Raw genomic sequence first — 57,552 nt, 5'->3', positions numbered from 1 at the left:
CGGCGTGTAGTCGGCTTTCAGGATATGCGGCACGCGGTTCTCGAACATCCACGAATTGCCTGCGCTGTTGGTGATCACTTCGTACAGGGAATCGGCGTCGACGCCTTCGCGCAGTCCCAGCGCCATCGCTTCCGCCGCGGCAGCGATATGCACGCCGGCCAGCAGCTGGTTGATGATCTTTACCTTGGAGCCCATGCCGTGCGCTTCGCCCAGCCGGTACACCTTGCCGGCGATTGCCGACAGCACGGCTTCGCCTTTGGCATACGCCGCGGCCGGACCGGAAGTCATCATGGTCATCTCGCCGGAAGCGGCGCGTGCGGCGCCGCCCGATAACGGCGCGTCGAGGAACAGCAAGCGTTGCGCAGCCAGCCGTTCGCCAAGCCCGGCGGCGTATTCCGGCGCGACCGTGGCGCTGGCGATCACCAGGCTGCCGGGCTGCATGGCGGCAGCAGCGCCTTGCTCGCCGAACAGCACCTGTTCGGTTTGCGCGGCGTTGACCACCACCGTAATCACGACTTCGCATAACGCGCCCAGTTCAGCCGGGGTCTTGCAGGCGATGCCGCCTTCGCTGGCGAACTGCTGCAATGCTTCCGGCCTGACATCGCAAGCATGCGCACGCAAGCCGGCGCGCAGCAAAGAACGGGCAACGCCCAAGCCCATGGCACCAAGGCCGATTACACCTACATTGATTGTCATTGTCGATCCTGATTAACGGGTTTTTGCAGCATTCTTGGTTTTCTGCGCAGCCTTGGTGTCGGCGGCGCCCTGCGCCATGCGGCGCGCCGCGTTGAACATGTGGTTTTGCGCCGCGTTGCGCGCGGCCAGCGCGTCGCCGGCGGCAATCGCGGCGGCGATGGCGGCGTGTTCTTCATAGACCTGGCGCATGAAATCGTCGCGCCTTGCTTCGTTGCTGCGGGTGACCGCGGTGGCGGCTTCCAGGTATTGGCTGAGGAAGGCCAGCGTTTGCAGCAGGAAGGGATTGCCGGTGGCTTCGGCGATGCTGCGGTGGAACATGACGTCGGCCAGCACGCCGTCGCCGCCGGCATTCACATCGGCGGCGATGCCTTTCAGCGCGGTTTCTATCGCTTTCATCTGGCGCGGCGTGCGGCGGGTAGCGGCCAGCGCCGCGACTTCGGCGTCGATGGCGCGCCGCAGTTCGACGATCTGCAGCACGGCGTCGGCCGACGAAGCCTGGTCGAACTGGATGCGCAAGGGCCGCAGATGGCCCTGTTCGCTGACATAGACGCCGCTGCCTTGGCGCGGCTCGACCGCGCCTTCATTCTTCAGGCGGGAAATCGCTTCGCGCACCACGGTGCGGCTGACGCCGAACTGCTCGGACAGCGCCGGTTCGGTGGGCAGCTTCGCGCCCGGGCCGAATTCGCCGGTTTGTATCTTTTTCAGCAGTTCCTGGGCGACGGTATCGCTCAGGGACGTCCGGTTGGCATTCAATTTATTGAACATTTTGTCTCTTCCAACGGCATATTTTTATCGTAATGTGACCATATCATCATATGAATTATTGGAAAAATCAAGGCTTGTTTCAAAGCCGGTCCTTTTCTTTTCTGATTGTCATTGCCAATGATGACGGGAATAGGGTTCTTGCCTTGGGTCAATGAATGGCCAGGCCATGGCGGCTAAGATCGCAGTGATGCAAACGTGCCGGCTGTCACATTCCAGTAGAATCCTGTCCTTGTGGAAAACTCCCCCATGTCACGCCATCAGGATGGATATTCGATGAACAGAATCGCAAGCGCTTATCTGACGTTCTCCGCCATTGCCTTGTCCATGTGGAGCGTCCCGGCTGCGGCGCAAATCCGCATAGGCGTGGATATCGCCGTCACCGGCCCTGCAGCCGCTATCGGCGCGCCGACCAAAAACGCCATCCTGCTGTGGCCGAAAGAGATTGCCGGACAAAAGGTCGAGTACATCATCCTGGACGACGCCTCCGATCCGACCAACGCGGTGCGCAATGCGCGCAAGCTGGTCAGCGAAGAAAAGGTCGACCTGATCGTCGGCCCCAACACCACGCCTGCGGCGCTGGCCATGCTGGAGGTGGCGGCCGCGGCGGAAACGCCGATGGTGGCGCTGGCGGCTTCGGCGTCCATCGTCGAGCCGCAGGACGCCAAGCGCGCCTGGGTATTCAAGCTGCCGCAAAACGATTCGCACATGGCGACCATCCTGACCCAGCACATGGCCGACAACGGCATCAAGACAGTGGCCTTCATTGGTTTTGCCGACGCCTATGGCGACAGCTGGTGGCGCGAATTCTCGCACCTGGCCGAGCTGCGGAAAATCAAGGTGGTCGCCGGCGAGCGCTACAACCGCAACGACACCAGCGTCACCGGACAGATCCTCAAGATCATGTCGGCGCAGCCGGACGCGGTGCTGATCGCGGCGTCGGCGACGCCGGCGGTGCTGCCGCAAAAGACCCTGGTCGAGCGCGGCTACAAGGGACGCATCTACCAGACCCATGGCATCGCCACCGCGGACTTCCTGAAAGTCGGCGGCAAGGATGTCGAAGGCACTTTCTTCCCGACCGGGCCGGCGGTGGTGGCCAAGCAGCTGCCCGCCTCGAACCCGGTCAGGAAGACCGCGCTGGACTTTACCCGCCGTTATGAAGCGGTTTACGGCGCCGATACCATGACGCAGTTCGCCGCCGATGCCTGGGGCGCATACATGCTGGTTGCGAATGCCGTGCCGCAGGCGCTGAAATCGGGCCAGCCCGGCACCAGGCAATTCCGCGCGGCGCTGCGCAACGCCTTGGAAAACACCCATGACCTGACCATCCCGCAAGGCGTGGTCAACATGAATCCGAAGGACCATGTCGGGCTGGACCAGCGTTCGCGCGTGATGGGCCGGATCGTCAACAACAAGTTTACCTACGCATACGGCGGCTAGTCCGCCACAAGAAAAACGAAAGTAAAAAAGATGGATCAATTCTGGTTGTGGCTGCGCGGTTTTGTCCCGGGGCAGGTGATGGTCAACGGCACCGAACGCATGCGCGCCTGCTGCGGCGCCTTGCTGGGGATCTTGCTGACCGGGCTGGCAAGCCACTGGGTGCTGGGGCCGACGGCGGCGCTGCCGTTGCTGATCGCCCCGATGGGCGCTTCCGCCGTGCTGCTGTTCGGCGTGCCGGCCAGTCCCCTGGCGCAGCCGTGGTCCATCATCGGCGGCAACCTGGTCGCAGCGGTGATCGGCGTCGCTTGCGCGCGCTGGATTCCCGATCCTTTGTTTGCCACCTCGATTGCGGTGTCGGCGGCGATCGGCGCCATGTTTGCGTTGCGCTGCCTGCATCCGCCCAGCGGCGCGGTGGCGTTGACCGCGGTGCTGGGCGGTCCGGCGGTGACCGGCCTGGGTTTTCATTTCGTGCTGGCGCCGGTGCTGCTGAATTCCTTGCTGCTGCTGCTGGTGGCGCTGTTGTTCAATAACGCTACCCGCCGCCGCTATCCGCATGTGGCTCACGTCGATCCCGGCAAGCTGCACCAGACCAAGGACCAGCCCAGCGGCCGGCGCATCGGCTTCACGCAGGAAGACCTGGATCATGTCTTGCAGCAGTACAACCAGGTGCTCGATGTCAGCCGCGACGACCTGGAAAACCTGATCCTGCAAACCGAGCTGCATGCCTACCGGCGCCGTTTCGGCGCGATCACCTGCGCCGACATCATGTCGCGCGATGTCGTCAGCGTCGAGTACGGCACCTCGCTGGAAGATGCCTGGGCTCTGCTGCTGAAGCACCGGATCAAGGCGCTGCCAGTGATCAATTCGGCGCGGCGCCTGGTCGGCATCATCACCCAGACCGATTTCATGCGGCAGGCGAACCTGCAGGTGTACACCGGCTTCGACCAGAAACTGAAGCAGTTCATCCAGCGCACCACCACTACCCATTCCGACAAGCCGGAAGTGGTCGGCCAGATCATGACCAGCGCCGTGCAGAGCGCGGTGACCGACGCTCACATCGTCGAGCTGGTACAGCCCTTGTCCGATTCCGGCATACACCACATCCCGATTGTCGACGACCAGCGGCGCCTGGTCGGCATGGTGACGCAGTCCGACATGGTCGCGGCCCTGTACCGCGGGAATGCGAATTTAACCACACCGTGATCTCTTTCCGGCATGCGGCAATTGCTGCAAACCGGCGCGGGCCGTACAATGGCGGGGTTTTGGTGCACGCGGACATGTCCATGTCCGCAGTTAAACGGGAAACACGGCGCCAGGCGACTCGACAAGATCGCCGGCACAACGTGTGCTGCCCCCGCAACGGTAAAACAAGCGTCGCTGGTGGTTTCCATTCCTGGATTCCTCCGGTCGGCAGGGCGTATCTACTACCACTGAGCCTGGCTTGGGAAGGTTATGCGCTCCGACTTGTCAGCCCGGATACCGGCCAAAGCAGGTGGAGTAAAGAATAGGCCTTCGTAAAAGGCTTATTTGCTACTACCGTTAAACCGGGCTTGCGGGGAGGCAGGCCGGGGACTCTTATCGTAATCGACCATGACATCATCTTTATCACGCCGCTGCGGCGCGACCTTGAAGCCGCTCGCGCTGGCTTCAGCCATTCTTTCGACTGCCGCCGCATCGGCGCAAACCGCCCAGGAGCAAACGCTGGTGCCAGTGGTGGTGACCGCGGCCCGGATCGAGCAGCCGCAAATCGACGCCTTGCCGCACACTACGGTCATCAGCGCCGAAGACATCCGCAATTCGCAGGCGCCGGACTTGCCGGCGTTGCTGCAACGCGAAGCCGGCTTGCAGATCACCCGCGCCGGCGGCCCAGGCCAGCAGGCTTCGCTGTTCATGCGCGGCGCCAATTCGTCGGAAACGCTGATCATGATCGATGGCGTGCCGATCCGGCGCCAGGCTTCGTTCGGCCTGCCTGCGCTTGAAAATATCCTGCCGGACCAGATCGACCACATCGAGATCGTGCGCGGCAACGTGTCAGCGATCTACGGCTCCGGCGCAATCGGCGGCGTGGTGCAGATCTTCACCAAGCGCGGCAACGGCGCACCGGCGTTCAACGCATCGGTCGAAGCCGGTTCGCGCGGCACGTACGAGGGCAATGCCGGCGTCAGCGGCAAGAGCGGCGACACCCGCTACGCACTGTCGCTGACACGCTTCAAGACCAACGGCTTTTCGGCGCAGAATCCCTTGCAGAGCCCGAACGTCAATCCCGACCGCAACGGCGACGGCAATACCAGCGTCTCGGGTTCGGTATCGCAGGAATGGCGCGCCGGCAATGAAATCGGCGTCCGCATTTATGCCAACGATGCCAAATACACCTACGACGACGCCTTTGGCACGCCGACCGACCAGAACAACGGCCACTCCAAGAGTCAGTCGCTGGCCCTGTTCAGCAAGAACCGCTTTACCCAGGACTGGACTTCGACGCTGACCCTGTCGCAAAACATCAATCGCGACAATCTCGACGGCCAGAGTATATTCGGCGACAGCAGCAACGCCTACAAGAGCACCCAGAACCTGCTGCAGTGGGCCAACGAACTGCGCCTGTCGCCGATGTGGACGGCGACTGCCGGCGTCGACGCCGGCCGCGAAAAGGCCGATGTCAGCTCGAACAGCAGCTACGGCAATTCCAGCGACAGCTTTTCGCGCTCGACCTCCAGCGTCTATGCCGGCGTGCTCGGCAAGATCGGCCCGCACCAGCTGCAGCTGAACCTGCGCCATGACGATGTCGGCGGTTCCGGTTCGGACAACACCGGCTACCTGGGCTACGGTTTTGCCCTGACCGATAGCGTCAAGCTGATCGCCAACGCATCGACTGCATTCAATGCGCCGACCCCGGCGCAGCTGTACCAGCCGATTTACGGCAATCGGAACCTCAAGGCGGAACGTTCGAAATCCTACGAGCTGGGTGCGCAATATGCCGCCGGCGCTACCTTGCTGCGAGCAACCTTGTTCGATACCCGTACCCGCGACCAGTTCGGCTACGATCCGCTGACTTCGCAAACGATCAATATCGCCCGCGCCAAGAACCAGGGGCTGGAATTGAGCGCCAGCACCGTGCTGGCTGCCATCGACTGGCGCGCCAGCCTGACCTTGCAGAATCCGAAAGACGAGACCAGCAACAAGATCCTGGTGCGCCGCGCCAAGACCCTGGGTTCGCTGGGAGCAGCCAAGAGCTTCGGCGCCTGGCGCCTCGGCGCCGATGTGCAATACACCGACAGCCGCAGCGACATCCCTGGCAATCCGCGGCTGGGTACGTACTGGCTGACCAACGCCAATGCGCGTTACCAGCTGAACAAGGAAGTATCCTTGTTCGGCCGCATCGACAATCTGTTCAACCGCGACTACCAGACCGCTTATGGCTATAACCAGCCGTCACGCGGCGTCTTTGTTGGTGTAAATTGGCAGCAATGATAGAAACCGATCTGTCTGCCAGCGGATGACCCACACCATTGACTAGCATCACCACACTGCGCCGCGCCATCCTGATCCTGTGCTGCCTGACGGCAGTCGCGGGATTGGTGCTGTCGCTCGCGGTGCTGTGCGGCAGCAGCGGTTGCGGGCGGCCTTGGGCGGCGGATCAGATCTATCTTTCCTTGCGCCTGCCGCGGGCGCTGACGGCTTTCATCGTCGGCGGCCTGCTGGCGCTGGCCGGGGCGCTGATGCAGGTGCTGTTGCGCAATCCCCTGGCCGATCCCTATGTGCTGGGTTTGTCCGGAGGTTCCGCGGCCGGGGCTTTGTCGGCCTTGCTGGTGGCCGGCCGTTTCGGCTACATGGGCGACGCCGCCGCCGCATCCGGCGCGGCGCTCGGCGCCGGGCTGGCGGTGCTGCTGTTGTTCGGCCTGGCGCGGCAGGCTTTGCGCCGCCTGCCGGATGCCGGCCAGCACAGCGGCCATCGCCTGATCCTGACCGGGGTGATGATCGCCGCCGGTTTCGGCGCCATCGTGACGCTGGTGCTGACGCTGGCGCCTGACGGGCAATTGCGCGGCATGCTGTTCTGGCTGATGGGCGACCTGGAAGACGGGCGCCTGCTGCTGCCGGCGGCCGTGCTGCTTTTGCTGATATTGATCTGGAGTACCCTGAACGCGCGCCAGCTGAACCTGCTGGCGCGCGGTGAAGGATTTGCACAACTGCTGGGAGTGCCGGTGTTGCGCCTGCGTTTGCTGACCCTGTGCGCGGCCTCGCTGGCGACGGCGGCTGCGGTCACGGTGGCCGGCACAATCGGTTTTATCGGCCTGGTGGTGCCGCATGCGATTCGCCTGCTGGTCGGCAACGACCAGCGCATATTGTTGCCGGCCAGCGTGCTGGCAGGCGGCGCCGCGCTGGCGCTGGCGGACCTGGCGGCGCGCACCGTGGTGGCGCCGACCCAGCTGCCGGTGGGAGTGGTCACGGCGCTGGTCGGGGTGCCGGTATTCCTGTGGCTATTGGCGCGGAGCCGCGCATGAACGACGCCACGCCGCCATTGCTGAGCGCCGAACAGCTGACCGTGGGTGTGGGCAGCGGCGGCAGCCATAAAACCTTGTGCAGCAGGCTGGACTGGCAAGTCGCGCCGGGCCAGTTCTGGTGCGTGCTAGGCCGCAACGGCATCGGCAAAACCACTTTACTGCATACGCTGGCCGGCTTGAAACGGCCGGCCGGCGGCCGCGTACTGATTGCAGGCCGTGACATACAGGCTACGTCGGCGCAGCAGCTGGCGCGCCTGCGCGGCTTGCTGGCGCAGCAGCAGGCCGATGCGTTTTCCAGCAGCGTGCTGGCGGCGGTGGTCGCCGGCCGCCATCCCTACCAGTTCGGTTTCGGCTGGGATATGGAGGATGACCGCGCGCTGGCGATGCAGGCGCTGGACCAGGTCAGGATGGCCGCTTTCAGCACGCACGATGTGATGCGCCTGTCGGGCGGCGAGCGGCAGCGGGTGGCGCTGGCGACCTTGCTGGTGCAGGATCCGCTGCTGTTCATGCTGGATGAGCCGACCGCGCACCAGGATGCCGCGGCGCAGATCGTGGTGATGGAGTTGCTGCATAAGGTAGCCAATGCGCTGCAGCCGCAAAAAGCAGTGATCGCGGCTTGCCACGACATCAACCTGGTGGCGCGTTACGCCAGCCATGTGCTGTTGCTGGGCGATGGCCAGGCTTGGCAAGGGCCCACCGGCAGCATACTGCAGCCGGAGATCTTGCAGGCTGCGTTCGGCTGTTCGTTCGAGGTAGTGGAAAACGGCGCACGGCGTTTGTTCATGCCGGTGGCCAGCGTGCTTTAGGTTTAGGGCGGCGGCAGGATCACCGGCGCCGGCTGCGCGCCAGCTCCAGTTTCTGGCATAGCTCGGCAGCGCCATCCAGTATGCGCGGGCCGGGACGGCTCATCCAGTTCGGCGTCAGGGTAAACAGGTTATCGGCGGCGACCGCCGCCATGCCGGGGAAGCGCCGCCAGCCGGCGCTGGGCGAGCTGCCGCCGTCGGCGGCAAAGATCACTTCCGGATTGGCTTGCAGCACGGCTTCGGTGCTGACGGTAGGCGCCAGCTGCGGCAGCTTGCCGAACACGTTTTCACCGCCGCACAAAGCGATCACGCTCGACACCATGTGGCTGTCGTTCAGCGTCATCAGTGGTTTTTTCCAGATCTGGTAAAACACCCGCACCGGCGGCCGCTGGCGGTAGGTCGCATCAAGCTGCGCCAGGCGCGCCTTGAACGCGGCGGCCGCGGCGGCACCGCTGGCCTCGGTGCCGGCCAGCTGCGACAGCCTCAGCAGCGACGTGGCGATGGTTTCCAGCTGGTGCGGTTCGCTTTCGAATACCGGGATGCCGATGGCGCGCAGCCTGGCGACCTGGCTGGCGGAATTGCCGCTGCTCCAGGCCACCACCAGGTCCGGCTTGAGGGCAACGATCCGTTCGATGTCGAGTGCGCTGCTGCTGCCCATCGAGGGTATCTGCTTGGCCGCTGGCGGATAGTCGCTGTAGTCGCTGACGCCGACCACGTAGGCGCCGGCGCCGGCTGCAAACAGCAGTTCGGTAGCGTGCGGCGCCAGGCTGACGATGCGATGCGCCGGGTGCGGCAGCACCACCGCATGCTGCGCATCGTCCCGCACGCTGATGCCTTGCGCGGACGCCGCTGCAGCAGCGCACGACAGCACGGTTGCCGCCGCCGTGGCAGTCCAGCTGCGCGATGTCTTGATGCGGGCGGGCTGCTGCACTGTCGGGTCCGGATTCAGATTTCGAGATTGTCGATCAGGCGCGTGCCGCCCAGCTTGGCGGCGGCCAGCACCACCAGCTTTTCGCCTTGCGCCAGGTCGCCTGCGGCCGGCGCCTGCAAATCGCAGCGCTTGCGGATCGAGATGTAGTCCGGCAGCCAGCCGCGGCCGCGCAGCTGCGCCATCGCCTGCCGCTCCAGTTCAAAGATGTCGAGGTGGCCGGCGCGTACTTCCTCGGCGACCTGGTTGAGCGTCTTGAACAGCGCCGGCGCTTCTGCCCGTTCGTCGGCCGACAGGTACATATTGCGCGACGACAGCGCCAGGCCGTCGTCGGCGCGCCAGGTTTCGGCGGCGATGATTTCAGTCGGCAGGGCGAATTGCTTGGCCATGTTGCGCACGATCATCAGCTGCTGGTAATCCTTCTTGCCGAACACCGCGACGCGCGGCTGGACGCAGGAAAACAGTTTTAGCACGACGGTTGTCACGCCGGTAAAGAAGCCGGGGCGGAATTCGCCTTCCAAGGTATTGCCTAGGTCGTCGGGCGGCCGCACGCGGAATTCCTGCGGTTCCGGATACAAGTCTTTTTCGGTCGGCGCGAACAGCACGTAGACGCCTTCCTTTTCCAGCTTTTCGACGTCGGCGGCGAAGGTGCGCGGATATTTGTCGAAATCCTCGTTGGGGCCGAACTGCAGGCGATTGACGAAGATCGAGGCGACGATAGGATCGCCGTGTTTCTTCGCCAGCCGCATCAGCGACAGGTGGCCTTCATGCAGGTTGCCCATGGTCGGCACGAAAGCGGTGCGCAGCTGGCCGCGCAGCTGGTCGCGTAGCTCTTCAATCGAGGAGATGATTTTCATGTCTAAATCGGAGGTAAGTTGTTTTTATTGGGAGGATGCGGTGCATCGCCGTGTGGCAGCGAAGTCGTCGGTTATGCCGGCGCGTAAGTCGGCGAATAGGCCAGCCGTACGTAAATGGGCGCGAACGGTTCCGCCTGGGTGATTTCGATCAGCGTTTCCTTGGCCAGCTCCAGCATGGCGATGAAATTCACCACCAGCACCGGCACGCCGCGCGAAGGATCGAACAGCTCTGCGAACTCGACAAAACGCGCCGATTGCAGCCGCCGCAGGATCCCGGTCATGTGCTCGCGCACCGACAGTTCTTCGCGGCTGATGGTGTGGTGGGCGGTCAGCTTGGCGCGCTTGATGACGTCGGCCCAGGCTGCCTGCAGGTCGTCCAAGTTGACTTCCGGCCAGCGCGTGACGATGCTTTGCTCGATGTAGATCTGGGTGCGCACATAATCGCGCCCGAGCTGCGGCAGGGCGTCGATTTCGCGCGCGGCCAGCTTCATCTGTTCGTATTCCAGCAGGCGCCGCACCAGTTCGGCGCGCGGATCTTCGGCTTCTTCGCTGTCGGTCTTGCGGACCGGCAGCAGCATGCGCGATTTGATCTCGATCAGCATGGCGGCCATCAGCAGGTACTCGGCCGCCAGCTCCAGGTTGGTGATGCGGATCTGGTCGACGTATTCCAGATATTGCAAGGTGACTTGCGCCATCGGGATGTCGAGGATATTGAAATTCTGTTTGCGGATCAGGTACAGCAGCAGGTCGAGCGGGCCTTCGAATGCTTCCAGGAAGACTTCCAGCGCATCCGGCGGAATGTAGAGATCGGTCGGCATGCGGAACAGCGGCTCGCCGTAAAGGCGCGCAAAAGCCACGCCGTCGATCACGTTTGGCGTCGAATCGGGTTGGCCCTCCAGCGTCAGTTCAGCGGCATCCGACAAATTCTGGCTCATCTGATATCCGGCAGGAACTTAGTGATTGTTCTGGTACACGTAGGGTTGTTGATCGACGCGCGATTCCTTGGTGCGCAGCTGGCTGTCGAGGTCGATCGGGGTCTTGTCCCACAGCAGGGCGCGGCCGGCCAATTGCTGTTCTTCCAGCTTCGGATTGTTTTGCTTGAGTTCTTCGACGAACTTGGTGATGTCGGACTGATAACCGTTGATTTGTTTGGAGAATTTCATGGTTGCTTTGATAATCCGGTGGGAGTAGCCGCTATTTTATGCTATTTCCCGGCCGCCGCAGCGGTTTGTCGTCGGCGCCAATATGCATATGGCAATTGATGAGCGATATACTTGGGCAATACCGGATGAAGGAGTCAGCATGAAATTATGGGTACGCAGCGTTTTGGCAGTCATTCTGCCGTTCATGGTCGCGGCTTGTGATCAAAATGGCAATTTCATACAGGAGGCCGGATTGGAAAAATTGAGCCGCGGCGTATCGACCGAAGCGGACGTCCGCAACGCCATGGGCCAGCCGGATACCGTATGGGAAGCGGAAAGCGGCGAGCGCTCCCTGGAATATCCGAAAGGACCGGCCGGCGCCCGCACCTGGATCTTCTACATCGGCAAGGACGGCAAGCTGAGCGATTACAAGCAAGTCTTGACCGAAGAGAATTTCGCCAGGATCAAGGTCGGCATGAACAAGGAAGAAGTGCGCAGGATGCTCGGCAGGCCGCGCACCGTGGTGCAGTTTACAAGGAAGAACGAGGAAGTGTGGGACTGGCGCTATACCCAGAGCGACGCCAGCCAGGCTTTCTTCAATGTGCACATGGATATCACCAGCGGACTGGTGACCGGCACTTCAGTGTCGCAGGTCTACGGACACTGATCTACGGAGACTGATGCCGCGCGCTAGCGTTTCAGCCAGCGCCGCATCACGATAGGCGGTTCTTCCAGCGGGTTGGCGCGGGTGTATTCGAGTTCCGGCGCCAGCTCGAATTCGAATACCGCATACAGGTCGACTACCCTGGTCTGGTCGGCGCGCACCGCCAGCCGCAGTTCATTGACGTCGGCGCCGCGGGCGCGGTGGATCAGCGCTTCCATCAGGTGCTGCGACAGGCCTTGGCCGCGATAGGTGTGCAGCACGCCCATGCGCAGGATTTCCCAGACGTCGGTTTCGGTGTCGGTCGGCAGCCAGCGCGCCGATCCGATCGGTTTTCCGTCCAGCTGCAAGATGAAGCCGCCGCCGCGCTGCAAGTCGTGCAGCACCCGTTCCGTGCTTTCGCGATGGCCGCTGGAGCTGGCCGCGACCCGTTCGGCCCAGCAGGCGCGAGTCAGGCCGGCGATCAGCGCGGCATCGTCGGCATTGGCTTCGCGGACTTGCAGGTTCATCCGGCGCGGCGCTTAGCTGACGCGCATGCCCGGCTCGGCGCCTGGCCACGGATTGAGCACATAGATGCCCGGATTGGCCTTGCCGTCGGCGGCCGAGGCTGCCAGCACCATGCCTTCCGAAATGCCGAACTTCATCTTGCGCGGCGCCAGGTTGGCCACCATCACCGTCAGCTTGCCGACCAGTTCTTCCGGCTGGTAGGAAGACTTGATGCCCGAGAATACATTGCGCAAACGGCCTTCGCCGACATCCAGGGTCAGGCGCAGCAGCTTGTCGGAACCGTCCACATGTTCGCAATTGACGATCTTGGCGATGCGCAGGTCAACCTTGACGAAATCGTCGATCTTGATTTCGGCGGCCAGCGGCTCGATGGCGCTGCCGGCGTTATCCGCGGCGGCGGCTTCTGCCGGGACCGCAGCAGCCGGTGCGTCAAACAAGGCGTCCAGCATCTTCGGCTCGACCCGGGTCATCAGGTGCGAGTAGGCGTTGATGCGATGGCCGTCAGCCAGCGGCCGGCTGACATCGGCCCACGCCAGCGGTTCGATTTGCAGGAAATTTTCGACCTGCGCCGCCAGCGCCGGCAACACCGGTTTCAGGTAGATGGTCAGGATCCGGAACGCTTCCAGCAAGCGGCTGCAGACTTCGTGCAGGGCCGCTTCCTTGCTGGGGTCCTTGGCCAGCTCCCATGGCTTGTTGGCGTCGACGTAGGCGTTGATGAGGTCGGCCTGCTCCATCACCGCGCGCAGCGCCTTGCCGTATTCGCGGCCATCGTACAGCGCCTGGATATCGCCGGCGACGCCGCGCAACCTGGCCAGGAACGGATCGCTGCCGGTGGCCCAGGCAGTGCTCAGCTTGCCGTCGAATTTCTTGGCGATGAAACCGGCGGCGCGGCTGGCGATGTTGATGTACTTGCCGATCAGGTCGGAATTCACGCGCGCGACAAAATCTTCCGGGTTGAAATCGATGTCTTCCACTTTCGCGCTCAGCTTGGCGGCGATGTAGTAGCGCATCCATTCCGGGTTCATGCCCAGTTCCAGGTAGCGCAGCGGCGAGATGCCGGTGCCGCGCGATTTCGACATCTTTTCGCCGGAGACGGTCAGGAAGCCGTGCACGAAGACGTTGTTCGGCACTTTCAAGCCCGAGAAGTGCAGCATCGCCGGCCAGAACAGCGTATGGAAGTAGGTGATGTCCTTGCCGATGAAGTGATACTGCTCGGTCTTCGGATCGGCCATGAAGGCGTCGTAGTCGCGCCCGGTCTTGCCGAAATAGTTTTTCAGCGAAGCCAGGTAGCCGACCGGCGCATCCAGCCAGACGTAGAAATACTTGCCCGGCTCATCCGGGATCTCGATGCCGAAATAAGGCGCATCGCGGCTGATGTCCCAATCGCCCATGCCGCCGTCGCTTTCCAGCCATTCCTTGGCCTTGTTGGCGACTTCGGATTGCAGGCGCGGTTTGCCGTCGGCGTTGCCCAGGGCCCAGCCGCGCAGGAATTCGACGCATTGCGGATCGGACAGCCTGAAGAAAAAGTGTTCCGACGATTTCATCACCGGCGTCGCGCCGGTCAGCGTCGAGTAGGGATTCTTCAGGTCGGTAGGCGCATACACCGAGCTGCACACTTCGCAGGAATCGCCGTACTGGTCCTTGGCGCCGCATTTCGGGCATTCGCCCTTGATGTAGCGGTCCGGCAGGAACATGTTCTTGACCGGGTCGAAGAACTGCTCGATGGTCTTGGTCGAGATGAAACCCGCTGCCTTCAGCTTGCGATAGATGTCGCGCGACAGCGCGTGGTTTTCCGGGCCGTCGGTCGAATGCCAGTTGTCGAAGGCGATATGGAAGCCGTCCAGGTATTGCTTGCGGCCGGCGGCGATCTGCGCCACGAATTCCTGCGGCGTGATGCCGGCCTTTTCGGCGGCGATCATGATCGGGGCGCCATGGGCATCGTCGGCGCCGACGAAATTGACTTCATGCCCCTGCATTCGCTGGAACCGCACCCAGATGTCGGCCTGGATATATTCCATGATGTGGCCGATATGAAACGCTGCATTGGCGTAAGGCAGGGCGGTGGTGACGAATAGCTGGCGAGGAGTTGAAGTCAAAGTAATGCTCATTTGGCAATGATTTTGCAACGGCAAGCGCTGCTGGTTGGAATAAAAGAGTGATTTTAGCAGTGACAGGCCGGTCTCTGCTCTAATCCTTGCGCCTGTCCTCGTTTGCGCCGTAGCAGCGGCAGCGGAAAAGCGGCGATTTGGTTTAGACTTGGCGCATCTTATCAAGAACGTGCAGAGGAAAAGCAATGAGCGTCACGATTGAAGCGGTCAAGGCAGCGTTGTCCAGTGTGATCGACCCGAATACCGGCAAGGACCTGGTGAGCAGCAAATCGGCCAGGAATATCCGGCTGGAGGGCGCGGATGTGCTGTTCGACATTGAGCTGGACTATCCGGCCAAGAGCCAGTTTGCGCTGATCGGCGATGCCGCCGCGGCCGCGGTCGGCGCGCTGGACGGGGTCGGCAAGGCCACCCCGCATGTCTATTCGAAAATCCAGTCGCATGCGGTGCAGCGCGGCGTCAAGCTGATGTCCAACATCAAGAACATCATCGCGGTGGCGTCCGGCAAGGGCGGCGTCGGCAAATCGACAACCGCGGTCAACCTGGCGCTGGCGCTGGCGGCGGAAGGCGCGCAGGTCGGCATCCTCGACGCCGATATCTACGGCCCCTCGCAGCCGATGATGATGGGCATCAGCGGCCGCCCTGAAACCAAGGACGGCAAGACCATGGAGCCGCTGGAAAACCATGGCTTGCAAGTGTCGAGCATCGGCTTCATGGTCGATCCGGACGAGCCCATGGTGTGGCGCGGCCCGATCGTCACCCAGGCCTTGCAGCAGCTGCTGGACCAGACCAACTGGCGCGACCTCGATTACCTGATCGTCGACATGCCGCCCGGCACCGGCGACATCCAGCTGACCTTGTCGCAAAAAGTGCCGGTGACCGGCGCCGTGATCGTCACCACGCCGCAAGACATCGCCTTGCTGGATGCGCGCAAGGGCTTGAAGATGTTCGAGAAGGTCGGCATCCCGATCCTCGGCATCGTGGAAAACATGAGCACCCATATCTGCTCCAATTGCGGCCACGCCGAAGCCATCTTCGGCGAAGGCGGCGGCGCCAGGATGTGCGGCGAGTACGGTGTCGAATTCCTCGGCGCCTTGCCGCTGACCATGTCGATCCGGCAGCAGACCGATTCCGGCAAGCCGACCGTGGTGGCCGAACCCGACGGCCCGGTGGCGCACATCTATAAAGAGATTGCGCGCAAGGTGGCGATCAAGGTGGCGGAAAAGGCCAAGGACATGAGCAGCAAGTTTCCTACCATCGTGATCAAGAACGACTAAGGCGAAGCTGCGGCGGCCGCCTTTGTCAAGGCGCGCCGGGAACATCATGGTGGATCGCCAGCCAGATGGTGGGCTGGGCCGCATCGGTCCATTCGATGCGGTGGCGGCAATGTGCGGGGATGTGCAGCCAGGCGCCGGGCCGCATGACGTGTTCAGCGGCACCGCCCTCCAGCGTCAGTCCGGCGCTGCCGCTGAGCAGCAGCACCCATTCTTCCTGCTGGCTGTCGTACCAGAAGCCGGGCGGACTGGCCTGGCCGCTGGAAACGACGCGCTCGATTTTCAGGCCGCCGTGCTGATGCAGAAGTTCGAACACTTCTGCTGAACTGTCCGGCGGCAGCCCGGTCAACAGATTGCCATGGGCAATTTGCATGGTGGTCTCCTTATCTATGGCAGCGATGTATTATTGCACCCGGTGCATTGCACGGATTTTATGTAGGTTTTCGACCGCATTTTTCACCGCATTTTCCACCTAAAGGACAAGGCAATGAAATCACGAATTTTTTCGCTACTGTTTTCCGCGACCCTGCTGAGCGCCAGCCTGTTGCCGCAAATGGCCCAGGCCGCATCGGTCTCCTTCCTTGAACCGGCCGACGGCGCGGTAGTCAGCAGCCCGTTCACCGTCAAGTTCGGCGTCAGCGGCATGGAAGTCAAGCCGGCCGGCGACATGACGGCAAATACCGGCCACCATCACCTGCTGATCAATGAAGACAGCATCCCGGCCGGACAATCGATCCCGATCGACGACAAGCATTTGCATTTTGGCAAGGGGCAGACCGAAACCAGCGTCACGCTGCCGCCAGGGAAATACAAGCTGACCATGCAATTCGCCAACGGCGCCCACCAGTCTTACGGTCCTGAGCTGAGCAAAACCATCAACGTCACCGTCAAATAGCCGATAACCCCGGCCATCGCCGTTTCCATCCGCTGCTGCAACGCGGTAAAATGAGGTTTTCCTTGATAACGGCTTTGGCAATCCAAGGCCGTTTTTATTTATCATGACTGCCAGCACTCCAGCATCTACTGCTTCATCGAAACCGGTACGCACCCGTTTTGCTCCTAGCCCAACCGGTTACCTGCACTTGGGCGGCGCCCGCACCGCGCTGTTTTCCTGGGCTTATGCACGCCATTTCGGCGGCACTTTCGTGCTGCGCATCGAAGATACCGACCTCGAGCGTTCGACGCCCGAGGCGGTGCAGGCGATTGTCGACGGCATGCAATGGCTGGGTTTGCAGCACGACGAAGGCCCGTTCTACCAGATGCGGCGCATGGACCGCTATCGCGAAGTGATCGGGCAGATGCTGCAAGCGGGCACGGCTTATCACTGCTACTCGTCGCCGGAAGAAGTCGAAGCGATGCGCGAACGCATGCGCGCCGCCGGCGAAAAACCGCGCTACGACGGCACCTGGCGTCCGGAGCCGGGCAAGACCTTGCCGCCGGTTCCTGCCGACCGCAAGCCGGTGGTGCGGTTCAAAAATCCGCTTGACGGCGACGTCAGCTGGGATGATGTGGTCAAGGGCAATATCACCATCTCGAACCGCGAAATGGACGACCTGGTGATCGCTCGCCCGGACGGTACGCCGACCTATAATTTCTGTGTGGTGGTGGACGACTGGGATATGGGGATTACCCACGTGATCCGCGGCGACGATCATGTCAACAATACGCCGCGCCAGATCAATATCCTGAAAGCCCTGGGCGCGGCCTTGCCGCTGTACGGCCATGTGCCGATGATCCTGGGCGCGGACGGTGAAAAACTGTCGAAGCGCCACGGCGCTGTCAGCGTGATGGATTATCCGGCGCAAGGCTACCTGCCGGAAGCGATGCTGAACTACCTGGCGCGCCTCGGCTGGAGCCATGGCGACGAAGAGATTTTCAGCATGGAACAGTTTTGCAGCTGGTTCGACCTCGATCACCTGTCGAAATCGCCGGCGCAATTTAATCCTGAAAAATTGGCGTGGATCAACAATCACTACATCAAGCTGGCCGACAATGCGCGCCTGGCGGCGATGGTCAAGCCGCTGATGGAACAGGACGGGGCCGATTTCAGCAGCGCCCCGGATCTGCCGAAAGTGATCGGCCTGCTGAAAGAGCGCGCCAATACCGTCAATGAAATCGCAACCGCGGCCATGCTGTTCTATCGCCGGCCGGCGCCGGATGCGGCATTGCTGACGCAGCACTTTACCGACGCGGTCAAACCGGCGCTGGCCGATTTCGCCGCGCGCTGCGCGACGGTCGAGTGGACCAAGGAAAGCCTGTCGCCGATGATCAAGGAAGTGCTGGCGGCGCACCAGCTGAAGATGCCGCAGATCGCGATGCCGCTGCGCCTGATGCTGACCGGACAGTTGCAGACACCGGCGATTGATGCGGTGCTTGAGTTGTTGGGCCGTGAGGCCGTGATCGCACGTTTGCAACCGTATCTGGCGTAAAACTGCAATAAATCTGCAAATCGGGATTTACAAGCTCTAAATAAGCTTGCTATAATCTCGCTTCTGCAAACGGGGGTATAGCTCAGCTGGGAGAGCGCTTGCATGGCATGCAAGAGGTCAGCGGTTCGATCCCGCTTACCTCCACCAGCACATAGTAGTAAGGCAGCAACGTAGTACGGACAGAAAATGTCCCCATCGTCTAGAGGCCTAGGACATCACCCTTTCACGGTGAGTACGGGGGTTCGAATCCCCCTGGGGACGCCAGAATTCTTTTGGCATCGACAGGTAAACGGGCAGAAATTGACCGCAGATTTTCGGTGTTGAGTGTATTCGATACAATCGATAAGGCCGCCCGATGCGGCCTTTATTGTTTTTTGTCAGCAGTAATAAGTAAGAGCAAGGCCAGTACGGACAGATTACTGTCCCCATCGTCTAGAGGCCTAGGACATCACCCTTTCACGGTGAGTACGGGGGTTCGAATCCCCCTGGGGACGCCAGAATGAAAAAGCCCGCGCAAGCGGGCTTTTTTGTTTTGGCGGCCACAAGTAAGCCGCCAGCTTCGCTAAATCCCATCCATTCGTAGCTGTCCCAAACTTGCCGCCAGCCGCAGTCTTGCGGTTTGCCAGTTGGTCAGTGCCTGGATGCGTTGCTGTTGTGCCGACGCCAGGTCGCTTTGCGCTTTCAGCAGCTCAAGGATATTTCCCACTCCCGCCTTATAGCGCCCCTGCGCCACATCGAAAGACTGTTTCGCGCTGCGTAAAAGAATGTCGGTGGTGTTCAGGTTTTCGGCTTCGGTACGCAAGGCCTGGTCGCTTTTCCATACTTCCAGCATCACCTGCTGCTCGATATTATCGAGGTCGGCCTGCTTGCTCTCGGCCTGGGCTTGCGCGCCGCGCACCTTGTATTTGCGGCTGAAGCCGTCGAGCAAGGGAATGTTGATCTGCAGGCCGATGCTGCGGCTGGCGATGGTCTGCCTGGACGATACCTGGTTGATCGGCGTGTCGTTGCGGTCGCCGGTGGCAAACAGCGACAGCGTCGGCCGGCCGTCGGCGCGGGCGGCGTCGACCTGGGCCTGTGCCGATTTCAGTTGCGCTCGCGCCGCCAGGATTTTCGGGTGGGTCCGCGCCGCTTCGGCGATCAGGTCGCCGACGGCTTGCTGCAACAGCGGCGCGTCGGCGGCTTGCCGGCCCAGGTCGGCAAGCGTCAGCGCCGTGTCCGGCCGCCAGCCCATGGTAATGGCCAGGGTGCCGATGGCGCTCTGCAGGTCGCCTGCCGCTTGCGCCCGTTTCAGGCTGGCCTGGGCGTAGGAAGTCTGGGCCTGCAATTTGTCTGCCAGCGTGCCGGCGCCGGCGGCATGCTTGGCTTCGCTGGCCTGGAAACTGCGCTGGGCGGCCTGTTCCGCATCCATGGTTGCCGCCAGCATGGCTTGCGCCGCCTGCGCCTGGTAAAAATTTTGCACGGTATTCAGGAACACCGTCTGCAGCGTGTCGTCCTGGGCCGCGTTGGCGGCATTCAGCAGCTGCCGCGCATTTTCCAGGTTGGCGGCGCGCAGGCCGAAGTCGTACAGCACCCAGCTCAGATTCAGGTTGATGTCGCTGCTGTGCGTCTTGAGCGAGGAATCGGCTTGCGGAAAGTCGGGATAAGTAGTGCGATTGTCGGTCTTGCTCCAGCTGCCGCCCATGGTCAGGGTCGGCAAATAGGCGGCACGGCTCACGCCTAGCGCTGCCGCCTGCGTTTTGACATTGGCCCAGGCCTGGCGGGTTTGCGGATTGCGGCATAACGCGCGCTCGACGGCGTCCAGCAGGGTCAGCGGGTTGGGCAGCTGCGGGCTGAAGCCGCAGCTGTTGCTGCCGGCCAGGAGCGCCGTGGCAGGCGTGTTCGTCACTGCATTCGCCGTGCGCAAAGGATCGGCCCAGATGGAGTCCGCGCGGCTCGGCGCAGAGACCAGCAAAGCCAGCGCCAGCAGCGGCCATAACCTCGGACGCGACGCGCGTTTTACCGAAGCTGTCATGCCGGTGTTTCTTCCATCTGCGCAGGCAAGCGCAGGTCGTCGATCACTTTGCCGCCCGCCAGGTTGATCACGCGGTCGGCGCTGTTGATGGTTTCCGGCCGGTGCGCGACGATCACGCGCGTGATGTTGATGGATTTGATGGCGGCATTGACCAGGTGCTCGCGCTCGATATCGAGATGGCTGGTGGCCTCGTCCAGAAACAGGATCTGCGGCCGCTTGTAAAGCGCGCGCGCCAGCAGCACCCGCTGTTTCTGGCCGCCCGAGAGGATGGTTCCCATGTCGCCGACCAGCGTGTTGTAGCCCATCGGCATGGCGGTGATATCGTGGTGGATCGCCGCCAGCCGGGCGCATTCCGCGATCCAGGCATGGTCGGCCTGGGGATCGAAGAAGCTGATGTTGTCCGCCAGCGAACCGGCGAACAGCACGTCGTCCTGCAGCACGGTGCCGATCATCCGGCGCAGTGCGTCCAGGCCGACATGGCTGACGCTCTGGCCGCCGATCAGCACCTCGCCTTGGGTCGGCGCCAGGATCCCCAGCAGGATATTGATCAATGTCGTCTTGCCGCCGCCGGAAGGCCCGACGATAGCGACCGATTCGCCGGCGGCAATCCGGAACGAGACGCCGTCCAGTACATACGGCTCCTGCTCGGCGTAGCGGAAGCGCAAGCCGCGCACCTCCAGCGACGGCGTCAGCGGCGCCTCCTGCTCGCCGACGAGACGGCCATGCGCGGTTTCCGGCTGCTGCAGCACGATGTCGGCCAGCCGTTCGCCTTGCAGCTGCAGCATCTTGACCTCGACGAATTTGTCGATCAGCGAGCTGACCCGGCTGTCGAACTGGCCTTTGTAGGCATTGAAGGCCATCAGTACGCCTACCGTGAAATTGCCGTCCATGACCATCCTGGCGCCGAGCCAGATGATCAGGATGTTTTCAATGCCGAACAGCACGCCGTTGAGCGACTTGTAGAGCAGGTTCAGTTTCTGGGTGCGCAGGTCGGCGTTGACCTGGTCGACCAGCAAGCTCAGCCAGCTGGCGCGGCGCTCGTCCTGGCGCTGGAACAGCTTGATGGTCTTGACGCCGCGTATGGTTTCCAGGAAATGGCTTTGCTGTTTCGCCGCATGGATGATCTGTTCTTCCGTGGCGTGGCGCAGCGGCGCAAACCAGGCCCAGCGCCCCAGGCCGTACAACGCCATTGCGCCGATCGCAACCCAGGCCAGCAGCGGGCTGTAGATGAACATCAGCACCAGCGTGACGACGGTCATCACGCCATCCAGGATCGCTTCCAGGAACGAAGTCGTCAGCGTGTGCTGGATGGCGCCGACCGCGCCGAAGCGGGAGACCACGTCGCCCAGGTGGCGTTTTTCAAAATAAGCCACCGGCAGCCGCAGCAGATGGGTAAGCACATTGGCTTGCCATTGCACATTGAGGGTCGTGCTCATGTACATCAGGACCCAGCTGCGAGCGATGTTGACGGCCTGCTGCATCAGCATCAGCAGGCCGAAGCCGAGCGCCAGGGTGGTCAATAAATCACGGTCGGCGGAGACCAGCACATTGTCGATCACCCATTGCAGGAAGAACGGGCTGACCACCGCAAACACTTCCAGCGCCAGCGACAGCAGCAGGATCTGGCTGAACGAGCGATACAGGCCGGTGACGCGGCCCAGCAAGGCGCGCAAGTGCACCGTCTGTTTCTCTTCCGCCTGCTTGAAGCCGGGATTCGGCCACAGTTCGAGCGCTACGCCGGTAAAGGACTTGGCCACTTCCTCCATCGGCAGCTTGCGGATGCCGAAGGCGGGATCGTAGACCGTCGCCGAGCGCGGGCCGACTTCCTGCAGCACCACGAAATGATTCAGGTTCCAGTGCAGGATGCAGGGCAGCTTGAGCTGCGCCAGGTCCTCGAGATCAAGCTTGAGCGGGCGCGTGGCAAGCTCCAGCTGACCGGCGATCGCGATCAGGTCGCGCAAGGTGGAACCCTTGAGCGAAACCGGGAAGCGGCGCCGTAGCGTGGCCAGGTCGGTGCGGTAGCCATGGTAGCCGGCCACCATGCCCACGCAGGCGAGGCCGCATTCCGTTGCTTCGGTCTGCAGCATCAGCGGCAAGGCCGGCGCCAGGCCGAAAGAGAGTCGATTGAGCATGGTCAAAGCTTGCCGGTCAGGCTATAGAGGGGTTCCAGCACCCATTCGTAGAGATGGAGTTTTTCTTGCCGGACGTCGGCTTCCAGCAGCATGCCGGCCTGCAGCGCTTGTTGCTTGCCGTAGGCGGTGACTTGCTGCGACGCCAGCCTGACGTTGATGCGATACATGGGTTCGCTGTTGCTGCTGCCGGCGGGAGTTCCGATGGTGTTCAATTCATTGTTCGGCAGCGCCGTCTTCGCCACCGATTCCACCACGCCTTTCTGATGGCCGAATTTCTGGTACGGGTAGGCTTGATAGCGAATCAAGACCTGGTCGCCGGGACGCACAAAACCGATGGCCCGGCTCGGCGCGTACAGTTCGGCGCGCAAGGCGGCGCCGGCCGGCACGATGCTGACCAGGGGCCGGTTGCCGTCGACCGACTGGCCGGCGTCGGCAATCACTGTCGTCGCAGTGCCGGATTCCGGCGCAGTGACGGCGATGCGCCGCTTGGCTTCGCTTTCGGTCAGTTCCTGGCCGGTGCTGGTGAGCGTACGGTCAATTTGCGCCAGCTGGTTCTGCTGCTTCAAAGACAGGCCGCTCAGTTCGGTTTGCTGCGCCGACAGTTCGCGGCCGACAGTGATGCGGTCGCGTTCCAGGCTCTGCTGGCGATTCTTCTGGTCGAGCAGGTCTTCCTGCTTTTGCTGGAATTGTTCTTTCGAGATGTAGTCTTGCTGCAGCAAGCCCTGGTAACGCTGCAAGGTTTCCTGCGCCAGTTTGACGCGGTCCTGCTGACCCGCGATCTGGTTGTCCAGCTTGGCCAGTTCATTGCCGAGGGCGGCAATTTTATTGTTCAGGCCGGTATGCTCTTCCTGCTGCAGCTGCCGCGTCTTTTGCATTTCATCGCGCAGGCTGGCCTGGCGTTGCTCAACCTGGCTGCTGATGGCCGCCTGGGTCGCACCCAGGGTGCTGCTTTGGCGCTCGCTGGACAGCACGTACAGCACTTCGCCGGCCTTGACCTGCTGGCCTTCCTTGACGTGCTGCTCGATGACGATACCGCTCTGCGGCGCATAAATCTTGATCAGGCCGGCGTCCGGGATCAGCTGGCCGCTGACGGTGCTGTGCCTGGTGTAGCTGCCCCAAGCCAGGAAGGCGCAGATGATAGCCGCCAGCACTACGGCGAAGGCAGTCAGGAAGGTGAACGAAAGCGGGCGGACCAGAACGATGTCGCCTAGCCATTTGGTCTGCTGGGCGGCAAGCGCCTGTTCTCGGAATAGGGACATATTGCTTTTGAAATGAAAAAAACACGGCAGGATGTGCCGTGTTTTTAACCGGAAAGTTTAATTCAGGTTGAGCCGCCGTTTGTCGGAGGAATAACTACCGGAGGAGGTGTTGGAGTGCCGCAGACCGGTTTAACCGGGGCGCAGGCACCGAAGAGGCTGCTAAGGCAGGCAGCGAAAAGATCGAGTAGGCAGCAACCGCCGCTGACTTGTTCAACTTCTTTCATTGATAATTGCTGAATGGCCATATTTATTCCCTTTGATTAATAAAAACCGCCAATAATGGCGGCCTCTTTATCCCATGCTGAAATTACTCCGCAATAATATTTAATTGTTAGAATATTAAATCAAATTTATTATTGCAAAAATATTATGTTCGTGCACTTTGATCCTGGCAATAAAGAAATGCCAACATTAACAATAGTTGACATTTTTAATCATCGAATTGTTTATGTGGATTTGATATTCAAAGCAATTAATGATGCTCATTGGAAATTTTTAATTATCCAATGGGAAAGTGAATGGATAAAATCGGAGCGCGCAGCGATAGTTTTGACAATCAATTGGAAGGAAATGCGAATGAGCATATTGCGACGAGGAAATATTCAGCAGGCTCTCTGCCATCGTGAATGACTTAAGTAATTGACTTAAGTAATTAAAGCGCTTCAGCAGGTTTAAACCGCGAGCGTTGCAGCACGCAAGGGTTCTTAATATCGAGGAATGCAGCCGTCGCCGGATGATCGGCTGGCGGCTTTCTTTTTGGCGCTTACCTTATTGTTTGTCGCGCGGAACATATCCGGTCATCCGCCACACCCCGTTCGGATCAAGCTGGAAACTGATCAATTCGAAAACCGTATGGCCGTCCTTGAGGTCGGTTGCATAGTCGATATTGGCGTACAGCCCGGCCGGCGTATTCTGGATATCGGCGTCATAGCGGATCCGTACCACCGACGCCCATCGGCGCCCGGATACGGCGCCTATGGCGGATCGCGCCTGGTTCATGTTCTTGACGAATGTTTCCTTGGGAATCCGCATTTTCACGAAGCTGGCCGCATTCTCCCAGACGTCGCCCGTGGCGTTGCCGTCGATCTGTTGCAAAATTACCAATCCTTTCTGGATCAGCGCGTCAGCCGATGTGCTTTCCTGCGCAATTGCGCCATTTGACATGCTTGCCAGCAGGCAGATGAACAAGCCGGGGATGAGATTGAAAATGCGTTTCATGGAAGATTCCTTGTGGTTCAAGCATTGTTTTGGCGCTGCCATTCTAATGATGTTTTTTTGAAAGCCGCAAGCGAAAAATTTGGCAGCCGTAGTTGCCGGATAGATCAATTGAATAAAAATAATCAAATAAATTTCATGATTGCCGGGTTTTTTCAGCTTAATTATTTTATTTAAAAATGAAAAAGCAAAATCCGGAACATGGGCGGTTTTAATGATCAAGTTTTAAAAAGTAAATGTTAACTTGATTTGAGGAAATTTAAACCCAGGTTCTTTTATGTATTGCTATAGAGAACAAAGAGATTCTGGTGGTTAATTAAATTTTCTGTAAAGAAAATAAATGTCGTTATTTAATCACAATATTTGTCAACGAATGTCACATATAGACATGAATTGTCAATTTACGTTTCCAGGTCGAATTTTAACTATTGTTTTTTTGTAGTATCCCCTCCGTATTCCCCAAAAAATCTGCCGACACGAGCATCTCATCCGGATTTTTCCTGATGCGATTTTAGGTATTCGACATCGTCTGCACGATCTGCCTGATTCATCACACAAGCCGTACCGATTTTTTATATAGAGCTAACCATGAATAGAATTTACCGCACCGTCTATAGCGAAGCGCTTGGGACCTGGATCGCCGTCTCCGAAAATACGGCGGGCCGCGGCAAGCGGAGTAAATCGTCTGCAATCGGTGCGGCAGTGATCGTGATCATGGTGGCGGGAGCTGGAATGAATTCCGCTCACGCGCAATATAAAGCTGGCGGTGGCAATGCTACGGCCGGCACCAACGCTATTGCTATCGGCTCGGACCCAACCGGCACCAATACCCCAGGCCAAAGCCCGACCGCGACGCAAAACGGAGCAGTTGCCATCGGCGGCAATTCAACCAGTGGGGCAACCACGGCTAGCGGTGTGAACTCGACGGCGTTCGGCACCTCGTCCCAGGCGACCAACACGGCCGCATCGGCGTTTGGCCAGGCGACGATAGCGAGCGGGCAGTTTGCCACCGCTCTGGGCAGCGCCTCCCAAGCGACCGCAAACTACGCCACCGCGCTCGGCGGCAACAGTTTCGCCAGCGGCAATTATGTTGTCGCTTCGGGCATAGGCGCCACGGCGTTGGGCGGGAATGCGGCCATGGGTGCGCGCGCGGCCGGCAGCGATTCCATTGCCATAGGCGGCCAGTCGTCGGTGGCGAGCGCCGCTAATTCCGGCATTGCCATCGGCCGGGCGGCCACAGCCAGCAGTTCTTTTGGCGTTGCACTGGGTGATTCTGCCAGCGCAGGCGGGGCCGCTGGAGTCGCCATCGGTCAAAATGCCAAGGCTTCCCTCGCAAACGATATGGCTATAGGAACGAATGCGATTGCCACAGGGGGAGGCGCTACCTCTCCTTCCGTTGCATTCGGCAATAGCGCCGCAGCTACCGGTAGCGGCTCCACGGCGTTTGGCACGTTGGCGACGGCATCGGGTGCGACTTCAGCTGCATTCGGCTATGCCGCGACGACCGGCGTCAATGCGGTAAATGCCCTGGCTCTCGGTACAAATTCCACCGCCAGTGGGAATCGCAGCGTCGCCGTCGGTTCCGGAGCCAACGCGGCCGGCGATTTTTCCTCGGCCATCGGCCGCACGACAAGTGCGACCGGAGCTGGGGCAACGGCGCTAGGCACCAATACCACTGCCGGCGCGTCAGCTGCCGCAGCCGACGCCATTGCGATCGGTGGGCAGTCCACCGTTGCTTCTACGGCCACGTCCGGCATTGCTGTCGGGCGCGGCGCCGCGGTCGGTGCTGCTTCCGGCATTGCGCTTGGCGATGCCGCCAACGCCAGCGTGGCGGGTTCGGTGGCGCTAGGCCAAGGAGCGACCACAACCGGAACCGCGTCATCCGCCACCGGCGGCACCGGCAGCGTCAGCAGCGCCACGATAGGCGGCACGACATTTGGAACGTTTGCCGGCGCAAGTTCTGCCGCCGGCGTAGTGAGCGTAGGAGCGAGCGGTTCGGAGCGCCGGATCCAGAACGTTGCCGCCGGCCTGATAGGCGCCAGCAGCACGGATGCCATTAACGGCAGCCAGCTGTATACGGTGGCAAGCACGGTGGGTTCCAATATTGCCAGCCTGTCGACGTCTACTTCGACCGGCCTGAGCACCACGAACAGCAATGTGTCTTCCTTGTCGACATCAACCTCGACCGGCCTGAGCACGACCAACAGCAGCGTTTCGTCGCTGTCGACCTCGGCTTCGACAGGCCTGAGCACCACGAACAGCAATGTGACCTCGCTGTCGACATCAACCTCGACCGGTTTGAGTACGACCAACAGCAGCGTTTCGTCGCTGTCGACCTCGGCTTCGACAGGCCTGAGCACCACGAACAGCAATGTGGCCTCGCTGTCGACATCAACCTCGACCGGCCTGAGCACGACCAACAGCAGCGTTTCGTCGCTGTCGACTTCAACCTCGACCGGGATCATTTCCTTGTCAACCGGCATCAGCACAGTGAAGTCCAATGTGGATGCGCTGGGGACCAGCACTGCAGCCGGCCTGGGTGGTGGCGCCACCTATAATTCGGCGACCGGCACGGTCAGCGCGCCGTCCTATACCACCTACAATGCAAACGGCACTACCGCCACCGCCAATAATGTCGGTTCGGCGATCGACAACATCAATAGCCAGGGCATCAAGTACTTCCATGCCAATTCGACCGGAGCAGATTCGAAAGCGACCGGAACCGACGCTGTTGCCATTGGCCCCAATGCCGTGGCCGCCACGAACAATTCGGTGGCGCTGGGTGCGAATTCGGCAACCGCTGCTGCCGTACCGGTCAGTTCGGCCACCGTTGGCGGCACCACGTTTGGCACGTTCGCCGGCAATGCGCCGGTGGGCGTCGTCAGCGTTGGCTCTGCCGGCGCTGAGCGCCAGGTAACCAATGTCGCTGCCGGCCAGATCTCCGCGGCCAGCACCGATGCCATCAATGGCAGCCAGTTGTATGCGGTGGCAGGCAAGCTGGATACTGCTGTCAGTGGCATATCGTCCCTGTCTACCAGCGTCAATTCGTTGTCGACCTCGACCTCAACCGGCTTGAGCACGGCCAACAGCGGCATTTCATCGCTGTCGACGTCGACTTCAACCGGTCTGAGCACAACCAACAGTAGCGTTTCGTCGTTGTCGACTTCGACTTCAACGGGTTTGAGCACGACTAACAGCAACGTAGCATCGTTGTCGACGTCGACCTCCACAGGCTTGAGCACGACTAACAGCAACGTGACTTCGTTGTCGACCTCAACCTCGACTGGTTTGAGTACGACTAACAGCAGCGTGGCATCGTTGTCTACCTCGACCTCGACTGGCATTACATCGTTGTCGACTGGCCTGAGCACAACCAACAGCAACGTGGCCTCGTTGTCCACTTCGACTTCGACGGGTTTGAGCACGACGAACAGCAGTGTGGCGTCGCTGTCTACCTCGACATCGACCGGCATCACGTCGTTGTCGACTGGCCTGAGTACAACCAACAGCAACGTGGCCTCGTTGTCCACTTCGACTTCGACGGGTTTGAGCACGACGAACAGCAGTGTGGCGTCGCTGTCTACCTCGACATCGACCGGCATCACGTCGTTGTCGACTGGCCTGAGCACAACCAACAGCAACGTGGCCTCGTTGTCCACTTCGACTTCGACGGGTTTGAGCACGACGAACAGCAGTGTGGCGTCGCTGTCTACCTCGACATCGACCGGCATCACATCGTTGTCGACTGGGCTGAGCACAACCAACAGCAACGTGGCCTCGTTGTCCACTTCGACGTCGACGGGTTTGAGCACGACGAACAGCAGGGCGGCATCGCTGTCTACCTCGACATCGACCGGCATAACATCGCTGTCCACCGGCCTGAGCACCACCAACAGCAACGTGACCTCATTGTCGACATCAACCTCCACGGGCTTGAGCACGACCAACAGCAACGTGACTTCATTGTCGACTTCGACCTCAACTGGCCTGAGCACGACTAATAGCAGCGCGGCATCACTGTCGACGTCAACTTCGACCGGCTTGAGCACGACTAATAGCAACGTGGCATCGCTGTCGACCTCAACATCGACCGGCGTCACATCACTGTCGACCGGCCTGAGCACTACCAACAGCAACGCGGCTTCGTTGTCGACTTCAACCTCGACAGGTTTGAGCACAACGAATAGCAGCGTTGCGTCGCTGTCGACCTCGACATCGTCTGGCATCACATCGTTATCGACCGGTATCAGCACAATACAGACCAATACAAATGCCTTGGGCAACAGTACAGCCTCTGCGCTCGGCGGCGGCGCGTCTTACGATCCGGCGACCGGCGCGATCAGTGCGCCGTCTTACACCATGTACAACGCCAATGGCACTACCAGCACGGTGAATAATGTTGGCGCCGCGATCGATAGCATCAACAGCCAAGGCATCAAATACTTCCATGCCAATTCGACCGGCGTCGATTCGATAGCCAGCGGTACCGACGCTGTCGCCATTGGCACCGGCGCCGTCGCCGTCGATAACAATGCCGTGGCTTTGGGTGCGAATTCCGTCACCGCGGCGCCGAATCCAACCGCGAGTGCCGTGATTGGCGGACAGACCTACAATTTTGCCGGAGCCAACCCTGCCAGCGTGGTAAGCGTGGGTGCGCCAGGATCGGAGCGTCAAGTTACCAATGTGGCTGCAGGCCAGATCAGCGCTGCCAGCACCGACGCCATCAACGGCTCACAGCTTTACGCAACCAATACTGCGCTGACTTCGCTGTCTTCGTCGGTCGGTTCGGTCACTTCGCAGCTTGGTTCGCTGTCGACCGGCTTGAGCACCACCAACAGCAATGTCAATTCGTTGTCCACCTCGACTTCAACCGGCTTGAGCACGGCCAGCAGCAGTGTGGCATCGCTGTCGACTTCGACATCGACGGGTTTGAGCACGACCAACAGCAATGTGGATTCGCTTTCTACCTCGACTTCGACTGGTCTTAGCACGACCAACAGCAACGTGACTTCGTTGTCGACTTCAACTTCGACTGGTTTGAGTACAACCAACAGCAACGTGGCATCGCTGTCAACGTCGACTTCCACAGGCCTGAGCACGACCAACAGCAACGTGACTTCGTTGTCGACTTCAACTTCGACTGGCTTGAGTACAACCAACAGCAGCGTGGCTTCGCTGTCAACCTCGACATCGACGGGCTTGAGCACGACGAACAGCAATGTGGATTCGCTGTCTACCTCGACGTCAACGGGTCTCAGCACAACCACCAGCAGCGTGGCGTCGCTGTCAACCTCGACTTCGACGGGCTTGAGCACGACGAACAGTAATGTGGATTCGCTGTCGACCTCGACGTCAACCGGTATCAGCACAGCCACCAGCAGCGTGGCGTCGCTGTCAACGTCGACTTCGACCGGCTTGAGCACGACCAATAGCAATGTCGACTCCTTGTCGACCTCAACGTCAACCGGTCTCAGCACAACCACCAGCAGTGTGGCATCGCTGTCAACCTCGACATCGACGGGCTTGAGCACGACGAACAGCAATGTGGATTCGTTATCGACCTCGACGTCAACCGGCCTGAGTACAACCAACAGCAGTGTGGCGTCGCTCTCAACGTCTACGTCTACCGGCTTGAGCACGACCAACAGCAACGTGGATTCGCTGTCGACCTCGACGTCAACCGGTCTCAGCACAACCAACAGCAGTGTGGCATCGCTGTCGACCTCGACCTCGACGGGCTTGAGCACGATAAGCAGCAATGTCGATTCACTGTCGACCGGTCTGAGCACTGTAAACAGCAGTGTGGCATCGCTGTCGACCTCGACTTCGACTGGATTGAGTACGACCAACAGCAATGTAGATTCCTTGTCGACCTCGACGTCAACCGGTCTCAGTACAACCAACAGCAGCGTGGCGTCGCTCTCAACGTCTACGTCTACCGGCTTGAGCACAACCAACAGCAACGTGGATTCGCTGTCGACCTCGACGTCAACGGGCCTCAGCACAACCAGCAGCAGCGTGGCGTCGCTGTCAACGTCGACCTCGACTGGCTTGAGCACGACCAACAGCAATGTCGACTCCTTGTCGACCTCGACGTCAACCGGCCTCAGTACAACCACCAGCAGCGTGGCGTCGCTGTCTACATCGGCCTCGACCGGACTGAGCACGACCAACAGCAGCGTGGCATCGCTGTCGACCTCGACTTCGACTGGATTGAGTACGACCAACAGCAATGTGGATTCCTTGTCGACGTCGACGTCAACCGGGCTCAGCACAACCAATAGCAGTGTGGCGTCGCTGTCAACGTCTGCCTCTACCGGTTTGAGCACGACCAATAGCAGCGTGGCGTCGCTGTCAACTTCGACGTCGACCGGCCTGAGCACGACCAACAGCAACGTAACATCGCTGTCGACCTCCACCTCGACCGGAATTGCTTCGCTGTCGACTTCGACTTCAACCGGCCTGAGCACGACCAACAGCAACGTAACATCGTTGTCGACATCGACTTCGACCGGCATCACTTCGCTGTCAACCGGGCTGAGTACTATCAACAGCGGTGTGACGGCGCTGGCGACCTCGGCTTCCACCGCAATTGCGGCTGCCAGGTCGCCGATTGCTTCCAGTGAAGGCAACGTGTTTGCCGGCGCTGTCGGCGGAGCAGGGTCCAATTCGCTGGCGGTAGGCACCAACGCAGTCGCTACCGGCCAGAATTCGACCGCGGCAGGCCAGGGTTCGGTGGCCAATGCTGCCGGCGCAACCGCGCTGGGCGCGGCTGCTACTGCAACTGCGGCCAATGCCACGGCAGTTGGCGCGGGGGCGCAAGCGACGGCAAGCAATTCGGTTGCGGTGGGCGCCAATTCGGTAGCGAACGAAGTCAACACGATGTCGGTAGGTTCCGCCGGCAACGAGCGCCGCGTCACGAATGTCGCTGCGGGGGTCAATCCTACCGACGCGGTCAATGTCTCGCAGATGAATGCAGGAATTGGCAATGCCGTGACGCAATCGAACCAGTACACCGACAGCCGTGTCCAGGGCCTGCAGAATACGGTCGATTCCAATCGGCATGACGCCGACGGCGGCACTGCCGCGGCGATGGCTGTTGCCGGATTGCCGCAGCCAACCTCGCCCGGGAAGAACATGGTGTCGCTGGCGGGCAGTACTTATCAAGGGCAGACCGGACTGGCGCTGGGCATATCGACGGTTTCCGAAAATGGACGCTGGGTCTATAAGGCTGCCGCAACATCGAATAGCCGCGGCAAGACGGGAGCCGTGGTAGGCGCCGGCTTCCAGTGGTAACGATGAAAGCCATGGCTTGCGCCGAATCGGACAAGCCATGGCGTCAAGCAGCTCAACGCGTTTGCAGGAAGAAAAAGATGAAACAACAATCGAACACGCTGCGCGGCATGCGCACAGCTGCATTCGCAGGCGCGCTGTTGACGGCCGCTTGCGCTGCATCGGCGCAAGATGAAGCCGTCAGTTTCCCGGATCCTGCCTCTGCCTATCTGCAGGAAGGCAGTTTCGTATCGCTTGAAAACCTGCGCAATGTCGCTCCCGGCCTGACAAAAAACCAGGTGCGTGAATTGCTGGGATCGCCGCACTTCAGCGAAGGCGTTTTTGGCGTGAAGACCTGGAACTATATTTTCCATTTCCGGCGCGGCGGCCAGATCGTCACGTGTCAATACCAGGTGCAATACGACGACGGCAAGCTGCTTCGCAGCACTTACTGGAATCGGCAGGAATGCGAAGATATTGCAAAAACAGGTACGCCTTGATTCACATTTTCAAAAAACCGGAGTGGCGATCCGGCGGATTCATGAGCACGAAGCGGATTGCCGGCCGGGGTAGGCATTGAACGTTTCCTGCCGGCCTGCGATAAGCCGTTCCCTCGGATTTATGAACGATACCGCTGCCTTTCCTGCCCTTGTTGATGCATTTCTCGAGTGCGGCGATCTGATCGCCGCGGCGCAGGCCATCGCGCAATGGCAGGCAATATCTCCTGGCGATCCGCAAGCGGGTTTGCGCCTGAGCCAGGTATTGCGCTTGCGCGGACGTCATGACGAAGCGGCCGGCACGCTGGAAGGCGTGCTGGCGAGCGCGCCTGGATTTGCAGGCGCCATGCTCGACCTGGCCCGGCTGAATAGAGAATTGGGCCGTCCTGAAGACGCCCGCATATGGTATGAGCGCGCGCATCTGGCGCAGCCGGAAGCTGCGAGCTGGCGGGAAGAGTGGGTCAATGTCCTGCTTGCGCTGGGACGGATTGAACAGGCCAGGGAAGTCGCGCAGTATCTTTGCGAGCGGGCGCCGGAAATTGGCATGAACTGGTTCTTGCTCGGCCTGGTGCTGCACAACCGGCGCGACTATGCGGCCGCACTCGATGCTTACCGCCATGCCGGCGAACTGGATCCGTCTTTGCCTATGCTGCGTAACAACACAGCGGCGATATGCATGGAGACAGGAAACTACGACGAAGCCAAGCGGCTGCTGGACGATGCAATTCGCGACGCGCCCGACAATGCGCTGGCCTGGACCAACCTGTCCGATGTCTATCTGAGATACCGGCAACTGGATGCGAGCTTGATCGCGGCTGAACGCGCGCGTGCGCTGGCGCCGGATTATCCGGTCGCGATGCAGGCTTATTCGAATGTCCTGAAAGAGCTGCAATGCTGGGACAACGCCCAGGCAATGGCGGAACGCGCCGTCCATTGCGCTCCCGGGAATGCGGGGGTCACCTGGTCGCTGGCCATGATCCAGCTGCTGCGCGGAGACTATCGCCTAGGCTGGATCAATTACGAAGCGCGCTGGGCCGGATCGCAGGAAATGCGCGATCTGAAGCATGGCATCGCCAAGCCGCAATGGCAGGGCCAGGACCTGGCCGGCAAGACGCTCTTCGTCTGGGGCGAACAAGGATTCGGCGATGCCATGCAGTTCGTACGGTTCCTGCCGCAGATCGCCGAGCGCGTAAAGCAAGGCGGGGGCCGGCTGATTTATTGCTGCTTCGCTGAGCTGGTTTCCCTGTTCAGCCGGACGATGGACATGCATGCGGAGGAGATTGTTCCGCACGATACCCAGTCCTTGCCTGAGTTTGACTATCACCTGCCGCTATGCAGCCTGCCGTTGGCGCTTGGCATTACCCTGGAAGATCTGGGCCGTGACATACCCTACCTGAAGGCTGATGCGGCGCTGGCGGCGCAATGGCGGCAGCGTCTCGGCGGGCACGACAAGCTCAGGGTCGGGCTGGCCTGGAGCGGCAGCCGCACGCATCAGCGCAATCCGCTGCGGGCGATCGACGTCCGGTCCTGCGCGCAAGCATTCGGGGCGATGCCGGAAATCGATTTTTACAATCTCCAGCTGGAAGCGCCGGAAGAAGTCGCGCTGGCCAGGGGCACGGGCCTTGAACTGGTCGACCATAGCGCTGAATTCATCTCGTTCGACGATACCGCGGCAATGATGTGCAATCTTGACCTGGTCGTCACCGTCTGCACTTCGGTGGCGCACCTCGCTGGCAGCCTTGGCGTGCCGGCCTGGGTGCTGCTCGATGTCAATCCCGGCTGGCTGTGGCTGCTGGAAAGGACCGACAGTCCATGGTACCCGGCGACCAGGCTGTACCGGCAACAACGCTACGGCGAGTGGGATCCGGTGCTGGCCCAGGTTGCCGGCGACCTGCGTGCGCTGGCGGCGCAGCGAAGTCCGGCGCCAATTCTGGAGTGATTCAACCCGGCGCGAAAACACTTCCGCATGACATTTATCGATCATTGATCGCCGCTGTTTAAACATCATCGTCAAATACTTTGTTTTTTCGTATTTCCAGCGTCTGCCAATCCACCGACAATAGGCGCGGAGATATTAGAACGATATGAAAATAGCAGTCCTTGACGACGATCCCAGCCAGGCCGGTTTAATTTGCGAAATACTTACCGCCTGCGGACACGTTTGCCACGCGTTCAGGAACGGCAAGGAGATCCTGGTCCAGCTGGATAAGGAACGTTACGACATGCTGATCCTGGATTGGCAGGTTCCGGACCTGAGCGGGCTGGAAGTGCTGCGCTGGGTGCGGAACAAGCTTTCCGTGACGCTGCCGGTCCTGTTCGTCACCAGCCGTTCCGGTGAAGACGACATCGTTGAAGCCTTGGACGCCGGCGCCGATGACTACATGGTCAATCCGATCCGTCCCGGCGAATTGACGGCGCGCGTGCAGGCCATGCTGCGGCGCGCGTATCCTGCCCAAGGCATAAGCCGGAATATGGTATTCGGCGATTATGCATTCGAGATGCGTTCCGGCCTCCTGACACTGGCCGGCAAGCCGATCGATGCGACGCAAAAGGAATTCGAGCTGGCGCTATTCTTCTTCAACAATATCGATTGCCTGCTTTCGCGCGCGCAGATTCTGGAAGTAGTCTGGTCGCGCGATATCAATACCCCGTCCCGCACCATCGACACGCACGTTTCACGCATACGCAGCAAGTTGCAGCTGCGGCCGGAAAACGGCTACCGGCTGCATTCGGTCTATGGGGGCGGCTACCGCCTGGAGCGTGTGCCGCGATAGCTGATGGCGCCCAAGACAAACCGGCGATGCCGGCAGGAAAATAATCGACCACTCTAAAAAATCCAGATACACGATGATCGTGGCGCTATTGCGGCGATTGTGATTGCACGTGTGCGCCAGGCGTAAGTAAATCGTGAGGTAACAATCGCGATTTCCTTGAAGCCGGACAACCTGGTTGAGGGCGGTAATGCATGGAATGGGACGTGTCGCGTATTTAATAGTTAAACATTGTTATTTCATCGAGCTTCTTGGATTCCACTGTCAACTGCGATCAAGCGCTTTCCGTTTTTGAAAAGCCAGGCCGATGGATAACCGTGAAAAATTTTCGCGGCGTTTGCCAGGGTAGCTTTTCGAACGCTCTGCCGCGCTGCCCGGGCCGATGCATGGCGTCTTGGTACGGAACGGACGCGAGAGCGGGAGTCTTTATCTGATTCCGCTGGCGCAACCGAAGATGTTTTTGTTACAGCAGGGAAAACAATTAATAATGAACAGCACCACTGTCCCAGATGTGCGCACCAGCATCAAACTCAACGAGCAGGCAACTTACGATCCGAATCGTCTGCTTGATGCATTGATCGAAAAGCTTGATTTGAAAAATGACGCGGCATTGGCGTACTTGCTCGAAGTCGGGCCGCCGGTCCTCAGCTACATCCGCCATCGCCGTTTCCCGGTAGGTGCAATGCTGCTGATCCGGATGCACGAGGTGAGCGATCTGAGCATCCGCGAGTTGCGTGCCCTGATGGGAGATCACCGTGAGAAATTCTGCCGCAGCAACAAGCAGGCCAGGCCGGAAAAAAATGGACCCGGGAAATTTCCAATGATCGAAAATATGGAAAGCGGTGAATTGTGATTTTTAAGATTGCGGAATGAATCGATCCCGTTCGCAAAACACGGCAGGAAAGATTGCCGTGTTTTTCAGGAGTTGCGTTCAGGGGACGATTGGGGCTGGCGGCGTGGGTGGCGTTGGACGGCCGCAGTTCTTTGACGGCGCCGGGCGGCAGCTTTTGAAAAAATTGCTGAAACAGTTGCTGAACCAATTGAACAGGCAACAACCGCCGCTTACTTCATCGATTTCTTTCATGGACAACTGCTGGATAGCCATATTCGCTCCTTAAGATTAAGAAAATGCTGCTTGCGGCGCCTTGGCCGCGTAGCAAACCAAACGCGCAATAACATCGAATTTCAGGCCGTGTCGAGATGCTAAAAAATCAATTGATTATTGCAGCGGCATTATTAACGCCCAGCCCTTGAAGTGGCAATCTGAAAATTATAAAAATAACAATTGTTGACAATTTCTTACTTGAAAGATCGAGAGTCGCCCACTGCGGCAAGCGGCGGCGGCGCAGCAATCCTCTGCCCCGCAACGCTCCCGGCAAGCGCCAAAAACCGGAAAGGCCGCATATGCGGCCTTTCCGGTCCCCCTGCTTGCGCGAAACTGCCTTGATCGCGCTTGGTGAGTTCTATCTGCGGCTGGTCATTTCGCGCGCACGTTGCATGTCGCGGTCGAAATTCATGCGGGCTTCCTTGCGGCAATCGCCGGCTGCACGCCCGCGCAGCGCGCGGCAATCGTTGACGGCTTGCGCATAGGCGTTGGTATTTTCCTTTTTCATGGTCTGGAAACGGGCTTGCGGCGTCCGGTCTTCCACCCGCCAGCGCGGCGGGTCTTTGTATTGCACGTTTTCCTCAGCTGCGTTGGCATGCAGCGCAAAGGCGTTGGCGGCGATAAAGAGCGACAGCCACAGCGGTTTAAGTTGCATGTTCATGATGCCTCCTTGTTTTTTTGCATCCGGCAGGCGCCGGATGCCAACCACCAGCCAGGCATGGCCCGGAAAAGCAGAACTGCGGCCGCCGGGCTGCCTCACGCAAATCGCCGCGCGCTATCAGTAACGGGAAATCTGGCCGTTATCGACCCGCACCCGGTCGCCAACCCGCAGGTCGCCCGGATTGCTGACGCTGATGGTTTGATAGCCGTTGTTATTCATGCGTATGCGCACGTTGTAAGAAGTGGAGCCGGGACTGTTGCGTGCTTCAAGCTGGTTGCCGACTACCGCACCGCCGACTACGCCGGCGATAGTCGCCAGGGTATTGCCATTGCCGTGGCCGACCTGGTGGCCGACCACGCCGCCCAGCACGCCGCCCACGACCGCGCCGCCTATGCCTTGGCTAGGAGTGTTGACTACATCGATGGCGTCGACCACGCCCAGGTTGTCCCGGTAGTTTTGCTGGTAGCCCTGGTTTTGCTGATAAGCAGGGTAGGTCTGCGGCGGCGGATTGCTGTAACCCTGGTTGCCGTAGCCCTGGCTGCCGTAACCTTGTCCGCCATAAGGCGCCGCACAGCCGCCGAGCAGGAGCGTGCCCCCGATGGCTGCTGCCAGCATGGCTTGTTGAGTTGTTTTGCGGATTGTCATAGCTGCCTCATTGTGTTGGTTGGTGTATTCAGTGTAGTACTTCGCAGTAGTTGCATATGTGCGGTTGACTACACTAAAACGATACAGCGATCGGCTCGGTTGACCGGTTCGCGGCAGGCGGGCGAGATTGTTACGGAACTTACATTTCGGCAATCAGTCTTGTTTTCCGGCACGAACTTTCAACCCTTGCTCCAGTAGTCCGGCTGCGCATAAATCGATTTCAGGCGATCGATGAAGAAACGCACCTTGGCCGGCAGGTGGCGCTGTTGCGGATAGACCGCCATGATGTCGTAATGCGGCAGCGCAAACTCGTCCAGCACCGTCAGCAGTTCGCCCGAGGCCAGCTGCGACTCGATTTCCCAGGTTGAGCGCCAGCCCAGTCCCAGCCCTTCGCTGACCCAGCGGTGCAGCAGTTCGCCGTCGTTGCAGTCGAGGTTGCCGGCGGTCTTGATGATCACCGGCTTGCCGCCCTGCTGGAAATACCAGCCGCGCTGCTGGCCGCCCTGCAGGTTGAAGGACAGGCAGTTGTGGTTGGCGATGTCTTCCAGCGTCTTGGGAATGCCGTTGCGATGAAAGTACTCCGGCGTGCCGCACACCACGCGGCGGTTGCTGGCCAGCTTGACCGCGACGAAATTCGGATCGATGGAGCCGCCGATGCGGATGCTGATGTCGTAGCCTTCGCGCACCAGGTCGACCACGCGGTCGGTCAGGTTGAAGGAGATCTGCACTTCCGGATTGGTGGCGATGAAAGCCGGCGCATGCGGCGCCACATGCTTGCGGCCGAATGCCGCCGGCGCCGACACCACCAGGTGGCCGGTAGCCTTGTGCCGGCCCTCCGAGATGATCTTCTCGGCGATATCCAGCTCGGTCAGCAGCTTGCGGCAATGGTCGAGGAACACCGTGCCTTGCTCGGTCAAGGTCAGGTGGCGGGTAGTGCGGTGCATCAGCTTGGTGCCCAGCCGTTTCTCCAGGGCGTCTATGCGCCGGCCCAGCATCACCGGCGTGATGTTCTGCTCCAGCGCGGCGCTCGCCAGGCTGCCTTTCTCGACCACGCTGACGAAAGCTTCAATCTGCTTGAGTTTGTCCATGTCTCTTCCATATTTCGTTTTTTTCTAGTATTCCATACTTGGTGTATCGAATAAAGCGATTGTTTGTGTTCTTATCAAACAATATGTTTGGTTATAGCATGTGCTTCATCCACTCGGCAGTCTTCAGTCCATCCCGCGATCCGCAGCGCTTGGCGCGGAGAGCGAAGCAGGGCAAGGACGCGCCGCAGGCAGTGGCAATGACTCATTGGCAATAATTCACATATAGCAATCCGGAGGCAACATGGCAAAGATGAAGGCAGTGGACGCAGTAATGCACGTATTGGCGAAAGAGGGCTGTTCGCAAGCCTTTGGCGTGCCAGGCGCGGCGATCAACCCGTTCTACTCGGCGATGAAACGGCATGGCGGCATCCAGCACACGCTGGCGCGCCACGTTGAAGGCGCCTCCCACATGGCAGAGGGCTACACCCGCGCCAATCCAGGCAATATCGGCATCTGCATCGGCACCTCCGGCCCGGCCGGCACCGACATGATCACCGGCCTGTATTCGGCCCAGGCCGATTCGATCCCGATCTTGTGCATTACCGGCCAGGCGCCGCGTGCTCGCCTGTACAAGGAAGATTTCCAGGCGGTCGATATCGAATCGATCGCCAAGCCGGTCACCAAATGGGCGGTCACCGTGCGCGAACCGGCCTTGCTGCCGCGCGTCTTCCAGCAGGCTTTCCACATCATGCGTTCCGGCCGTTCAGGCCCGGTCCTGATCGACATGCCGTTCGACGTGCAAATGGCGGAAATCGAATTCGATCCGGACACCTACGAACCGTTGTCGGTGTACAAGCCGAAGGCGTCGCGGGCGCAGATCGAAAAAGCCTTGACCATGCTGAATGAAGCCGAGCGGCCGTTGCTGACTATCGGCGGCGGCGTGATCAATGCCGATGCGGCGGACCTCGCGGTCGAATTCGCTGAACTGACCGGCGTGCCTGTGATCCCGACCTTGATGGCCTGGGGCGCGATTCCCGACGACCATCCGCAAATGGCGGGCATGGTCGGTTTGCAGACCAGCCACCGCTACGGCAACGCCACCATGCTGGCTTCCGACTTCGTGCTCGGCATCGGCAACCGCTGGGCCAACCGCCATACCGGTTCGATCGAAGTCTTCACCAAGGGCCGCAAGTTCGTCCACGTCGACATCGAACCGACCCAGATCGGCCGCGTGTTCGGTCCGGACTACGGCATCGTCTCGGATGCGAAGGCCGCGCTGACCCTGTTCGTGGAAGTTGCGAAGGAATTGAAAGCAGCGGGCAAGCTGCCTGACCGTTCCGCCTGGCTGGGCGAGTGCCAGGAGCGCAAGCGCACCATGCAGCGCCGCACCCATTTCGACAACGTGCCGGTCAAGCCGCAGCGCGTGTACGAAGAAATGAACCGCGCTTTCGGCCGCGATACCTGCTACGTCAGCACCATCGGCTTGTCGCAGATCGCCGCCGCGCAGTTCCTGCATGTGTATCACGCCCGCCACTGGATCAACTGCGGCCAGGCCGGCCCGCTGGGCTGGACCATCCCGGCGGCGCTGGGTGTCTGCGTGGCGGATCCGAAGCGTGAGGTGGTGGCGATTTCAGGCGACTACGATTTCCAGTTCATGATCGAAGAGCTGGCGGTCGGCGCCCAGTTCAACCTGCCTTACCTGCACGTGGTGGTGAATAATTCCTACCTCGGCCTGATCCGCCAGGCGCAGCGCGGTTTCGAGATGGACTATTGCGTGCAGCTGGCGTTTGAAAATATCAATGCGCCGGAACTCAACGGTTATGGCGTCGACCACATCGCAGTCGTGGAAGGCTTGGGCTGCAAGGCGATCCGCGTCACCGACCCGAACGCCATCCAGGATGCGTTTGCGCAGGCCAAGCGCTGGATGAAGGAATTCCGCGTGCCGGTCGTGGTGGAAATCATCCTGGAACGCGTCACCAACGTTTCGATGGGCACCGAGATCGACAACATCAACGAGTTCGAGGAACTGGCGACGCACCGCAGCCACGCGCCGACTTCCGTGTCCTTGCTGGATTGATTTTTTCAGGAGAAACGACATGACAAAACTAGCCGCCAACCTGACCATGCTGTTCACCGAGCTGCCCTTCATGGAGCGCTTCGATGCGGCAGCCAAGGCTGGGTTCAAGGGTGTGGAATTCCTGTTCCCGTATGCATTCCGGGCCGAACAGATCGCCGACAAGCTGGCCACCAACGGCCTTGAGCTGGTGCTGCACAACCTGCCCGCGGGTAACTGGGAAGCCGGCGAGCGCGGTATCGCCTGCCACCCGGACCGGGTCAGCGAATTCCAGCAAGGCGTCGACGACGCGATCCGCTATGCCAAGGTGCTTGGCAAGTTGAGTGCCAAGCAGTTGAACTGCCTGGTCGGCATCGTGCCGGCCGGCGTCAGCCCCGAACTGGCGCGCGCCACCGTGGTCAGCAATTTGAAATTCGCTGCTGACAAATTGCAGGCTGCAGGCATCCGCTTGCTGATCGAACCGATCAACAGCTTCGACATCCCGGGTTTCTTCCTGACCGGCACCAGGCAGGCGCTGGAGCTGATCAAGGCAACCGGATCCGGCAACCTGTTCGTGCAGTACGACATCTATCACATGCAGCGCATGGAAGGCGAACTGGCCGGCACCATCAAGGCTAACCTGGCGCAGATCAAGCATGTGCAGCTGGCGGACAATCCGGGCCGGTTCGAACCGGGCACCGGCGAAATCAATTATCACTATCTGTTCAAGTTCCTCGACGAGATCGGCTACGACGGCTGGATCGGCTGCGAATACAAGCCGAAGGCAGGAACCGTCGAAGGCTTGGGCTGGCGCGCTGCGCACGGTCTCTAAGCACGGCCTCTGACAGCAGCAGGCATTTTTAAATTACGGAGAGATATCATGGCAAAAATCGGCTTTATCGGACTCGGCATCATGGGCGCGCCAATGGCGGAAAACCTGCAGCGCGGCGGCCACAAACTGTACCTGCACGACCAGAAGAATCCGCCGGCAGCGCTGATCGACGGCGGCGCCACGGTCTGCACTTCGGGTGCTGAAGTCGCCAAGCGCGCCGACGTCGTCATCATCATGGTGCCGGACACACCGCATGTGGAAGCCGTGCTGTTCGCGGAAAAGGGCGTGGCCGAAGGCCTGACCGCCGGCAAGACCGTGATCGACATGAGCTCGATTTCGCCGATCGCCACCAAGGGGTTCGCCAAGAAGATCAACGCGCTCGGCTGCGAATACCTGGACGCGCCGGTATCCGGCGGTGAAGTCGGCGCCAAGGCAGCATCGCTGACCATCATGGTCGGCGGTTCCGAAGGCGCCTTCAATGACGCCAAGCCTCTGTTCGAACTGATGGGCAAGAACATCACCCTGGTCGGCGGCAACGGCGACGGCCAGACTACCAAGGTTGCCAACCAGATCATCGTCGCGCTGAACATCCAGGCGGTGGCGGAAGCCTTGCTGTTCGCTTCCAAGGCAGGCGCCGACCCGGCGCGCGTACGGCAGGCGCTGATGGGCGGGTTCGCTGCATCGCGCATCCTGGAAGTGCATGGCGAGCGCATGGTCAAGCGGACGTTCAATCCAGGCTTCCGCATCGAACTGCACCAGAAGGACCTGAACCTGGCCCTGCAAGGCGCCAAGGCGCTGGGCGTGTCGCTGCCGAACACCGCAGTGGCGCAAGAGCTGATGAATTCCTGCGCAGCCAACGGCTTGAGCGGCCTCGACCACTCGGCGCTGTGCCGCGCGATCGAAATCATGTCCAACCATGAAATCGCCAAGGCATAAGATATCTGCCCGAGGCATGGCATCTTGAGCAACACGGCGGGCCGGGGTGCGCCGCACTTCGGCCCGCAATATCTGTTATCGTTTTAAAAAGCCGCACCTAGAACAAATACAAGAATTTCCAGAGACACTCGCTTCATAGATCAAGGTACAACAGCATGACTACCGCGGACAGCATCAAACCTCGCCAACTTCTCCTCGACATGTACCAGGCCGCGGTCGACGCCGTCAGCGCCGCCAGATGCCTGCCGGAATACCTGGCCAGGATTCCGGCGCCAAGCGGCAACGGCCGCACCCTGGTGATCGGCGCCGGCAAAGGCGCGGCGGCGATGGCCAAGGCGGTGGAAGACCATTGGCAGGGCGAAATCTCCGGCCTGGTGGTGACGCGGTACGCCCACGGCGCCGACTGCAAGCGGATCGAAGTGGTGGAAGCGTCGCATCCGGTGCCGGACGAAGCCGGCCGCAAGGCGGCAGCGCGCATGCTGGAGCTGGTGCAGGGCCTGACCGCCGACGACCTGGTGCTGTGCCTGATCTCCGGCGGCGGCTCGGCCTTGCTGGCGTTGCCGGCGGCGGGCATTTCGCTGGAACAGAAACAGGCGATCAACAAGGCCCTGCTGCGGAGCGGCGCCAATATTTTTGAAATGAACTGCGTGCGCAAGCACCTGTCGGCCATCAAGGGCGGCCGGCTGGCGCTGGCTTGCGCTCCGGCGCGGGTAGTGACGCTGATGATTTCCGATATCCCTGGCGACGATCCCGGCATCATCGCCAGCGGTCCGACCCTGGCCGATCCGACCACCTGCGCCGACGCCCTGGCGGTGCTGCGCAAATACAATATCGAAACACCCGAAGCGATCCTCAGGCACCTCGAATCCGGCGCCGGCGAAACCGCCAAGCCCGGCGATCCGCGCCTGGAGCGCAACCAGCACTATGTGATCGCTACCGCGCAAGACGCCCTGGAAGCCGCGGCGGCTACCGTTGTCGCGGCCGGCCTGACGCCGTATATCCTGTCCGATGAAATGGAAGGCGAAGCGCGCGACATCGGCCTGGCGCACGCGGCATTGGCGCGCCAGATCGCACGGCGCGGGCAGCCGTTCAGCAAGCCGTGCGTGGTCATCTCCGGCGGTGAAACCACAGTGACCGTGCGCGGCAAGGGCCGCGGCGGCCGCAATGCTGAATTCCTGCTGAGCCTGGCGACGGCGCTGGACGGGTTCCCCGATATCCACGCGATCGCCTGCGACACCGACGGCATCGACGGCTCCGAAGACAACGCCGGCGCCATCTACCAGCCGGATTCCATGCGCAAGGCGGCGGAACTGGGACTGCGTCCGCGCGCCATGCTCGACAACAACGACGGCTACGGCTTTTTCAGCGCGCTGGGCGACCTGGTCGTCAGCGGCCCGACGCGCACCAACGTCAATGATTTCCGCGCCATCCTGATCCTCTGATTGCGCCGGACCTGACTTCTCCAATCATGAAAAAACTGCGTCAGCCACGGTTCCCGGCCGGCGCAGGCATTCCTGCCATTCAACCGGTCGATCTTCTACAGAAAGTTCATCATGCGCCGCCAACGTAAAGCAAAAATCGTCGCCACGCTCGGTCCCGCCAGCGCGGACCAGAACACCATCCAGGCTTTGTTCGAGGCCGGCGCCGACGTCTTCCGCTTCAACTTCAGCCACGGCAGCCACGCCGATCACCAGGAGCGTTACGACATCGTGCGCGCCGTCGAGAAAACCGTCGGCCGCCCGATCGCCATCCTGGCTGACCTGCAAGGACCGAAGCTGCGCATCGGCACCTTTGCCGACGGCAAGATAGCGCTGCAGGCCGGCCAGGAATTCACGCTTGACCGCGACACCGCGCCCGGCAGCAGCCAGCGCGTCTGCCTGCCGCATCCCGAGCTGTTCGAGGTGATCGCCGGCGGCCAGTCCTTGCTGCTGGACGACGGCAAGGTGCGGCTGCAGGTTTTGCAATGCGACGGCCAGTCCATCCGCACCCTGGTGATCAACAGCGGCACCTTGTCGGACCGCAAGGGCGTCAATGTGCCGGATGCGGTTTTGCCGATTCCGGCGCTGACTGAAAAAGACAAGCGCGACCTGAAATTCGCATTGGAACTGGGCGTCGACTGGATTGCACTGTCTTTCGTGCAGCGGCCGGAAGACGTGCTGGAAGCGCGCGCCCTGATCGGCGACCGTGCCAGCATCTTGTCGAAACTGGAAAAACCGGCGGCGCTGGACCAGCTGGACGCGATTGTCCAAGTGTCCGACGCCATCATGGTGGCGCGCGGCGACCTCGGCGTGGAGCTGCCGCCGGAACGTGTGCCTGGCGTGCAGAAACGCATCTTGCGCGTCTGCCGCCAGCACGGCAAGCCGATCGTGATTGCCACCCAGATGCTGGAATCGATGATCACTTCGCCGGTGCCGACCCGGGCTGAAACCTCCGATGTCGCCAGCGCCATCTACGACGGCGCCGATGCCGTGATGCTGTCGGCCGAATCGGCCAGCGGCACTTATCCGCTGCCGGCGGTGGCGATGATGGACCGCATCATCACCGAAGTCGAGCGCGACCCGCTGTACCAGAACATGCTGGACGCGCAGCACGAATCGCCATTGCCGACCCGCGGCGACGCCATCTGCGCGGCCTTGCGCGATGTTACCCGCATCATCGGCGCCAAAGCCACCGTGACTTATACCAATTCGGGGCACACCAGCTTGCGCGCGGCGCGCGAGCGGCCGATGGCGCCGATCCTGAGCATCACGCCCAAGCTGTCGACCGCGCGCCGGCTGGCGCTGGTGTGGGGCGTGCATTCGACCATCAGCGACCAGGTGCACAACGAGAGCGAAATGGTCACCGCGGCCTGCCAGACCGCAGTCAAGGAAGGTTTCGCCAAGGCCGGCGACCAGATCGCCATCACCGCCGGCATGCCGTTCGGCGAGTCGGGCAGCACCAACCTGCTGCGCCTGGCGGAGATCTGGCCGCAGTAAAGCTGACTGCTTGTGAAATGAAAAAGCCATGCCGAAGCATGGCTTTTTTTATTTATGGGGCGGGATTGCGTGAAATGGCAACGGAGCAGGCCGCCAGTTATTTCTGGCGCGGAGCCAGCAACAGTTCCTTGGTGAAGTTCAGCTGTTTTTTCCGGGCCTTGTCGTCGTTCAGGTCCCACAGCAGCGATTGCGCCAGCTGGAAGCTGTACAGGGTAAACGCTCGGTTGTTGGCCTCGGTCTTGCCGAAGCCCATGTCCAGGAATCCCTGGGTATAGTAGGTCAGCCGCTGCTGGTCGACCTCGCGCACCGCCTGCCGTGCCATGTCGTCGCGCCGTGACCAGGCACGGATGGCGAATTCGATCATGGCTGCGCGGCGTGCCGTGAGGCCGTGGAAGGGCAGGGCCAGCACTTCGTCCAGGACTTCCTCCGCAGAAAATACGCGGCCCTCGAATGTGCGCAGCACCTGCGTCGTGGTTCTTTCGTGCCACCTCTTCAGCAGCTTGGACAGCAAGTCGTTCCTGTCCTTGAAGTGGTAGTAGAAACTTCCCACTGTGATTCCCAGCTCCCGCGCCAGCGATTCAACCCGCACGGCGTCGATGCTTTTGCTGATCAGCAGGTCGGTAGCCGCATCGATCCAGTCATCCGGGGACAGGATTTTTTTTGTTTTCGCGCGGCGCGGCGATTCAGGCATTGTTTCCTCGGACGACACTCCAGTTTCTCCCCTGATACTGCACGTTTTACAAGCCGGGCGCCCGCGCATGGCGGTCGACGGCCGTTCATTATAGTTCATGCTTCCCACGAATAATCGCCGGCCGGACGGCAAACTGCGGCCGTCCCGCATCTGCCTGGCAGGCGCAGCACAATAAAAATAGGCAACCCTATGTTTAAATAGGGTTGCCTATGTTAGAGTGCTTCAGGCACGCAACGGCCTACGATGCCGGATTGATATTTTCAGCAGGAAAATGGGACGCCGCCGCAGAGCGGCGCTTCGTTGAAGTGGCAGGAAACCGAGGATGCTGGCAACAGAAAGGAGAAATCCATCAGGTAATCCAGAACGTGGTTTCACTCGTAACGATTTCATAAAATTTTCGGAGATGCATAAAATGAAAAAGCAATTCTTGCAATGGCTTGGCGCCGCCCTGGTCGCCATGGCCGTCCTGCCGGCGCCGTCCTGGGCTGCTACCGGCTACACCCAGACCAAATATCCGATCATCCTGGTGCACGGCTTGTTCGGTTTCGACAAGATCGGCCCGGTCGAATATTTTTACGGGATTCCCGAAGCGCTGAGCGCTGACGGCGCCCAGGTCTATGTGGCGGAAGTATCGGCTGCCAACAGCACGGAAGTGCGCGGCGAACAGCTGCTGACGTATGTCAAGCAGGTGCTGGCGGCTACCGGCGCCGCCAAGGTCAACCTGATCGGACACAGCCATGGCGGACCAACCATCCGCTACGTCGCTTCGGTGGCGCCGCAGCTGGTGGCTTCAGTGTCCAGCGTGGCCGGCCCGAACAAAGGGGCGGCAGTGGCTGACATCGTCCGCGGCGTGGTAGCTCCGGGTTCTTTCAGCCAGGCGGTGCTGGGCTCGGTGGTCAACGGCTTCACCACGCTGATCGACGTGCTGTCGGGCGGCGGCAATCCGCAGAACTCGGTAGCGGCGCTGGATTCGCTCACCACGGCAGGCATGGCCAAATTCAACCTGGCCCATCCTGAAGGCGTGCCTGCCACCGCTTGCGGCGAAGGCGATTACCAGGTCGGCGGCGTATATTATTTTTCATGGAGCGGCGGCCAGCCTTTGACCAATGTGCTCGATCCGAGCGATGGCAGCATGGGCCTGCTTTCGCTGGCATATGGCGGCGCCAAGAGCGATGGCCTGGTGAGCAGCTGCGGCAGCCATCTGGGCCGCGTGATCCGCGACAACTACGGCATGAACCACCTGGACGAAGTGAACCAGGTGCTGGGGTTGGTGAATATCTTCGAAACCAATCCGAAGACGGTCTACCGCCAGCAGGCTAACCGCCTGAAAGGCCTGGGACTGTAAACATGCAAATCCGATATCCATTTGCCTGGATCGGGGCGGCGGCTTTGGCTGCCGCCATTGCCGTCCCGCTGCTGATGACGCATGAGGAACCTCCCGCGCCGACAGCCGCCGCGCAAGCCGACCTGTTCCCATTCGTGAAATCGCTGCAAGGAACCCGCCCCGACGGCGACATCAAGGTTGCCGCCGGCGACGTGCTGGTGGCCGACGCGCAGCTGGTGGACTTGTTCGACTATTACCTCAGCGCGGTCGGCGAAAAACCGCTGGACGCCATCCGCAAAGAGATCGAACAGGAGCTCGAGCGGCGCCTGGCGCCGAACGCCGCCAGCGAAGCCAAGCGCCTGCTGGGCAACTACATCGCATACAAGACCGCGCTGGTAGCGCTGGACAAGGATCCGCAGCTGGGCGGCAACGGCCTGGCCGCAATCCGGCGCCGCATGGAAAAGATGCAGGAAATGCGCACCCGGTTTTTCAGCCCGGCGGAAAACAAGGGCATGTTCGGCGCCGGCGATGCCGCGGACATGGATACGCTGGCAAGGATGGAAATCGGCCAGGACAAATCGCTGAGCGAGGCCCAGAAGCAGGAAAAGCTGGCCGCACTGGACGCGACCATGCCAGCGTTGTTGCGGGAAGCGCGGGCAGCGCCCCTGAAAATCGTCAAGCTGGAGGATAACGCGGCCAAGATGCGGCAGCAGGGCGCCAGCGAAGACGACATCTATCGTATGCGGGCCGCAGCCTTGTCGCCGGAAGCCGCGGCGCGCATGGCGGAAGTCGACCAGGGCGAAGCGGCCTGGAAAAGCCGGATTGCCGCTTACCTGGCGGAACGTAGTAAGCTCGCCAGTGCCGATGCTGTCGCCGAATTGAGAAACAGGATGTTTGACGCCATTGAACAGAAACGCCTGCCAGCCTATGAGAAATAAGACGCCATGAAGGACCGGCCTCGGCGCCGACCGGATCTCGTTCGCGCGGCAGGCGGGCAAGGCGTTACCGCAATATTGGGAAAGTAGAGAAAGCAGTATCCATGTCCGACTTGTTAATCAAATTGTCCGGCAGCCGTTTCGGCGCCGGCGTCGTCAAGCTGCTGGGAATGCCGGCGCCGGTCGAACTGGCGCGCAGCGCGGGGCCTTATGCAGAACAGCCGCTGGCCGGAAAAAATATCCTGCTGGGCCGCTCGCAGAACGGCTATGCCATAGACCGCCTGTGGCAGATCGCGCGCGATGCCGGCGCCTTGCCGCTGGAAACCACCGGCGTCAAGCCCGACATCCTGGTCATGGATGCGACCGGCTGCGCCAGCCCGTCCGACTATCGCGCGCTCTACGATTTCTTCCATCCGCAGATGCGTGCGATAGCGCGCAACGCCAGGGTGCTGATCGTTGCTGCGTTGCCTGCTGAAAGCCGCGATCCTGTGGCCGCGGCGGCAGCGCGCGGCATCGAAGGATTCAGCCGCTCGCTGGCCAAGGAACTGGGGCCGCGCGGCGCCACGGTCAACCTTGCCTATGTCGCCAAAGATGCCGTCGACCGTCTGGCGGGCGCCGTGCATTTTTTCTGCGGCGTGCAAACCACGTATGTGACCGGACAAGCAGTGCACGTCACCTCGCAGGTGGCTGCGCCGGCATCGCTGGTGCAGCACGGCGTGCTCAAAGCTAAGGTGGCGCTGGTGACAGGGAGCGCGCGCGGCATCGGCCGGGCTACCGCGCAGCGGCTGGCGCAGGAAGCGGTGCAAGTGATTTGCGTCGATGTTCCGGCGGCAAGCGACGCCTTGCACCGGACCTGCCGGGAGATCGGCGCGATACCGCTGTTGCTGGACATAACCGGCCCCGGGGCGCCGCGGCAACTGGCCGATTTCATCAAAGAGCGGTTTGGCCGCCTGAACATCCTGGTGCATAACGCCGGCATCACGCGCGACAAGACACTCGCCAACATGCAGGAACAATCCTGGGACCAGGTCGTGGACATCAATTTATCCGCCGTGATGGCGATCGACCAGGTACTGCTGGCGGAAAATATCCTGCGCGACGAGGCCCGGCTGGTCTACCTGTCGTCCATCAGCGGCGTATCGGGCAATTTCGGCCAGACCAACTATGCGCTGACGAAAGCGGCCCTGATCGGCTACGTCGCGGCGCAGGCGCCGCTGCTTGCCGCCCGCGGTATCTGCATCAACGCCGTTGCTCCCGGTTTTATCGAAACCGCGATGACGCAGAAGATGCCATTCATGGCGCGCGAAATCGGCCGCCGCCTGAACTCCGTGAAGCAGGGCGGCCAGCCGCGCGATGTGGCGGAGCTGGTGACTTTTCTGTGCACCCCGGGCGCCTGCGGCATCAGCGGTGAAACCATCCGCGTCTGCGGCCAGGGCCTGGTCGGCGCCTGACCAGCTGCCCCGATAAAAAAATGGCCGCCTGCATTTCGCCGGCGGCCATTTTTTTGTGTTCCCGGAAATGCGTATCAGCGCGCAGCTTCGGCCAGTGACAACGCCAGCTTGTTGTGGCGCTCGAGCACATTGCCGAGGTCGACCGTGGTGAACTGGCCGTTGCGCACCACTACCCGGCCGTTGATGATGCTGTAAGCGACATCCGCCGGCGTGCAGAATACCAGCGCCGCCACCGGATCGTGCCAGCCGCCGGCGAACCCGACCTTGTTCAGGTCGAACAGCGCCAGGTCGGCCGACATGCCCGGCTTCAAGGCGCCGATATCGTCGCGGTTGAGCACCTTGGCGCCGCCCAGCGTCGCCAGTTCCAGCGCCTGGCGCGCGGTCATGGCGTCCGGGCCGAAACCGACCCGCTGCAGCAGCATCGCCTGCCGCACTTCACCCAGCATGTGGGCGCCGTCGTTGGAAGCCGAACCGTCGACGCCGATGCCGACCGCCACGCCGGCGTCGACCATCTTGCGGATCGGCGCGATGCCGGAAGCCAGCCGCATGTTGGAGCAGGGGCAGTGGGCGATGCCGGTGCCGGTGCGGGCGAACATGTAGATGCCGTCGTCGTCGAGCTGGACGCAGTGGGCGTGCCAGACGTCATGGCCGACCCAGCCGCAGTCTTCCGCGTATTCGGCCGGCGTCATGTTGAATTTCTCGCGGCTGTAGGCAATGTCGTTGACGTTCTCCGCCAGGTGGGTGTGCAGCGAGACGCCATGATGGCGCGCCATCGCAGCCGATTCGCGCATCAGGTCGCGCGATACCGAGAACGGCGAGCAGGGCGCCACCACGATGCGCTGCATCGCGTGGCGGCTGCTGTCGTGGTAAGTCTCGATCAGGCGCTGCGTATCCTGCAGGATGGCTTTTTCGTCCTCTACCACGCGGTCCGGCGGCAAGCCGCCTTTCGACTGGCCTACGCTCATCGAGCCGCGCGCCGCATGGAAGCGCATGCCGATCTGCTGCGCCGCTTCGATGCTGTGGTCGAGCTTGCAGCCGTTGGGGTAGATGTACAGGTGATCGCTGCTGGTGGTACAACCGGACATGATCAGCTCCGCCATCGCGGTCAGGGTCGAGATCTGGATCATCTCCGGCGTCAGGTTGGCCCAGATCGGATACAGGTTGGTCAGCCAGTTGAACAGCTCGCCGTTTTGCGCTGCCGGAATCACGCGTGTCAGGCTCTGGTACATGTGGTGATGGGTATTCACCAGGCCCGGGATGACGACGTGGTTGCCGGCATCGATGACTTCGTCGGCGCTTGGCGGCAGGTCGGCGCTGTTGCCTACCTGTTCAATCACATTGTCGCGGATGAAGACTGCGCCACCGGCAATTTCACGGCGCGTGTCATCCATGGTAACGACGACACGCGCATTTTTTATCAATAAAGTTGTAGACATTGCGTTTGATCCAATGAGATCCAAAGACGCTGGTTCAAGGCTTTGGTGTAAAGCGGCGTAGGAAATCCAGCAAGATTTGCGCCGATACTTCGGCATCGTCCGCAGTCATTGTTTCCAATGGATTGTGGCTGATGCCGCCGTTGCCGCAACGCGTAAACAGCATGGCGACGTCGGTGATTTTTGCGATGGTCATGGCGTCATGGCCGGCGCCGGAAGCGAGCTTGAACGGCTGTACCCCGGCCCGTCCGGCTGCGGCTGACAGCTGCTCCATCAGCCATGGGGCGCAAGGCGCGGCCGGCGCCGACACCATCTTTTCGACATTGGCTTCGATGCAGCGCCGCTCGCACACCGTCTCGATATGGCGCAGCACATCTTCTACCGCCGCGTCGCGGACAGCGTCGTCGGCGGCGCGGATATCCAGCGAGAACACGCAGGCGCCGGGAATCACGTTGGTGGAGCCGTTAGGCACCTGCAGCTGGCCGACGGTGCCCACCAGCGATGCCTGCTGGTCCTGGGCGCAGCGCTGTTCCACATACAGCAGGATTTCAGCGGCGGCGGCGGCGGCGTCCTTGCGCATCGACATCGGCGTGGTGCCGGAGTGGCTGGCGACGCCTTTCAGCTGCACCATGTAGCGGCAGCTGCCGGCGATCGACGTAACGATGCCGACCGGCAGGCCGCGCTGCAGCAGCACCGGGCCTTGTTCGATGTGCACTTCGACGTAACCCAGCAAGTCGGCCGGATTGCGCGCGATGGCGGGGATCGCCGCCGGATCGTGCCCGGCTTGCAGCAAGGCGTCGCGCATGCTGACGCCATCGCGGTCGAGCGCGTTCAGCAGTTCCAGGTTGAACTGACCGATGATGGCGTTGCTGCCGAGGAAAGTGCTCTTGAAGCGCACGCCTTCTTCTTCCGAGAAAGCGACGACCTCGAAATGGAAGGGCAGTTTTTCACCGCGCTCATGCAAGTGCTTGACGATGGCGATCGGCAGCAGGATGCCTTCGCGGCCATCGTATTTGCCGCCGTTGCGCACGGTGTCGTAGTGCGAACCGGTCATCAATGTCTTGGCGGCGGGATTGTCCGACAGGTAGCGGCCGACCACGTTGCCGACCGCATCGGTCTCGGCCTGCATGCCGGCTTCGCGCATCCAGCCGGCAATCTGCGCGGCGGTGCGGCGGTGGGCGTCGGTCATGTAGGCGCAGGTAAGGCCGCTTTCGTCGTCGCTCCAGGCGCCGATCTGCTCGGCCCATTGCATGATGCTCTGGCCGAGTTGCGGAACGTAGCCGAGCAGGTCGTTGGTGCGCATTTCGGCGATGCGGCCGATCTGGCGCAGCGCCTCTGCCAGTTCATCGTCGAACTGGTTTTTCAGGCGCCGGCTGAAGGTGGCGATGATCGCCTGGCGCGACAGGCCTTGGCCGTCCGCGCCCTTGACCGCGAGGATGAAAGGAAAACCGAATTTCTTGTTGTAGTCGGCGTTGAGCTTTTGCAGCGTAGCGAATTCTTCCGGGCTGCAATTGTTGAGGCCGGCCTTGGCTTGCTCGCCGGTCGATTCGGCGGTCAGTTCGCCGGATATGGCTGCCTTGCCGGCCAGCTCCGGGTGGGCGCGGATCAGGCCCAGCTGTTCTTCCCTGGCGGCCGAGCTGACGACTGCCTGCATCGCCAGTTTCAAGGCGGTGATGTTGGCGAACGGCCGTTGCGCCGCAGCGCGTTCGGGGATCCACGGCGAGTGTTCGTAGATGCCGTGCAGCGTCGCTGTGAATGCTGTTACGTCGCTGTTGTTCAGTTGTTCTAGAGTTGTCATTTGTATCGTCGGCGGGTCCGGCCCGCTTCTTCCTAGGTTAAATCACTGCCATGTCAATTACGGGTTGGACCCACATTACTTCAATTTACTGCAAAAACAATTTAGTGATCGGAGCTTTGCGCCGCCGCCAGCGCATGCGAGCGGCTGTCTTCGCTGGAACCCTTGCCGTTGAAAAACAGGTTCAGCAAGACCGCCATGCTGGACGCCAGCAAGATGCCGCTGTGCAGGATGGTCGACAGGAACATCGGCATCTTGTCGAAAAAGGTCGGCGCCACGATAGGGATCATGCCGGCGCCGAAGCTGACGGCGACGATGAACAGGTTATTGCGGTTGTGCTGGAAATCGACTTTCGACAGGATCTTGATGCCGGTCGCCGCCACCATGCCGAACATGACGATGCCGGCGCCGCCCAGCACGAACTGCGGGATCGAGGCTGCCACGTGCGCCATTTTCGGGAACAGGCCGAACAGCATCAGGATCACGCCGGCCGCGGCGCAGACATAGCGGCTGCGCACGCCGGTGACGCCGACCAGGCCGACATTCTGCGAGAACGAGGTATAGGGGAAAGTATTGAATATGCCGCCGATCACACTGCCCAGGCCGTCGACGCGCAAACCGCGGGCCAGGGTCTTGTCGTCGATTTTCTTGCCGACGATTTCACCCAGGGCGATGAACATCCCGGTCGATTCGATCATGGTCACGATCATGACCAGGCACATGCTGAGGATCGAACCGATGTCGAATTTCGGCCAACCGTAATGGAAGGGCCGGATGAAGGCGAACCATTCGGCGTCGCCGAGGCCGTAGAAACTGATCTTGCCCATCGACATGGCGATGACGAAACCGATGACCATGCCGCTCAGCACCGAGATGTTGGCGATAAATCCCTTGACGTACTTGGTGATCAGCAGGATCGAGATCAGCACGACCAGGGCGATGCCGAGGCTGGTCGGAGAACCGTAGTCGGGATTGGGGATCCTGGTGAAGACGCCATCGACCAGGGTGCCGATCACCGGCTGGCCGCCGGCTGCCCAGTTGATGCCGACGCCCATCAGTGAAATGCCGATGACGCTGATCACGGTGCCGGTCACCACCGGCGGGAAGAAGCGCATCAGGCGGCTCATGTAAGGGGCGGCAAACACGCAGAATATGCCGGAGGCGATCACCGCGCCGTAGATATGGACGATCGTCAGCTGCGGGTTGCCGGCCATCGCCACCATCGGACCGACGGCGGCGAAAGTGACGCCCATCATGACCGGCATCTTGATGCCGAATTTCCAGAAGCCCAGGCTCTGGATCAGGGTCACCAGGCCGCAGCAGAACAGGTCGGCGCTGATCAGGAAAGCGATGTCGCTTTTGGCCAGGTTGAGGGCGCCGCCTATGATCAGCGGCACCGCTATCGCGCCGGCGTACATCACCAGCACGTGCTGCATGCCGAGCGCAGCGAGTTTGCCTACGGGGAGTATTTCATCTACCGGATCTGTGCTGCTGTTCATCGTGTGTCTCCTGGGTGCAGTTATTTTAGTGCTTGCGGCGACACCGATCCGGCCTTTTTACTTCCTGCCCGGCCGGACCAGTGCGCAACAGCCTCACAAGTCTCCTGCCGCATGGACAGGGCTTGTGCTGTCCGATACTACTTTGCCCAGCCCTCCACGATATATATACTGACTGATAGTTGATTTATGTATTTGGATATATGACGAAGTTACCTGGCCAACATTGACTTGGCGGCAATCCCGATCTGTTCGCGCAGCCATTTATGTTCGGTCGCCTGGTGCACGCGTTCATGCCATAGTTGGTAAAAACGCATGGGCGGGAACTTGATCGGCAAGGTGAAGCTTTTCAGCGCCAGGGTCTTTTCGTAGAACAGCGCGAACTGGCGGCCGGTGGTCAGCACCAGGTCGGTTTGCGCCACCATGTAGGGCAGCATGCCGAAGTAGGCCGATTCGACCACCACGTTGCGGTTCAGGTTCTGGCTGTCGAGGAAGGAGTCGATGATGCCGTGGTAGCCGGGCAGCACCTGCCATGGCGCCACGTGCGGCAGCGACAGGTAGTCTTCCACCGTCATCCCGTCCGCCGCGGTGCGCTTGGCGTAGGCGCTGTCGGTGCGCATCAGGCAGACGATGGGGTCGTCGAACAGCTTGGACAGGTGCAGGTGCGGCGGCGGCTCGTCCCAGTTGGCGATGACCAGGTCGAGGTCGCCGTCGGACAGCAGGCGGACGTAGTCGGTTTCCGGTCCCAGGGCGTGGATCACGATGCGGCTCTTGGGCGACTCGCGGCGCAGGCGCGCCACCACTTCCAGGAAGAACGGCGTATTCATGTAATCCGGCGCGGCGATATGGAAGGTGCGTGCTTCAGCCTGGGGCACGAAAGCGGTCTTTTGCACGAACAGCCGCTCGGTTTCTTCCAGGATGCGCTTGGCCGGCTTCAGCAGGCTTTCGCCATGCTGGGTCGGCACCATGCCGCGTGCGCCGCGCACCAGCAAGGGATCGCCGGTCAGTTCGCGCAGCTTGCGCAGCGAAGCCGAGATCGACGGCTGCGGCTGGTTGAGCTTGAGGGCGACGCGCGAGACGTTCTTTTCGCACAGCAGCAGGTACAGGATGCGTATCAGGTGGATGTCCAGGTGGTCTGGCAGCTTGGCCATGTTGTCTCCGTTTTTATAGGTATGGTGCGAGTCATTTTGTTATATGGATATGCGTATGTCAAATATATCTGATAATCAATGTTTTGATGGCCCAATACGTTTATCTTGCGTGAATCTGGCACGCTTTTGTCATGAGAGCGCAGGCAGGGGAAAAATGAAGGCTGGGCAGGCAGGTATCTTGCTTATCCGATCATGTTGGTCGTAGCGGAGCTGAGATGGTTTTTTATAAAAGTTCGCGGCCGTGTTGGAGGCAATCACCTCTATCGTTTGCAGAGCCCGCGGTGGCAGACGAGTAATAATCGTTGGGGAAGACATGGATGCATTGTTAGTTTCGTACGGAGTCGAATGGCTCAACCTGCTGGTCCGCTGGCTGCACCTGATCACGGGCATCGCCTGGATCGGCGCGTCGTTCTATTTCGTCTGGCTGGACAATTCGATCCGGCCGCCGAAAGCCGGCTCCGACCTGGCCAAGAAGGGCGTGTCGGGAGAATTGTGGGCAGTCCACGGCGGCGGTTTCTACAACCCGCAAAAATACCTGGTGGCGCCGGCTGAACTGCCGGAAGACCTGCACTGGTTCAAATGGGAAGCTTACGCCACCTGGCTGTCGGGCTTCGCCATGCTGTTCATCGTCTATTACTTCAACGCCTCGGCCATGATGATCAACAAGGACGTGGCCGACCTCAGCACCTGGCAGGCGATCGGCGTCGGCCTCGGCACGCTGGTGGTCGGCTGGACCGTGTACGACCTGCTGTGCCGTTCGCCGCTGGGCAAGCGCGACGGCTTGCTCGGCATCGTCATGTACCTGTTCATCGTTGCCGCCGCCTATGTGCTATCGCACCTGCTGAGCGGCCGTGCCGCGTACATCCATGTCGGCGCCATGATCGGCACCATGATGGTGGGCAACGTGCTGATGGTGATCATCCCGGGCCAGCGCAAGCTGGTGGAAGCGATGCGTGTCGGCAAATCGCCGGACCCTATCTACGGCAAGAAAGCCAAGCAGCGCAGCGTGCATAACAACTACTTCACGCTGCCGGTGCTGTTCATCATGATCAGCAACCACTACGGCATGACATACAGCCATCCATACAACTGGCTGATCCTGGCGGCGATCATTGCCGCCGGCGCCCTGATCCGCCACTTCTTCAACCTGCGCCATGCCGGCCGCGTTTCGTTCGGTTATCCGATCGCAGGGGTTGCCTTGCTGCTGGCGGTGGCGGTGGCGATTGCGCCACGCCCGGTGCAGCCTGTAGCGGCTGTGGTCAAGGCAGGTGCCGCCGCAACCGGCGCCGCGGCAGTTCCCGCAGCGGCAACAGCGTCGGCGGCACCGGCCGCCGACATGGCGCATATCCAGGAAATCATCGGCCAGCGCTGCGCCACCTGCCACTCGGCGCAGCCGACCCAGCCGGGTTTCGCCACCGCGCCGGCCGGCGTGATGCTGCAGACGGCGGACCAGATCCGGCAGCACGCCGACAAGGTCTACCAGCAAGCCGTGCAGCTGAAGGCGATGCCGCTGGCTAACCTGACCCACATCACCGACGAAGAGCGGGCCCTGATCGGCACCTGGTATACCTCCGGCGCCAAGTAAGCCGGGCGCGCGCTTCATGCCACCCTGAAAGCCGGAAGCCGGTTGAGCAGTTTTACCACGCTCGATCGGCTTCCGCGCTCGACCTCATTTAAGAAATATTTGGAGTTTCCATGTCCCAAACCATCACCATCGACGGCTTCAACCTGACCGCCCAGCAAGTGGTCGACGTCGCCCGCGCGCCGCAGCTGCCGGTCGC

At 60.9% G+C, this 57,552-nt stretch carries 47 protein-coding genes, 3 tRNA genes, 3 pseudogenes and 1 riboswitch (1 of these 54 only partly in view); of the genes and pseudogenes, 30 read left to right on the top strand and 23 right to left on the bottom strand.

Annotated features, from left to right (window positions below):
• Positions 1 to 696 carry the 5' portion of an L-threonate dehydrogenase gene (ltnD, locus tag V8G57_RS08430; RefSeq protein ID WP_342828979.1) on the bottom strand. 198 nt of this gene lie to the left of the window's left edge, so the window shows 696 of its 894 coding nt (coding positions 1–696); its start codon is at positions 694 to 696; its stop codon lies beyond the left edge, outside the window.
• A gap of 12 nt (positions 697 to 708) precedes the next feature.
• Complete coding sequence (locus V8G57_RS08425) at positions 709 to 1,461, bottom strand: FadR/GntR family transcriptional regulator (protein ID WP_342828978.1); 753 nt, start codon at positions 1,459 to 1,461, stop codon at positions 709 to 711.
• A 273-nt stretch (positions 1,462 to 1,734) separates the two neighbouring features.
• Here V8G57_RS08425 and V8G57_RS08420 point away from each other — a divergent pair, with 273 nt between their 5' ends.
• The 5 genes from V8G57_RS08420 (at position 1,735) to V8G57_RS08400 (ending at position 8,203) form a co-directional block, all read left to right on the top strand.
• A complete protein-coding gene (locus V8G57_RS08420; RefSeq protein ID WP_342828977.1) occupies positions 1,735 to 2,898 on the top strand; it encodes an ABC transporter substrate-binding protein in 1,164 nt (387 codons plus the stop codon).
• 30 nt (positions 2,899 to 2,928) lie between these two features.
• The gene (locus tag V8G57_RS08415) at positions 2,929 to 4,101 is read left to right on the top strand and encodes an HPP family protein (protein WP_342828975.1); all 1,173 of its coding nucleotides are present in this window, start codon (positions 2,929 to 2,931) and stop codon (positions 4,099 to 4,101) included.
• A gap of 43 nt (positions 4,102 to 4,144) precedes the next feature.
• A riboswitch (cobalamin riboswitch) is annotated at positions 4,145 to 4,400 on the top strand.
• Positions 4,401 to 4,488: 88 nt separating this feature from the next.
• Entirely contained in the window at positions 4,489 to 6,366 is a 1,878-nt protein-coding gene (locus V8G57_RS08410; protein WP_342828974.1) for a TonB-dependent receptor plug domain-containing protein, read from the top strand.
• 38 nt (positions 6,367 to 6,404) lie between these two features.
• On the top strand, positions 6,405 to 7,397 hold the full coding sequence (locus V8G57_RS08405) for a FecCD family ABC transporter permease (RefSeq protein WP_254785231.1): 993 nt from the start codon (positions 6,405 to 6,407) through the stop codon (positions 7,395 to 7,397).
• Positions 7,394 to 8,203, top strand: coding sequence for an ABC transporter ATP-binding protein (locus V8G57_RS08400; protein WP_342828973.1), 810 nt, complete (start codon positions 7,394 to 7,396; stop codon positions 8,201 to 8,203). The genes V8G57_RS08405 and V8G57_RS08400 overlap by 4 nt, the downstream gene beginning before the upstream one ends.
• Before the next feature lie 19 nt (positions 8,204 to 8,222).
• On the opposite strand, the gene V8G57_RS08395 is transcribed toward V8G57_RS08400, so the two are convergent.
• The 4 genes from V8G57_RS08395 to V8G57_RS08380 all read right to left on the bottom strand — a co-directional run bounded on the left by V8G57_RS08395 (position 8,223) and on the right by V8G57_RS08380 (position 11,148).
• Entirely contained in the window at positions 8,223 to 9,131 is a 909-nt protein-coding gene (locus V8G57_RS08395; RefSeq protein ID WP_092401765.1) for a cobalamin-binding protein, read from the bottom strand.
• Positions 9,132 to 9,145: 14 nt separating this feature from the next.
• Positions 9,146 to 9,985 carry a pantoate--beta-alanine ligase gene (gene panC / locus V8G57_RS08390; RefSeq protein WP_092401763.1) on the bottom strand — a complete coding sequence of 280 codons (840 nt, stop codon included), beginning with the start codon at positions 9,983 to 9,985 and terminating at the stop codon, positions 9,146 to 9,148.
• Between the two features lie 71 nt (positions 9,986 to 10,056).
• Positions 10,057 to 10,920: a segregation and condensation protein A gene (locus tag V8G57_RS08385; protein ID WP_092401760.1), complete on the bottom strand. Its 864-nt coding sequence runs from the start codon at positions 10,918 to 10,920 to the stop codon at positions 10,057 to 10,059.
• Between the two features lie 18 nt (positions 10,921 to 10,938).
• Complete coding sequence (locus V8G57_RS08380) at positions 10,939 to 11,148, bottom strand: DUF3460 family protein (RefSeq protein ID WP_092401757.1); 210 nt, start codon at positions 11,146 to 11,148, stop codon at positions 10,939 to 10,941.
• Positions 11,149 to 11,380: 232 nt separating this feature from the next.
• Here V8G57_RS08380 and bamE point away from each other — a divergent pair, with 232 nt between their 5' ends.
• A complete protein-coding gene (gene bamE / locus V8G57_RS08375; RefSeq protein ID WP_254785229.1) occupies positions 11,381 to 11,794 on the top strand; it encodes an outer membrane protein assembly factor BamE domain-containing protein in 414 nt (137 codons plus the stop codon).
• Between the two features lie 23 nt (positions 11,795 to 11,817).
• Here bamE and V8G57_RS08370 read toward each other — a convergent pair whose 3' ends face one another.
• Entirely contained in the window at positions 11,818 to 12,297 is a 480-nt protein-coding gene (locus V8G57_RS08370) for a GNAT family N-acetyltransferase (protein WP_342828972.1), read from the bottom strand.
• A gap of 12 nt (positions 12,298 to 12,309) precedes the next feature.
• Positions 12,310 to 14,403, bottom strand: a complete 2,094-nt coding sequence (metG, locus tag V8G57_RS08365; RefSeq protein WP_342828971.1) for a methionine--tRNA ligase — start codon at positions 14,401 to 14,403, stop codon at positions 12,310 to 12,312.
• A 185-nt stretch (positions 14,404 to 14,588) separates the two neighbouring features.
• Between metG and apbC the strand changes: the two genes are divergently transcribed.
• Positions 14,589 to 15,677 (top strand): iron-sulfur cluster carrier protein ApbC, encoded by a 1,089-nt coding sequence (gene apbC / locus V8G57_RS08360; protein WP_342828970.1) that lies wholly within the window; start codon positions 14,589 to 14,591, stop codon positions 15,675 to 15,677.
• Between the two features lie 25 nt (positions 15,678 to 15,702).
• Here apbC and V8G57_RS08355 read toward each other — a convergent pair whose 3' ends face one another.
• Positions 15,703 to 16,047, bottom strand: coding sequence for a cupin domain-containing protein (locus V8G57_RS08355; protein WP_342828969.1), 345 nt, complete (start codon positions 16,045 to 16,047; stop codon positions 15,703 to 15,705).
• Between the two features lie 114 nt (positions 16,048 to 16,161).
• Between V8G57_RS08355 and V8G57_RS08350 the strand changes: the two genes are divergently transcribed.
• From V8G57_RS08350 to V8G57_RS08330, 5 genes are all read left to right on the top strand, one after another.
• The gene (locus V8G57_RS08350; RefSeq protein ID WP_092401738.1) at positions 16,162 to 16,569 is read left to right on the top strand and encodes a DUF4399 domain-containing protein; all 408 of its coding nucleotides are present in this window, start codon (positions 16,162 to 16,164) and stop codon (positions 16,567 to 16,569) included.
• A 103-nt stretch (positions 16,570 to 16,672) separates the two neighbouring features.
• On the top strand, positions 16,673 to 18,103 hold the full coding sequence (gltX, locus tag V8G57_RS08345; protein ID WP_342828968.1) for a glutamate--tRNA ligase: 1,431 nt from the start codon (positions 16,673 to 16,675) through the stop codon (positions 18,101 to 18,103).
• Positions 18,104 to 18,174: 71 nt separating this feature from the next.
• A tRNA-Ala gene (locus V8G57_RS08340) sits at positions 18,175 to 18,250 on the top strand.
• A 41-nt stretch (positions 18,251 to 18,291) separates the two neighbouring features.
• Positions 18,292 to 18,367: transfer RNA gene (locus V8G57_RS08335), tRNA-Glu, on the top strand.
• 157 nt (positions 18,368 to 18,524) lie between these two features.
• Positions 18,525 to 18,600 (top strand) — tRNA-Glu (locus V8G57_RS08330).
• A gap of 65 nt (positions 18,601 to 18,665) precedes the next feature.
• On the opposite strand, the gene V8G57_RS08325 is transcribed toward V8G57_RS08330, so the two are convergent.
• The 4 genes from V8G57_RS08325 to V8G57_RS08310 all read right to left on the bottom strand — a co-directional run bounded on the left by V8G57_RS08325 (position 18,666) and on the right by V8G57_RS08310 (position 24,942).
• A complete protein-coding gene (locus V8G57_RS08325; RefSeq protein WP_092401501.1) occupies positions 18,666 to 20,114 on the bottom strand; it encodes a TolC family protein in 1,449 nt (482 codons plus the stop codon).
• Positions 20,111 to 22,252: a peptidase domain-containing ABC transporter gene (locus V8G57_RS08320; protein WP_342828967.1), complete on the bottom strand. Its 2,142-nt coding sequence runs from the start codon at positions 22,250 to 22,252 to the stop codon at positions 20,111 to 20,113. The genes V8G57_RS08325 and V8G57_RS08320 overlap by 4 nt, the downstream gene beginning before the upstream one ends.
• Positions 22,249 to 23,505: an HlyD family secretion protein gene (locus tag V8G57_RS08315; protein ID WP_342828966.1), complete on the bottom strand. Its 1,257-nt coding sequence runs from the start codon at positions 23,503 to 23,505 to the stop codon at positions 22,249 to 22,251. The genes V8G57_RS08320 and V8G57_RS08315 overlap by 4 nt, the downstream gene beginning before the upstream one ends.
• Before the next feature lie 768 nt (positions 23,506 to 24,273).
• Positions 24,274 to 24,942 (bottom strand): DUF4019 domain-containing protein, encoded by a 669-nt coding sequence (locus V8G57_RS08310; protein WP_342828965.1) that lies wholly within the window; start codon positions 24,940 to 24,942, stop codon positions 24,274 to 24,276.
• A gap of 366 nt (positions 24,943 to 25,308) precedes the next feature.
• On the opposite strand from V8G57_RS08310, the pseudogene V8G57_RS08305 reads away from it, so the two are divergent.
• Positions 25,309 to 25,779 (top strand): annotated as a pseudogene (locus V8G57_RS08305) (ESPR-type extended signal peptide-containing protein); the annotation flags it as partial.
• Positions 25,780 to 25,805: 26 nt separating this feature from the next.
• On the opposite strand, the gene V8G57_RS08300 reads toward V8G57_RS08305, so the two are convergent.
• A complete protein-coding gene (locus tag V8G57_RS08300) occupies positions 25,806 to 25,937 on the bottom strand; it encodes a hypothetical protein (protein ID WP_342828964.1) in 132 nt (43 codons plus the stop codon).
• Positions 25,938 to 26,061: 124 nt separating this feature from the next.
• Between V8G57_RS08300 and V8G57_RS26240 the strand changes: the two are divergent.
• The 8 genes and pseudogenes from V8G57_RS26240 to V8G57_RS08250 form a co-directional block, all read left to right on the top strand.
• Positions 26,062 to 26,796, top strand: a pseudogene (locus V8G57_RS26240) (YadA-like family protein); the annotation flags it as partial.
• 81 nt (positions 26,797 to 26,877) lie between these two features.
• Positions 26,878 to 31,710: pseudogene (locus tag V8G57_RS26235) on the top strand (beta strand repeat-containing protein); the annotation flags it as partial.
• Positions 31,690 to 32,016: a YadA-like family protein gene (locus V8G57_RS26230; RefSeq protein WP_425458258.1), complete on the top strand. Its 327-nt coding sequence runs from the start codon at positions 31,690 to 31,692 to the stop codon at positions 32,014 to 32,016. The pseudogene V8G57_RS26235 and the gene V8G57_RS26230, both read left to right, overlap by 21 nt.
• Before the next feature lie 77 nt (positions 32,017 to 32,093).
• A complete protein-coding gene (locus tag V8G57_RS08270) occupies positions 32,094 to 32,492 on the top strand; it encodes an outer membrane protein assembly factor BamE (protein WP_342828962.1) in 399 nt (132 codons plus the stop codon).
• A 121-nt stretch (positions 32,493 to 32,613) separates the two neighbouring features.
• Entirely contained in the window at positions 32,614 to 34,428 is a 1,815-nt protein-coding gene (locus tag V8G57_RS08265) for a tetratricopeptide repeat protein (protein ID WP_342828961.1), read from the top strand.
• Positions 34,429 to 34,573: 145 nt separating this feature from the next.
• Complete coding sequence (locus tag V8G57_RS08260) at positions 34,574 to 35,263, top strand: response regulator transcription factor (protein ID WP_342828960.1); 690 nt, start codon at positions 34,574 to 34,576, stop codon at positions 35,261 to 35,263.
• Positions 35,264 to 35,747: 484 nt separating this feature from the next.
• On the top strand, positions 35,748 to 36,113 hold the full coding sequence (locus tag V8G57_RS08255) for a hypothetical protein (RefSeq protein WP_092401474.1): 366 nt from the start codon (positions 35,748 to 35,750) through the stop codon (positions 36,111 to 36,113).
• A gap of 16 nt (positions 36,114 to 36,129) precedes the next feature.
• Positions 36,130 to 36,378, top strand: a complete 249-nt coding sequence (locus tag V8G57_RS08250; protein WP_342828959.1) for a hypothetical protein — start codon at positions 36,130 to 36,132, stop codon at positions 36,376 to 36,378.
• 345 nt (positions 36,379 to 36,723) lie between these two features.
• On the opposite strand, the gene V8G57_RS08245 is transcribed toward V8G57_RS08250, so the two are convergent.
• From V8G57_RS08245 to V8G57_RS08235, 3 genes are all read right to left on the bottom strand, one after another.
• On the bottom strand, positions 36,724 to 37,026 hold the full coding sequence (locus V8G57_RS08245) for a hypothetical protein (protein WP_139220171.1): 303 nt from the start codon (positions 37,024 to 37,026) through the stop codon (positions 36,724 to 36,726).
• 117 nt (positions 37,027 to 37,143) lie between these two features.
• On the bottom strand, positions 37,144 to 37,671 hold the full coding sequence (locus tag V8G57_RS08240; protein ID WP_092401466.1) for a glycine zipper 2TM domain-containing protein: 528 nt from the start codon (positions 37,669 to 37,671) through the stop codon (positions 37,144 to 37,146).
• A 179-nt stretch (positions 37,672 to 37,850) separates the two neighbouring features.
• Positions 37,851 to 38,759: a LysR family transcriptional regulator gene (locus V8G57_RS08235; protein WP_342828956.1), complete on the bottom strand. Its 909-nt coding sequence runs from the start codon at positions 38,757 to 38,759 to the stop codon at positions 37,851 to 37,853.
• Positions 38,760 to 39,000: 241 nt separating this feature from the next.
• Between V8G57_RS08235 and gcl the strand changes: the two genes are divergently transcribed.
• The 5 genes from gcl to pyk all read left to right on the top strand — a co-directional run bounded on the left by gcl (position 39,001) and on the right by pyk (position 45,495).
• The gene (gene gcl, locus V8G57_RS08230) at positions 39,001 to 40,776 is read left to right on the top strand and encodes a glyoxylate carboligase (RefSeq protein ID WP_342828955.1); all 1,776 of its coding nucleotides are present in this window, start codon (positions 39,001 to 39,003) and stop codon (positions 40,774 to 40,776) included.
• A 19-nt stretch (positions 40,777 to 40,795) separates the two neighbouring features.
• Complete coding sequence (gene hyi / locus V8G57_RS08225) at positions 40,796 to 41,584, top strand: hydroxypyruvate isomerase (protein ID WP_092401460.1); 789 nt, start codon at positions 40,796 to 40,798, stop codon at positions 41,582 to 41,584.
• 48 nt (positions 41,585 to 41,632) lie between these two features.
• A complete protein-coding gene (locus V8G57_RS08220) occupies positions 41,633 to 42,520 on the top strand; it encodes a 2-hydroxy-3-oxopropionate reductase (RefSeq protein WP_342828954.1) in 888 nt (295 codons plus the stop codon).
• Between the two features lie 155 nt (positions 42,521 to 42,675).
• The gene (locus V8G57_RS08215; protein ID WP_092401454.1) at positions 42,676 to 43,962 is read left to right on the top strand and encodes a glycerate kinase type-2 family protein; all 1,287 of its coding nucleotides are present in this window, start codon (positions 42,676 to 42,678) and stop codon (positions 43,960 to 43,962) included.
• Between the two features lie 111 nt (positions 43,963 to 44,073).
• Entirely contained in the window at positions 44,074 to 45,495 is a 1,422-nt protein-coding gene (gene pyk, locus V8G57_RS08210; protein WP_342828953.1) for a pyruvate kinase, read from the top strand.
• A gap of 97 nt (positions 45,496 to 45,592) precedes the next feature.
• Here pyk and V8G57_RS08205 read toward each other — a convergent pair whose 3' ends face one another.
• Positions 45,593 to 46,186 (bottom strand): TetR/AcrR family transcriptional regulator, encoded by a 594-nt coding sequence (locus V8G57_RS08205; protein ID WP_254785221.1) that lies wholly within the window; start codon positions 46,184 to 46,186, stop codon positions 45,593 to 45,595.
• A 412-nt stretch (positions 46,187 to 46,598) separates the two neighbouring features.
• On the opposite strand from V8G57_RS08205, the gene V8G57_RS08200 reads away from it, so the two are divergent.
• The 3 genes from V8G57_RS08200 (at position 46,599) to V8G57_RS08190 (ending at position 49,896) form a co-directional block, all read left to right on the top strand.
• The gene (locus tag V8G57_RS08200) at positions 46,599 to 47,531 is read left to right on the top strand and encodes an esterase/lipase family protein (protein WP_092401448.1); all 933 of its coding nucleotides are present in this window, start codon (positions 46,599 to 46,601) and stop codon (positions 47,529 to 47,531) included.
• Between the two features lie 2 nt (positions 47,532 to 47,533).
• Positions 47,534 to 48,448 (top strand): lipase secretion chaperone, encoded by a 915-nt coding sequence (locus V8G57_RS08195; RefSeq protein WP_342828952.1) that lies wholly within the window; start codon positions 47,534 to 47,536, stop codon positions 48,446 to 48,448.
• Between the two features lie 101 nt (positions 48,449 to 48,549).
• Positions 48,550 to 49,896 (top strand): 3-oxoacyl-ACP reductase, encoded by a 1,347-nt coding sequence (locus V8G57_RS08190; protein WP_342828950.1) that lies wholly within the window; start codon positions 48,550 to 48,552, stop codon positions 49,894 to 49,896.
• 74 nt (positions 49,897 to 49,970) lie between these two features.
• Here V8G57_RS08190 and V8G57_RS08185 read toward each other — a convergent pair whose 3' ends face one another.
• From V8G57_RS08185 to V8G57_RS08170, 4 genes are all read right to left on the bottom strand, one after another.
• A complete protein-coding gene (locus V8G57_RS08185; RefSeq protein WP_342828949.1) occupies positions 49,971 to 51,332 on the bottom strand; it encodes an 8-oxoguanine deaminase in 1,362 nt (453 codons plus the stop codon).
• A gap of 34 nt (positions 51,333 to 51,366) precedes the next feature.
• Complete coding sequence (locus V8G57_RS08180; protein WP_342828948.1) at positions 51,367 to 53,127, bottom strand: allantoate amidohydrolase; 1,761 nt, start codon at positions 53,125 to 53,127, stop codon at positions 51,367 to 51,369.
• Positions 53,128 to 53,228: 101 nt separating this feature from the next.
• On the bottom strand, positions 53,229 to 54,623 hold the full coding sequence (locus V8G57_RS08175; protein ID WP_342828947.1) for a nucleobase:cation symporter-2 family protein: 1,395 nt from the start codon (positions 54,621 to 54,623) through the stop codon (positions 53,229 to 53,231).
• A 209-nt stretch (positions 54,624 to 54,832) separates the two neighbouring features.
• On the bottom strand, positions 54,833 to 55,771 hold the full coding sequence (locus tag V8G57_RS08170; RefSeq protein ID WP_342828946.1) for a LysR substrate-binding domain-containing protein: 939 nt from the start codon (positions 55,769 to 55,771) through the stop codon (positions 54,833 to 54,835).
• 313 nt (positions 55,772 to 56,084) lie between these two features.
• On the opposite strand from V8G57_RS08170, the gene V8G57_RS08165 reads away from it, so the two are divergent.
• Positions 56,085 to 57,356 (top strand): urate hydroxylase PuuD, encoded by a 1,272-nt coding sequence (locus V8G57_RS08165; RefSeq protein WP_342828945.1) that lies wholly within the window; start codon positions 56,085 to 56,087, stop codon positions 57,354 to 57,356.
• Positions 57,357 to 57,370: 14 nt separating this feature from the next.
• On the opposite strand, the gene V8G57_RS08160 is transcribed toward V8G57_RS08165, so the two are convergent.
• Positions 57,371 to 57,552, bottom strand: a 182-nt coding sequence (locus tag V8G57_RS08160; protein ID WP_342828944.1) for a hypothetical protein, incomplete at its 5' end; no start/stop codon positions are given.

The sequence above is a fragment of the Collimonas rhizosphaerae genome, from assembly GCF_038896935.1.
In the GTDB taxonomy this organism is placed as follows: Bacteria; Pseudomonadota; Gammaproteobacteria; order Burkholderiales; family Burkholderiaceae_D; genus Collimonas; species Collimonas rhizosphaerae.
Note: the sequence above shows the minus strand (reverse complement) of the source record. Positions and strands in the feature narration are given on the sequence as shown.

Bases quoted from the DNA above. Each gene is read 5' to 3' on its own strand.
- V8G57_RS08170 (WP_342828946.1), bottom strand. From the start codon at position 55,771: ATGGCCAAGCTGCCAGACCACCTGGACATCCACCTGATACGCATCCTG.
- panC (WP_092401763.1), bottom strand. From the start codon at position 9,985: ATGAAAATCATCTCCTCGATTGAAGAGCTACGCGACCAGCTGCGCGGC.
- V8G57_RS08190 (WP_342828950.1), top strand. From the start codon at position 48,550: ATGTCCGACTTGTTAATCAAATTGTCCGGCAGCCGTTTCGGCGCCGGC.
- V8G57_RS08355 (WP_342828969.1), bottom strand. From the start codon at position 16,047: ATGCAAATTGCCCATGGCAATCTGTTGACCGGGCTGCCGCCGGACAGT.
- V8G57_RS08185 (WP_342828949.1), bottom strand. From the start codon at position 51,332: ATGTCTACAACTTTATTGATAAAAAATGCGCGTGTCGTCGTTACCATG.
- V8G57_RS08260 (WP_342828960.1), top strand. From the start codon at position 34,574: ATGAAAATAGCAGTCCTTGACGACGATCCCAGCCAGGCCGGTTTAATT.
- V8G57_RS08200 (WP_092401448.1), top strand. From the start codon at position 46,599: ATGAAAAAGCAATTCTTGCAATGGCTTGGCGCCGCCCTGGTCGCCATG.
- V8G57_RS08195 (WP_342828952.1), top strand. From the start codon at position 47,534: ATGCAAATCCGATATCCATTTGCCTGGATCGGGGCGGCGGCTTTGGCT.
- V8G57_RS08255 (WP_092401474.1), top strand. From the start codon at position 35,748: ATGAACAGCACCACTGTCCCAGATGTGCGCACCAGCATCAAACTCAAC.
- V8G57_RS08205 (WP_254785221.1), bottom strand. From the start codon at position 46,186: ATGCCTGAATCGCCGCGCCGCGCGAAAACAAAAAAAATCCTGTCCCCG.
- gcl (WP_342828955.1), top strand. From the start codon at position 39,001: ATGGCAAAGATGAAGGCAGTGGACGCAGTAATGCACGTATTGGCGAAA.
- V8G57_RS08220 (WP_342828954.1), top strand. From the start codon at position 41,633: ATGGCAAAAATCGGCTTTATCGGACTCGGCATCATGGGCGCGCCAATG.
- V8G57_RS08165 (WP_342828945.1), top strand. From the start codon at position 56,085: ATGGATGCATTGTTAGTTTCGTACGGAGTCGAATGGCTCAACCTGCTG.
- V8G57_RS08415 (WP_342828975.1), top strand. From the start codon at position 2,929: ATGGATCAATTCTGGTTGTGGCTGCGCGGTTTTGTCCCGGGGCAGGTG.
- V8G57_RS08350 (WP_092401738.1), top strand. From the start codon at position 16,162: ATGAAATCACGAATTTTTTCGCTACTGTTTTCCGCGACCCTGCTGAGC.
- V8G57_RS08235 (WP_342828956.1), bottom strand. From the start codon at position 38,759: ATGGACAAACTCAAGCAGATTGAAGCTTTCGTCAGCGTGGTCGAGAAA.
- pyk (WP_342828953.1), top strand. From the start codon at position 44,074: ATGCGCCGCCAACGTAAAGCAAAAATCGTCGCCACGCTCGGTCCCGCC.
- V8G57_RS08300 (WP_342828964.1), bottom strand. From the start codon at position 25,937: ATGCCGGAATTAGCGGCGCTCGCCACCGACGACTGGCCGCCTATGGCA.
- V8G57_RS08215 (WP_092401454.1), top strand. From the start codon at position 42,676: ATGACTACCGCGGACAGCATCAAACCTCGCCAACTTCTCCTCGACATG.
- V8G57_RS08385 (WP_092401760.1), bottom strand. From the start codon at position 10,920: ATGAGCCAGAATTTGTCGGATGCCGCTGAACTGACGCTGGAGGGCCAA.
- gltX (WP_342828968.1), top strand. From the start codon at position 16,673: ATGACTGCCAGCACTCCAGCATCTACTGCTTCATCGAAACCGGTACGC.
- V8G57_RS08325 (WP_092401501.1), bottom strand. From the start codon at position 20,114: ATGACAGCTTCGGTAAAACGCGCGTCGCGTCCGAGGTTATGGCCGCTG.
- V8G57_RS08240 (WP_092401466.1), bottom strand. From the start codon at position 37,671: ATGACAATCCGCAAAACAACTCAACAAGCCATGCTGGCAGCAGCCATC.
- V8G57_RS08425 (WP_342828978.1), bottom strand. From the start codon at position 1,461: ATGTTCAATAAATTGAATGCCAACCGGACGTCCCTGAGCGATACCGTC.
- V8G57_RS08370 (WP_342828972.1), bottom strand. From the start codon at position 12,297: ATGAACCTGCAAGTCCGCGAAGCCAATGCCGACGATGCCGCGCTGATC.
- V8G57_RS08270 (WP_342828962.1), top strand. From the start codon at position 32,094: ATGAAACAACAATCGAACACGCTGCGCGGCATGCGCACAGCTGCATTC.
- apbC (WP_342828970.1), top strand. From the start codon at position 14,589: ATGAGCGTCACGATTGAAGCGGTCAAGGCAGCGTTGTCCAGTGTGATC.
- V8G57_RS08245 (WP_139220171.1), bottom strand. From the start codon at position 37,026: ATGAACATGCAACTTAAACCGCTGTGGCTGTCGCTCTTTATCGCCGCC.
- V8G57_RS08420 (WP_342828977.1), top strand. From the start codon at position 1,735: ATGAACAGAATCGCAAGCGCTTATCTGACGTTCTCCGCCATTGCCTTG.
- V8G57_RS08250 (WP_342828959.1), top strand. From the start codon at position 36,130: ATGAATCGATCCCGTTCGCAAAACACGGCAGGAAAGATTGCCGTGTTT.
- V8G57_RS08410 (WP_342828974.1), top strand. From the start codon at position 4,489: ATGACATCATCTTTATCACGCCGCTGCGGCGCGACCTTGAAGCCGCTC.
- V8G57_RS08265 (WP_342828961.1), top strand. From the start codon at position 32,614: ATGAACGATACCGCTGCCTTTCCTGCCCTTGTTGATGCATTTCTCGAG.
- hyi (WP_092401460.1), top strand. From the start codon at position 40,796: ATGACAAAACTAGCCGCCAACCTGACCATGCTGTTCACCGAGCTGCCC.
- V8G57_RS08400 (WP_342828973.1), top strand. From the start codon at position 7,394: ATGAACGACGCCACGCCGCCATTGCTGAGCGCCGAACAGCTGACCGTG.
- V8G57_RS08380 (WP_092401757.1), bottom strand. From the start codon at position 11,148: ATGAAATTCTCCAAACAAATCAACGGTTATCAGTCCGACATCACCAAG.
- metG (WP_342828971.1), bottom strand. From the start codon at position 14,403: ATGAGCATTACTTTGACTTCAACTCCTCGCCAGCTATTCGTCACCACC.
- V8G57_RS26230 (WP_425458258.1), top strand. From the start codon at position 31,690: ATGAATGCAGGAATTGGCAATGCCGTGACGCAATCGAACCAGTACACC.
- V8G57_RS08175 (WP_342828947.1), bottom strand. From the start codon at position 54,623: ATGAACAGCAGCACAGATCCGGTAGATGAAATACTCCCCGTAGGCAAA.
- V8G57_RS08180 (WP_342828948.1), bottom strand. From the start codon at position 53,127: ATGACAACTCTAGAACAACTGAACAACAGCGACGTAACAGCATTCACA.
- V8G57_RS08315 (WP_342828966.1), bottom strand. From the start codon at position 23,505: ATGTCCCTATTCCGAGAACAGGCGCTTGCCGCCCAGCAGACCAAATGG.